Raw genomic sequence first — 52,786 nt, forward strand, 5'->3', positions numbered from 1 at the left:
AATGGACACTGAACAAGAAGAACTTTATGAAATTATCTTAAAATATTTTTAGGGTGTCCCAATGCGGAAGTCAAGAGTGATTTGAAAAACCAAACCATCAAAAACACTACAGAGCCAAATTTTTTATTTTGTTTAAACTTACTTCTTTCGAAACATAAATGAAAATTTTGGCGGTGCTCAAACCTCCTGTGAACCGCCTAAATCCAAGCTGACATTTATGCTTTATTCCAGATTGTTGACCCTTCGTTATATCAAAAGGTTTTACTTTAATACACCAACCTTCCCGATAGTGCCATATAAGTGTTGAAACTCATTTTCGATATCCTCTCACATAAAATGTTCTATTGGTAACCGGCTTATTATTTACTCCAGAATCTCTCATGGTTTCCACAATCAATGTAGGCTCCCAAGGTGATATTGTTGGGGCTTCCAACCACATAGTCTGTGTCATTTTAGATTCAATCCACTTACCGGTTTTTGGATGTTGATAAGGAATCAAGGTTGTTATCACTAATCTATTTTCCTGCCATCTTGTTTTTGAAATAGTGGGCCTCATACTACGTCCCATCGTATTATTATTTTCGGTAGTGGAGCCATCAAGCATATATCGGTACTTTATTAACGGTTGTATCTCTCTCGGAATAAATATCACGCGTTCAATTTCCAGTTGATCCGCTTGATGGATAATTGAAATTTCATCGCCCCAACCACTTCCCAAAGCAGGCACTTCAGGTTTTTCAATTCTATTTATTACTGAAACAGTATGCAATTCGGCAGTAGACCAACTACCGGTAAAGTCAGGATTGGGCAATGCCGTAAAGGTACTATCAACGGTATCTCTATCAGAACGTGTATAGGTAGGAATTAAACTTCCAGAGCCAACTTTTGGAGGTAAGTATGGATCGGCTTCATTGGCACTGGCAGACACTCTGGGATATTGCACGAGAGATAATTCATATTCATTCACAATGGAATCCATGACACCGATGACCCAGGGATAGTAGTCTTTTACATCTATTTCTTCTTGTGGATCTACTCTAAGATCGAATAGCCGTACCAAATTATCGGGGTCCGGGTCAGGTATTTCGGTTTTAAAATTGTACCACAACTTCCAATCATGCCATTTTACTGCCATTACTTCGCCTCTTTGATTCATAATAATGGCACTTTCACGATTTGAATTGTGTTGAATACCTTCCAAAAACGGCAGTTGGTTTACACCATCAACAATTCGATCATTAGTGTCTGTAGTAGGCACGTCAGCGGCCGCCATAATCGTAGTAAACAGGTCTACCACATGCACAATTTCGTTGGAAATCTGACCGGCCTTTATCCTCTTTGGCCAGCGAATAACGGCAGGTGTTCTAATGCCACCTTCCATGGCCGAATTGTAATAACCTCTCCACGGGCCTGAAGACCCTCTCCACGGCCTCCTCATTTCGGCACCATTGTCGGTACACCATATCACAAGCGTATTATTTTCAATATCCAATCTTTCCAGTTCTTTTAAGATTAAACCAACATTGTAGTCAACATCGGCCATAGAATCTCCCATGTCACCCGCACCGGTAGTGCCTTCCTTATCAGGATGGGGCAGCGACGGAAAATGAAGTTGAGTCATGGGGTAATACAAGAAAAAAGGTTTTTTATTTTTTGCGTTTTTTTGAATAAAACGGACTCCAAGCTCAGCTGTTTCACGATCAATAGTACGTCTTGCCAATAAATCAAACGGTTTTACCTTTTCCGATTTAGAACCTGCTTTCCCCTTCCATATATAGCTAACTTCATGGTTTTTTGGAAATCCTTCCATCGAAGAAAATTGCGATACATGTGTAGTGCCCGGAATACCATACCACTCATCAAAGCCTTGTTGTGTAGGCTCCCGTTTACCTCTCCAATCATCACCCCCAATATGCCATTTGCCATAAAGGGCAGTGGCATACCCAACAGATTTTAAACGTTCTGCTATTGTGTTTTCCCAAAGCGTGGCCCCTTTGTAATATTTATCGCAGGCCCGAGTGGCATATCGGCCGGTAAGCAATGCAATTCGAGAAGGTGTACAGGAATACTCGACATTAAAGTTAGTTAATCGAATGCCTTCTTCCCCAATGCCATCTATATTGGGTGTGGGTACGCCTCTAGCTCCTCCGAAAGAGCTAACCTCGCCAACTCCCAGATTATCGGGAAAAATGAGTATAATATTTGGTTTTTCCTGACTGTAAATTGGCCCAGCGATTTGTAAAAGCAAAAAAGAAAACGTGACAAATAAGGAATAGTTTTTCATTTTAATAATTTATAAGATTTCATTGTAGGTTTCCCTGCGGGTTATCATGAAGGTGCAGAACAGAGCCCGATAGCCTACTCGAATTACTGTGACTAAAAGTAACAATTATAAATAAACTAACAGCGCCCCCTGCATCAAACCGTACGTGAAGTTTTATTTTTCATAGTAGCAATGATTTATCTGTTTCGTTACGCATAACGCACAAAACAATAGACAGAAAAGAAAAGCAGGAACCCATTCCGCACTTTTCTATAAGCTATATTTATTTAGTTTAGCCAAAGTGATATTTAGTTCTTTCTCCATGCTTAATAGCTCTTCCTTATTGGCGTAAAAAAACATTAATTCATAATAATATTCAGAAATAGAAATCTCACCCTTTTGCATCCCTTTTTCTAACAAATCCAGAATGTTATTGGCCGAAATGCGTTGTTTAAAATCGGTTATACTATTTTGTAAAGCCGTTGCCTTGCCATGTAAAGTTTTCATTTCGTTATAAAACTGAACTTTGGCATCAGTTTCCATGCTGTTCACTGCCTCGGTTTTTAACCTGGCATATTTTACCGTGTTTTTATTTCCCCACAGAGGTATTGAAAGACCAAGTGTTACCCCATGAAATTGCTCACCCACTACTTTTTCGCTCATGTAACCTGTATTTATTTTCGGTAAATTTTGTGCTACCCGTAGTTGCTTTTCTTTCAAAGAGATGGCTATTTCCTGTTTTAGCCAATTAAGCATTGGATTATAGCTTGCAGCCTGTGTGTACCACTTTTCAAAATCAGGTTCAATAATATCTGCCACAAAAACACTATCGCTATAATCAAGCGTATTACCTCCATTTAACCATGCTAGCTGTTGTAATGCGGCATCACGCTCAATTTTGATTTGTTCCAATTGTTTTTCTGTATTTAACAGGCTTATTTGAGACTTGTTATATTCAAGAATAGTAGCATCACCAACTTCCATTTTCTTTTTGAAGGCATTCGCATTTTTTAAATCATTGTTAAAGCGTTTTTGATATTCAGCATACAAAGCGTTTAAATAAGTAAGCTCTGTGCAAAGAACTTTTGCGCCAAGCAAAACATCATACCGTTGCCTTTTATATTCCATTTCAACCTGTTCGTTTTTCAGGTTGGCAAGCTGCGATTTATACATATAAGCTGTCGGAAAATCGAATGATTGCGTGACCGATAAGTCGGTTCTGTTACCAATCTGGTCAGGGTTACCCCATAAATAGTTAAATCCCACTTCCGGATTTTCGGGTAATAGGCTTGTCTTATTACCTATTTTATCGGCATCGGCATTTTTACGATATGCTGCCAAGGTTGTATTGTTCTTTTCGATTTCAGCCAAAACCGAATCTATGCCGGCTTGGGAAAAGGCGGTGGAAACCGAAAGAATGAATATTAATGTTATATATATTTTACTCATTTCGATTCGTTTTTAATTAATCCTTTGTTGTTGAAGAACTGGTAAACCATTGGTACGATATAAATATTCAGGATGGTTGATGTAAGCAGGCCTCCTAAAATAACCTGTGCCATCGGGCTTTGAATTTCGTTACCGGGCTTATCGCCATTCATGGCCAATGGAATAAGAGCCAACGCAGCGGTAAGCGCCGTCATTAGGATTGGTAATAACCTGTCTTTAGAGCCATGTATCAATGTTTCATACAGCCGTTCTCCCTCTTGCTGTAAATGTTGGTAACGGGAAACCAGTAAAATTCCGTTTCGGGTAGCAATACCGAACAAGGTTATAAACCCGATTATTGCAGGGATGCTTAACATACCGGAAGTAATTACCACGGCTATAATCCCTCCGATAAGAGCAAGCGGTAAGTTTAGCAGAATAATTGCTGCCAGGTTGAAGTTTTTAAACTCCTGATAAAGCAACATAAAAATGATAAATATGGCAGCTATGGAAGTCAACATAAGCATACGAGATGCTTTTTGCTCACTTTCAAACTGACCTCCGTACTGGATATAGTAATTTTCAGGAAGCTTAATATTGTTGTTTATATTATTCTGAATATCTTCAACAACACCTCGTAAATCCCTTTCGGCAACGTTGGCAGAAATAACCAGCTTGCGCTGAACATTTTCCCTGCTAATGGAGTTTGGGCCGGTAGCCGAAACAATTTCAGCAACCTCACTCAATGGAATTTTACGACCATCATATGTATCAATCAAGGCATCCATAATACCAGATATTTTGTCGGTATAATCGGTACTAAATCGCAATATTAAATCAAACGTCTTTTGGCCCTCGTAAATATCAGCCACCTTTTCTCCTCCAAGCGCTATGTCAATAAACTCGTTAAACTCATGTATGCTTATTCCATAAAATGAAAGCATATTGCGGTTTGCACGAATTTGAATCTGAGGAATCTCAACCTGTTGTTCCACGCTAACGTCAACCAGACCTTCAATATCAATAATGGCGGATTTAATTTGGTTTCCGATAGTGAACATGCGGTTTAAATCGGTTCCGAACAATTTAATAGCAATGTTGGCACGCGTACCCGAAAGCATGTGGTCGATACGGTGTCCCAAAGGCTGGCCCACGGTATATGCTATGCCGGGAATGGAAGATAATTTAGCCCTTACTTCTCTTAAAAAATCTTCTAGTTCCCTTTCTTTTAGTGAAAAGTTAACATCTATCTCGGCACTATTTGTACTTTGGGAGTGGGTATCCAGTTCGCCCCGTCCTGTCCGTCTTGCGGTACTTGTAACATGAGGAATTGAAAGCATTTCATTTTCTACAAGGTTTCCCACACGGTTGCTCTCTTCAAGTGAGGTTCCCGGTTTTATCACAACAGAAAGGGTTAAAGCTCCCTCGTTAAACTCAGGCAGAAAGGTTCTTCCCAATCGCGAGAACATGACAAGGGAAATAATAAACAATCCCATAACCGGAAACACAACCCATTTTTTATGACCAAGCACCCATTTTAACGATTTCTCATATCCCTTAGCCAATTTCCCTGCCAGCCAACTATCCTTATCTCTTCCCGATAAGTATTTATCTCCTGACAGCATCATTTTAGCCAGTAGTGGCGTTAAAGTCATGGCAATTAGCAAGGACATAAAAAGAGATACGATATATGCTATACCCAAAGGTTTAAGCATTCTCCCCTCCATTCCTGACAGAAAGAACAGGGGCATAAAGGCAACTATAATAATTAGTGTTGCATTTAAAATAGATGCCCTTATTTCTTTTGAGGCTTCGTAAACCACCGTAAACGAATTTTGCCTGTCGCCGGGCGGTATTTTAAAATTCTGCTTTAAACGTTTATACACGTTCTCAACATCAATAATGGCATCGTCAACCAATGAACCGATAGCAATAGCCATACCTCCAAGGCTCATCGTATTAATGTTGAGACCTAAAAGCTGTAATACAATTACAGAACCTAATAACGACAAAGGAATTGCTAATAGTGAAATAATGGTGGTTCGAAAACTCCCCAAAAACAGGAATAAAATAATAATCACTAGTGCAGCTCCTTCCAGCAAGGCTTTTTGAACATTGTTTACCGATGTTTCAATAAAATCGGCCTGACGGAAAATCTTAGTATTTACAGTTACATCGGGCGGAAGTGTTGCTTTTATGGATTCAATCTTTTTTTCAATGTTTTCTGTTACCGCCAAAGTATTGGTGTTGGGCTGTTTAGATACAGATATTATGATGGCAGGTTTTGCGTTGTGGGCAGCATATCCCATTTTAACAGCACTTCCCAGTTTAACTTCTGCAACATCATTAACTCGAACGGGATTTCCGTTAACCGACTTAATATACGTATTCCCTAAATCATCAATTTTCGAGGTGCGGGCCATTCCTCTTACAACATATTCATTGCCATATTCACGTACTATTTTCCCCGAAGAATTTTGGCTCATTTCTTTACAGGCATCGGCCAGCTCCTGAACAGATACATCGTAATAGTTCATTTTCATTGGGTCGGCAAGAACCTGGTATTGTTTATAGTCTCCACCTACTATGGTAACCTGTGAAACTCCACCTGTAGCAAGAATTTGCGGTTGTAAATTCCATTCGGCAATGGTACGTAGTGTAGTAAGGTCTGTAGAATCCGCTTGCAAACTCAAAAAGAGAATTTCTCCCATGACACTCGATTGGGGAGCAAGTATTGGCTTTGCCACATTTTCAGGGATAACTTCCTGAATGGTCATTAGTTTTTCGCTCACCACCTGTCGTGCTTTATACACATCAGTTCCCCAATCAAAATCGACCCAAACGAAAGAAAAGCCCAGGGCAGACGTTGAACGAACACGTCTTACATCCATAGCTCCATTCACAGCTGTTTCAATGGGGTAGGTAACCAATCGTTCCACTTCCTCCGGAGCCATACCATGGGCATCGGTCATTACAATTACGGTAGGCGCGGTTAAATCGGGAAAAACATCGATATCCATATTGGTTGCTGTCCGTAATCCGAAAACCACAAGTACCACCGAACCCAAAAGAATCAGAAACTTATTATTCAGTGAAAATCTTATAATATTATTTATCATTGTTTACTCTTATAATGATTAAAATGGAAAGCATTGTTTTAATGTACGTGACCTGCATGAGGGTCAAGTACAGAAGATGCCTGAGCCAGCTTTATTTGCATTGCGCCACGCGTTACTATTCTTTCAGTGGCTCTTATTTCGGAAATCACTTCGGATCTAATTCCATCTGTTCCGCCAAGTTTTACTTCACGCAACTCGAATAATTCAGGGCTGCGCTGCACAAAAACATAGAAAACACCTTGTTCTTCCAAAATTGCGCTATTGGGAATTGTCATGGCTTTGGTATTGGTTACCGTTTTTAAATATACTTCTGTCAGTGTTCCGGGGGCAAAACCTGCTTTATTGGCAATTTGCAGATGTACAGGAATCATAAAAGAATTGTTGGATGCCGATTTACCATAAGACAGCACCTTTCCATTTAATTCATCAAAAGTGTAAGTCTTATTGTTGTGCAAGGTTTTAATATTGGCAGAAACAACAGAAGGCAAATACTCCAGATACTTCTGTTGTACCTGAGCGGTTAAAATCAGGTTTTTATTTTGAGATAGGGACACAAGCGCTTGCCCTTCTTCGACATATTGACCATTTGCCACATAGATATTTTTAACGTAGCCGTTCAAATGGCTTTTAACGAATTGGCCTTCCGAACTGAAATTCCTCATAAGATTATTATAAATTGCTTCTGTTGTTTCAAACTCCTTTTTAGCTTCAAGAAATTCTGATTCAGTTATCAATTTATCTTTCACCAAGTCCGATACCCGTGCATAGTTTGCTTTAGCCGTTTCGTAATTGCTTTTTGCTCCTGCAAGACGTACAGCGATATTTTTTTCAGCTAATGCCCCTGATGATAACGTTAGCAGCGTTTGTCCCTGTGTTATATTCTTACCTTCAAGCAAGCTGTTATCCGAAAAAACAACTATCCCGGCAGCTTTTGCTGTAAGTACCGATTCTTCCCCTCTGGCAGGTTCAATTTTGGCAACTGTTTTAATTACCTGTCCGAATGCGGTTACTATTGGAAGCTCTGTGGCAAAATCTATTTTCCAAGATTGTTCTTTTGTAAATGCAATCGTGTTGGTAGGCGAAACAGCATTCATTTCAGAAGCGTCATGAGCTTCTCTTTCACCAGCAAAAACAGTTACTTGTGGAACTGTTATTTCTGAATATCCTGTTTCTGTTTTAATTTTAAATATAAGTGCTCCGGTTCCCATTGTATTGGGTTCAATATCGAAGCTATAAATCCCTTTACGGGTGGGTTTGTCAAGGGTCTGTTTTGTTTCTTTGCCATTTACCAAAAGAATAATGGTGATACTGCCTTTCTCAACCGCTTTAAAGTCGGGTAAAACAGAGAAGTGCGAAAGCACATTGGCTTTCTTTCCGGCAATAAAGGCATCGGCTTCTGCAAATAATTCAAAGCTTTTACCATATGCAGTATATTGAAATTTTACTTCTTCGTTTTCATCGTGTCCTTCTTCATTAGAATGATTGTGTGCTTCATGGTCATGCCCTTCGTGGCTATTACTTTGATTACATGCTACATAAATTAAACTCAGCAATGCAATAGCTAATATTTTCAGCTTCATTTTTCCGTTGTATATAATTTAAAAATCGAATTCATATTTTGCGAATAGCAAAACCTTTCGGCATTATCCGCCAAATAACAGCATATGTTTTTACAAGCCAATCAGGTAAAAAGGCTTAAAACATTCTGAAAAAAACAAATTGACTTTTAACAAACAGGAGGTGCTCTCAGACCTTGTGAAGAAACCAATAACCTTGAATACAATGGAATGCTTTCTGCTATACCATATACAGGATTGGTGAAGAAATTACGGTGTAAGGAAAATCTAAAATCACCGAACGTAAAGAAAAGGGAAATTAAAGAAACCACCTCACCCGACAATTCGTTATTACTTACCGAATTCCCTGGAATTAAAATGGCCTGACCTAAACTGCAAGCTGTAGTTTCGGAGGATTCACCCTCTTCGCAACAGATAGGCGAACATTCAATATGGTTATGACCTTCTTGATGAGTACAATCAACGATGAGTGCAATAGTATTGTCAACATGATGATGGTGAGGAATAACAGCATGAACCCACAAAACCAGGTTGGCTAACAATACAAATATGAATGCTGTTTTATTTCTCATCATTTATCCTGTACTTTACTTTAAGTTACAAATTTACAAAAAAGTTTTGCAATAGTACGGATAAATGGTGGGTTGCGTGACGGCAAAAAAACAGCTCTTTTGCAAACTTATTGCGATAAGAAAGAGAGCAGAATCAAGCTTGCTTGAATTATGCCGAACGGAGCAATGATCTTTAAACAATTATTTAGGTAGGGTTTACACCTACCGGATTACCACAGCTTTGTGGCACACCAACACTAGATTGTATGAGTAGTGACAGATTGCGTAGAACTTTCCTGTCAAACCGCTACACAGCTTGAGCGGGTTACAAGCCTTGATATTTAGCACTTTCCCTGCCATTCCAATATACCAAATGTTAGGGGCTGGGATTTAGAATTTATACTTTAAACCTATCCGCATAATTTGAGTTTCATAATAATTCTCATAATCTGCCGTAAATCCTTCCCCATCTATTTCCTGCTGAAGACCGAATTGATTAAGAATATCAGTAAATGCATAAGATAATTCACCTTTTCCTTGCCACAGTTTCTTGTTCATACCAATATCAATTGAACTTCGGGACAATTGTTTTCCTTGTGGAATGTTTTTAGGGGCTAAATACAATGCCGTTAACTGAAATTGAAATTCTTTTGGTAAAGTAATGGTATTAATAATTTTAAAATCCCAAGTATTATCAGTGGTCTGTTCTACATTAAAAGCGTGTTCATAAGGGAATAAAAGAGTTCCTGTGTAGGCTTGTATTTTGTTTTGATACCTATTAAAATTCCCTGACAATTCGTAGAAGTCCGAAATTTTCTGACTAAAAACTAATTCAAATCCCAAATTCGCTGATTCTCCTGTATTAGCGTAGCTTTTTAGAATCACATCATATTCGGGTCTGCTCGTGTCCACTGTGTAAACCCTCATATATGGGTCGGTAATGAACCTGTAATAACCCGAAAGGAACAAGGAACCTTTCTTCCAATTTGTTTTATAACCGATTTCTGCTGATTGTGTATACTGAGGTCGTAAGTATGGATTGCCTACTTTGACCAATTCATGGTCGTCTGATTTAGCATACATACGCAGTTCCGGTTCGCCCGGACGGTCAATTCGCTGATTAAAGAAAATCGAAATTCTATTGTTTTCATTAAGTTTATAGCTTAATCGTATGTTGGGGAAAAGTTTAAAGTAATCGTATTTATCATTCTGGGTGTAATAAATGTTTTCCTCATCCATATCATAAAAGACGGAGGTGTACTCAGCCCTTATTCCGGCTTCTACCGAATATTTTATTTTCTCGTGTACCCAGTTGATGTATCCGGCATATATAGACTCGCCCCATTTTGTCCAACTCCCCAATCCGGGATATAAAATGGAGTTTTCACCCCTTTCTTGTTCGTAATCTACAGGCAGGTTCCTTATCTGAACTTTTGCCCCACTTTCAACACGCCCGGCCGATAAGGGTTTGGTATAATCAACATTCAGGCTTGTTGTATGCTCTGTACCTAAAACACTGGTAATATCTCTGCCATTTGGTCTAATAGAAGAGCTGTCGTTTACATAATAGGTTTCGTCTTCCCAACCTTTTGAATACTGAGCATGTGCATGAAGTTCGTGTCCGGTTTGTTTGAATTTATGCGTATAGTTTAACAGGTAATTCATGTAGCCTGTTATTTCTTCTTCATTCCAGTTTATATAGCGGTTTCTGGTATCCGTCATTAAATCGATATAGGGAACTTGGGCTGAATCGACATGTGATTCCCAATCGTAGATTCCTGAAAGCGATAAAATATTTTGCTCGTTAAACTGATAGTCTATGCCGCCTTTAACGATGTAGTGCGTTTGTTTTCTGTTTTCAGGAACCTGCGAGGCTATAATTCTTCCATCGTCGTAATACCGTGTCGTAAATTCATTATTGGGTAATTTCTTCTGATGAAGCACCTCCGATTGTATAAAAACACTAAGTTTTTTTGCTTTGTAGTTTAAATCAAGACTGGGAATATATTTTGGGGTAGGAGAAAAACTACCCAAATCCGTTGGTAAATCTGCCTTAGGTTTAGTAAGTGCTCCTAATCCGTACGCAAAACCAATACTTCCGTGTAAACCGTTTTGCTTTTCCTTTTTGTATACGATGTTAATTATACCAGCCATGCCTGCTGCATCGTATTTTGCCGACGGGTTATTAATTATCTCAATCCTTTCTACATTGGAAGCTGGAATATTGTCCAATCCTTTTTGATTGCCATATCCTGTCAGGCTCGATTGTTTCCCGTCTATTAAAATAATTACCTTGTCGCTACCTCTTAAAATTACCTTTCCCTCCTGGTCGAACGAAACACTTGGCATCGCCTTCATCGCATCCATAACTGAACCTCCCGATTGTGCCATATTACTGTTCATACTGTACGACTTTTTATCCAATCCACCATTTATCTCGCTTCTTTCACCGCTAATAGTCACTTCGTCCAGTTGAGTTGTATTGACTTCTAGTTCTACCTTGCCAATATCATAGAACTGATTTAGTGTCCCTATTAAAATATCAGATTGATAGGTATTATAACCCAGATATGAAACTTGTATTTTATATTTTCCAGACATTAAGCCATTTACCGTAAAACATCCGTCTTCTTTGCTCATGGATGCATTTTTAATATTTTCATTGGATAGAATAGCAACTGTTGCAAATGGAATCACTTCTTTTGTTTCTTTGTCAAGGATTTGCCCTGATATGGTAGCGCTTGATTGTGCATAAATCTTGAAACCTGCAATAAGGATTATTGCAAAAAGCAGCATATTTCTCTTCATATTATATCTAAAAAAAAATTAGGTGACAAATGTAATATTTTATTCACTGTTTGGTTTTTATCCTTGGCCACAGCAATGGCCGGACAAATCGTAAGCGATTTTCAAAATAAATGAAGTAAAAAGCAACGGTATCCGTTCTCGCCGAGTTATCCCATTGGTAATCTGGCCATTTTACAATAAAATTCAAACAATCGCCCCAATATACTTCCCTTACTGTATATCAACAATCGACATATAGTGAAAGCACGGGTGTTATTAGCTACCACATCGAATTCGAGTATTGAAATAGCTGAAGCATGCGGTTATAAAAGCCATGCTTGTTTCTGGAATATTTTAACACATTGGTCAATCTCCCGGGGAATATAGTAATAATCCTGTTTGATTATTTGTGTTGAAATAAATTATTCTCCGGAAATCAAAAGTCAAAACTACTACCATCCGCAACAGCACTAAAGTTTATGGAATCATAGATGTGATTCTTTAGCATGATCTCTTCCATTACATTTCTAAAGAATCAACGGTATATCAAATTTTACTTTCATCCTACGGAATTCCAAGTGTCATAAATCCGACTATCATTTTTCGGACAAAATTAAGCTAATTTCACGAATCAAACTCCAACTGTTCCAAAGTACAGAACTTTGGAACAGTTTCGGTAATGCTTATTCAATACCCTACCATTGAAGCAGTTGCTTCCCCTTTCCAAACCTGAAAGTGGACTCCAAAAGCCAGGTTCAGTCCTCTGCTGTTCCACACATCCAAAGAATTAATGTTATCGGTCACCAAATATACCTGCATGCTTTTGGCTTTATACTGAAAGCCGAACCCAAAATTATACAACGAAAAATTACTGTACGATACCGTTCCCGTAAGGCCTATTCTCTTTATGGGCATCCATGTTGCCCCAAGTGTACCTTTGGCCACATACCCGTTTTTGTAAATATGTGAATTAAACAATCCGTTAAAGCTAAGTTTATCCGAATATCGATACGAGGCGCCCAGATAGGTTTTAGGTACCAGGTTTGTTCTATAATCTTTACTGTACGAATCCGGAATTACGGTCGAGGATAAGGTATCGGCATATTGCTTAAGATAGTCCACAAAATCAAAATCATCTTCGTTGACAATATATGGCGAAAAATACGCTCCACTAAATTTAAATTCGTCATTTGAAATCAGTTGCTGGGCACTTTTACCCCATTTAATAAAGCCCAAATCAACCATCGAAGCATAAATATCCATTTTATCGCTTAGGCTATAAGTGATGCCCACATCCAAGGCCACTCCAAAATTCTTAAATCCAAACGCTTCTTTCCCGTATAGAAAATCGTCCACCTGTATTTGGGTATTAAACACCCTTTTTAACTTATCTGCCTCAAACAAGGTGCCCGACGTGTTCATGGAGATATCGGTCTTGAGTATCGACTCCGAAAAGTCATCACTTGTTTCAATGGAAGCCAGAAAGTGATTTGTTTTAATGGACGACAAACCCATCAAAGCCTTTATATGGGCGCCATAAGTAAATTTATCGTTTACTTTTTTAGAAGCTCCAAAGGAAAACTCGGTATAGCTTTGTTCTTTAAAATTATAGTTGTTCAAATCGATAGTCCTGGGCGAGTTGGTTTCCAGGTTGGCATTGCCAAAGCGTAATTTACTGATGCTGCCCGGGTACATAAGGTAAGAGTCGTTTTTAAGGGATGCCGAGAAGTTCAAATACCATTTGTCGTTCAGTTTTAAGCCCACAAATATTGGAGAAACACTACCACCCACATATAAAAAGTTTTTATCTCTGAGTTTTTTATCGATAGACTCAAAATCCCAATATACCTCCGAAACCCCATCCACGGTTTTGCGGGTCAACAAATCGCTGAAGGTGAGCGAGGAGTTATCGAAGAATGAACTTGCCGACAATCCCACAATAAGCACTGAGGCATCATTTTGAAAGGCCGGATTCACCATGTTTTTCTGTGGATGGATGTCCATAAAATACAAGGTTCTGTCCTGGGCGTTTAAAGCCAGGCACAAACCACTGGTGCCTAATATTAGCAACCATATGGCAATCCCAAGAAATTTAGTTTTCATTACCCGACTGAACATGAAGGCTGGTTAAGATAGTTAAACTAATATCAAGTTTGTGTTCGTTACGGAAAACAACGATTTTTTCTTCTTCGGCGTTGGCCGTTTTAAAAGTGGCCACGGTAATCGTTTTCCGGGTATCATATAATTTTTCGATCTGCTCCTGGTTTTTACTTGAGTAAAATGTGGTCTTCACAGGATTACTTGCGTTATCGGACCCCCTTATTTCAGCAGGATTATCAAACAGGCTATCGATAAGCATGTTGTTGCGGTCGTAAAAATATGATTGAATATTCAACACAAAAGGGAAATTATTGGAAATATCCGTTTTAATAGAAGTCATTAGGGCATCAAAACCCAAATCTTCCAATGGTTCGAACACCTTGCTAACGATAGTGTCTCTAATCACAATTTCCGATATCCTTGCTTCAAATGGAAGATCTATATCCAACGTAATGTCCAGCGAGTCTTCGTCCCGTATGTAATTTTTTTGGGTGGGATTATTGGGGTTGGTGATCAAAAAACCTTCTATATCGAGCCATTCAGCCCCCTTGCCCAACAACTCATCAATATTGGTTGAAGGGTCGATCGTAATGGTTGACACGGCACCGTCCGAAACACCTTCCGCATTGGAAGTCCCTATATAAATCACATCGGGAATCCCCGTAACCTCTTCAATACTTCCGTCGTCCAGTTCCATCAAAGCTTTTTTAATGTTATATGCAAATGGCAGGTCGAAACTGTTACGCGTGTGCAATTTTATATCCGGTCGTTTAAAATCCATTGATATATCCTGATCTTGCAAAATGCTTCCCGGCATAGATATTTCCTGCGGCCCTATATTAGGTATGGTGTCGTACCCGAACGCGCCATAAATATAGTCCAGGTCAACCTTTTCCATCTGGAACTTTATTTTAGGATCAACATCGGTATAGTCTTCCAGGCTTTCAATATAAAAATCGAAATGTATCAGAAAGTATTCACGGTTTCTTCTTTTTAAAACCTGGATTTTATGGTTGGACAAATCCAGATCAATAGAATTCTTTTCGCGAGAGGGCACAAATTTTTCTACTTTCAGCACCTCCCCTTTTTCGTCCGTAATACCCGGGAAAGAGATAGTAAATTCGGAGTAAAACTGATCGTATGTATTAAATTCCAGTTTAAATATACCGTTATCGAGCTTTAACGAATCCAACTGTTTGGTATCGAATCCATCGCCCCAAAATGTGTTTAATTGGAAGCCAAAATCAAAATCCCCTTCAACGTAGAAATTGGATATAGCCGGAAAACCCGTAGAATCGGCAAACACCGAATCTGCTATATTTATCATGGAATCGAGACGGAGGGTATTGTATTTTTGGGTCATCCGCATTTTTAGAATGCCATCTTCACCGGGCATCAGTTCCACCACTGGTTTTGGCATGCCTTGCACCATTGGTTCCACGTCAATCTTTATGACTTCATCAATGTACAAGCTGACATCCGCCACACGAAGCCCCAAGTCGGTTACAAAATCAACCTTGGCGCTATTTAAATCGTCCAGCAAATTTTGGCATGCACCCATCCCCAGCAAGATTGTGATAAGAAGGAATATGCTTTTTTTCTTGCGTTTGCGTAAAATCATATATGTGTTGGATTGTTTATTTATGTCCCAATATACACTATTGGACAATACTTTACAACATCCTTTGACAAAATAAAGCGATATTAATACTAACCTGAACGATTCATAATTTATAGAAATAATGCATAAAATTCAGCACCTGTCCGGCATAATTGCGGGAATAGTCCCGTCCCGGATAACCTACCTAAATAAATCCGGAACGATCTGTTACGAAGGATTTCGGGAGTTTTTCCCGAACTTGATTCTGGGAAACGTAATAAAAAATCAGGTCTAGTCGCTGTCGGATACAGAAATGATTTTTGAAACATCGTTCGGTGCAGCCAGCTATTTGGGTCTAGAACAATTATAACGCTTAAATCAAACGATCATCTGGGATCTGGCATTAGGCATTTTAAACTCCTTAGCGTAAGCAGGCACCAACGGTCCCGATTGCTATCAGCACAGAAAAACTTACATGGCTGTATTTAAGTAAGGTTTCGAATTTGATCATCGAGTTGGCATTTAGATGATGTCTAATGACTATTTTGGGATAATTTATCCCTTGTCAGCGAAACAAGGGCAACACGCTTATCAGTAATAAAAACATGATTTCAAAATATTTTTTATGGAATCGAAGCCCACCAGAAACAGTTGACCGAATACTGCACTTTTGTCACAAAAACATGACAGGATTATATTGAATTTCTTTCTTCCCGTGTCAATATTTCATCAAACTGACATAAATGCCACGTGGCACAGCATTTGAAACAATGCTGATCGAGTTCACACATAGACAATTTAAAAATCTTATAATAAATTAAATAAAAATGGGAAAAATAATTGGAATCGACTTAGGTACAACCAACTCTTGTGTTTCCGTGATGGAAGGAAGCGAGCCGGTTGTAATTCCAAATAGCGAAGGTAAAAGAACCACACCATCAATTGTTGCATTTATTGATGGAGGAGAGAGAAAAGTAGGTGATCCTGCAAAACGTCAGGCTATTACAAACCCTGCTCACACCGTATATTCTATCAAGCGTTTTATCGGTGACAACTATGACGAAATTCCTAAGGAAGTTTCTCGTGTACCATATAAAGTAATCAAAGGCGATAACAATACCCCACGTGTTGTTATTGGAGATAGAAAATATTCCCCACAGGAAATCTCCGCCATGATTCTTCAAAAAATGAAGAAGACTGCCGAAGATTATCTTGGACAAGAAGTAACCGAGGCGGTAATTACTGTTCCTGCTTACTTTAACGACGCACAACGTCAAGCTACCAAAGAAGCTGGTGAAATAGCTGGTTTAACGGTGAAACGTATCATCAATGAACCCACTGCTGCATCTTTGGCATATGGCCTTGACAAGATGGACAAGGACATGAAGATCGCCGTGTTCGACCTTGGTGGTGGTACTTTTGATATTTCCGTTCTTGAGTTAGGCGATGGTGTATTCGAAGTAAAATCTACCAACGGTGATACTCACCTGGGCGGCGACGACTTTGACGATGTGATCATTAACTGGTTGGCAGATGAATTTTTAAAAGAGGAAGGCATTGATTTACGCAAAGACCCAATGGCGCACCAGCGTTTGAAAGATGCAGCCGAAAAAGCGAAGATTGAGCTTTCGAGCAGCAACTCAACTGAAATCAACCTGCCATATATTATGCCTGTCGACGGTATTCCAAAGCACTTGGTGAAAACATTAAGCCGTGCTCAATTCGAGCAATTGGCCGACAAATTAATACAGGCTACTTTGGCGCCATGTAAGGAAGCGTTATCTGATGCAGGAATGTCTCCGTCCGATATTGACGAAGTAATCCTGGTGGGTGGTTCAACCCGTATCCCTGCAATCCAGGAAATTGTGAAAAGTTTCTTCGGGAAAGAAGCTTCCAAAGGTGTGAACCCGGATGAAGTTGTAGCAGTAGGTGCCGCTATCCAGGGAGGTGTATTGACCGGTGAAGTTAAGGATGTATTGTTATTGGACGTTACGCCGCTTTCGTTAGGTATTGAAACCATGGGTGGTGTCATGACCAAGCTGATCGAATCCAACACTACTATACCGACCAAGAAATCGGAAACATTTACAACAGCTGCTGACAACCAGCCTTCGGTAGAGATTCACGTCTTACAGGGCGAACGTCCGATGGCTAACCAAAACAAAACAATTGGTCGTTTCCACTTAGACGGAATTCCACCAGCACAGCGTGGGATACCTCAAATCGAAGTGTCTTTTGACATTGATGCAAATGGTATTCTTCATGTAACAGCTAAAGATAAATCAACCGGTAAAGAGCAAAGCATCCGTATCGAAGCTTCTTCCGGCTTGAGCGATGACGAAATCAAGCGTATGAAGGACGAGGCCGCTGCCAATGCAGAGGCTGACAAGCAAGCTAAAGAGAAGATTGACAAGATGAACGGGGCCGACAGCCTTATCTTCCAAACCGAAAAGCAATTAAAAGAGTTTGGTGATAAGTTACCTGCTGACAAAAAGGCGCCCATTGAAGCTGCGCTTGAAAAATTAAAAACTGCTCACAAAGCTGAAGATTTGGCCGGTATTGATGCTGCAACTACAGAGTTGAACACAGTATTCCAGGCTGCTTCGCAGGAGATGTACAACGCTAGCCAAGCTGATGGTGGTGCTCAACCAGGAGGTGCTCAACCAGGACCTGATGGAGGACAACAAGCACAAGGCAGCAAAGCTAAAAGTGGCGACGACGAAGTGACTGATGTAGATTTTGAAGAAGTCAAATAAATAGCGATTATTAACAATAATCAATAATTAGCAAAACGCAGTAAATCATTGATTTACTGCGTTTTTTTGTTTGTGAGAAATTATTTATTTAAATAGTTTCTTATTATTTTCCGTCATACATAAGTACCATATTTGTTACGCACGTTATTGATGTTAATGTGCGTGTTAAACAGTCTTATTAGGTCATATAGATGCTTATTTTATATAACGAAGCTAAAAACTGACGAAAGCATGGCGAAAAGTCAATTGAAATTACCAAAGATTTGTGAGCAATGTGGCCTATTTTTCCGCTCATTATTTATTCCAATTCCTTTTGAAAATCTTCCAGAAATATCAGATCGGTTGCTTAAGGGTGTGAAATGTGACCTATGCTGAATAATTGAATGAAAAAAATATACATAACTAAAACCGTGTTCTTAGAAAATCCCTAATATAAATATGGTCAACCCCATCATAACCATCTCCAGCCAATTTATCCATAGAAACTACCACCTTAGGATGGTTGTCATCAATTTTCAAGAGGTTCCCAAACTCACGCTTAACCGTTTCCTCCTTTTCTAGTAGATATGAAACCTGTACATATTTCTTATTATTGCTTCTTTCACAAACAAAATCAATCACCTGCGCATTCAACACGCCTACTTTTACTGAATAACCGCAAAACAACAGATGATTGTATACCAAATTTTCAAGAATCTTAGCAATATCATTGGTTTTATAACCCACTATCGCATTTCTGATTCCAATATTTTCAAAGAAATATTTGTCTCCTATCTCAAAGATTCGTTTCCCTACTATATCGTACCGCCTTGCTGGTAAAATAATAAACGCACTCGACAAATATTTGATATAATTCTGAATTTGTACAGAAGATATATTTACTTTTTGCGATTTTAGAAAGTCACTAATTTTTTTTGCGGAAAAAAGACTACCTACATTATCTGCTAAAAATATAACCAAACGTTCAAGAAACTGGGTATTCCTCAGATTAAACCGACTCACCACATCTCGATATATAATAGTACTATATATATTTTTAAGATATTCAAAAATAACATCGTCATTAAGCGGTAAGTTGGTTATGTATGGAAGTCCTCCATACTTCATAAACAATGCTAAACTATCATCTGAATCATCTAGTGAATGAAACTTCAGAAACTCAAGGTAGGACAAACTATAGACGCTAATCTCAATATATCTCCCACTTAAAGTAGTTGCCAGTTCTCCGGAAAGCATCTTGGCATTACTTCCTGTAATATAAATATCAATATTTTCATTCAGAGCTAAAGAGCGCAAGGCTGCTTCGAAATCTTCAACGTCCTGAATCTCATCTACAAACAAATAGTTGGGATTTGATGATGATAGATGCTCAATCACATAATTATTTAAATCCTTTGCGGTTTTAATGAAATCAAAAGCCAAATCCTCCAGATTTATATAGATTATATTGGCGTTATCATATCTTTTTGAAATAAGATTTATTAGCTGAAATAGAAGATAAGATTTACCAACCCTTCTTTGTCCTGTTAACACCTTTATTAAAGAAGTATTTATGAAGGGATCAATTTTAGATATATAATCTTCTCTTGAAATGATATTTTTGGGAATATTCACAGCAAACAATGTTTTAAGTATACCTTAACTATTTGCATATATAATACATTATTTAAACTATACTTTAAACTTTTTCTGTAAAATTTAATCATATTTTAATAAGATAATTCAGTTATCTTTTTAATTGATTCAATTGTGATTGCCCTCTTTTGTGCGGAATTGTTTTTATGGTATACAGTTACGCAACTCTAAAAATATAGATGTCAAAATAATGAATTAATACTTTATCCCTTATTAAGTCTACATTGGTTCAATTCTTTGATAATTGAGGAACTTATAAAGAAGAGTACATTTGTTCCATATTTGTTTCATATAATTATAAAGCTCTGATAATAAGCAGCGGTTAATTTTGAAGAGGTAAAGTAGATAGCGATTATTAACAATAACCAATAATTAGCAAAACGCAGTAAATCATTGATTTACTGCGTTTTTTGTTTGTGAAAAACTATTTTCTAGGGTAATTGTAGAATAGTATTTTATAAAAAAAAAAGAAGCACCCAATTATTTGGGTACTTCTCCTCCTTAAATTCTACGCTAAAGATTACTGTCTATTGTTTCGGTTGGGCTTTTCTCCAACCCGCTTTTAATTGTTTCGAAAGTTCTTCGATCGATTTTGTATATTCAGGATCATTAGCCCTGTTTTTATTTTCCTGAGGATCTATCTCATGATCATATAACTCACTTCTTAAAAACTCTCCTTTTGTATCGTCAATCCATTTATACCATTCTACATAACGAAAGCGGTCGGTTCGAAGGGCATAACCCATTTGCTCGAATGGAATCGTTGTTGTACGTCCGTAACGTCCTAAAAGAAATTGGCTAAAGGCTCCACTTTTCCATACCAAATCAGGATTTTCAAGGAGTGGTGTAACACTCGTGCCCTGTAAATGTTCTGGAATTGGAATACCTGCCATGTCACATAAGGTGGGATAAATATCGACAAATTCTGTTAATGCATCACTCTGTCTGCCTTTGGCTTTAACACCTGCACCACTAAAAATCATCGGAACACGTGTATCTATTTCATAGGTAGTTTGCTTGCACCAGCCATTGTGTTCGCCAAGTTTCCAGCCATGGTCACCCCATAAAACCACAATGGTATTTTCTGCCAAACCCAACTCATCAAGCGCATCTAACAAACGGCCAATTTGTGCATCGGTATACGTAACACTGGCATAGTAACCGTGTTTAATTTCTTTCTGACGTTCAATATCCCAGGGCTCTTGACTGGGTAATGGCAGATCATGACAATCGGAATATCCTCTCAACTCTGCTTCACCATGAATCAGATAGGCAGGCACTCCTTCTGGAACAAATTGATTTTCAGCTAATGGAATCTCATCTCTGTTATACATGTCCCAATATTTTTTAGGGGCATTAAACGGAAGGTGAGGACGATAATATCCTACAGAAAGAAAGAAAGGTTTATCTGCCGACTTTAGTCTTTTAAGAATATTTATGGCCTCAGTAGTCTGAGCACCATCATAATATGCATCATCGTCTGCTTCAGCAATCTCCGTGGCATTTGCTTTTACATACCAATGCCCGCACTGATCAATTCTTGATTTCCCTGCAGCCTTTAACGCTTCAATTTTTTCTTTTTGGATTTCCAGATTTTCTTCGTTCAGATAAAAAGCATCCGGATCGAATGGAAAACCATCGAGATTTTGAGGTACTTCCGACCAAGAAATAGTGTCCGGATCATTGTTATGAAAGGCTTTCCCCAAACCAACTGTATGGTATCCATTTTGTTTAAAATATTGAGGTAGGGTAACCACATCAGGCATAGTATGTCTGAATTCGGTAATTAAATCCCACACTTTTATTGAATCGGGACGAAGACCTGTAAGCAAACTCGCTCGCGAAGGATTACAAACTGCCTCCTGGCAATAAGTTCGGGTAAAGGTTACCCCTTGCTTGGCCAACCTGTCCATATTAGGAGTTATTACGTAATCGCTTCCGTAGGCACCAAACTCAGGACGTAAATCATCAACAGGAATAAATAGAATATTAGGTCGTGCCGTCTTTTCTTTTTCCTGCTCCTTCGAAGGAGATGTGCAGCTAGATAGCAAAACTAAGATTGCTATCAATAAATTCCATTTTACTTTAGTCTGTTTCATATGTTTAAAAATTAGCAAAACTCTGATAACCAGCGCAAACTTCAATCATGCTCCTGTGTGGCCTAATTATTTGCCCCGGCCATGCCGGTTTCATCTATTTATATTTTAAAAATTTTACTACTAGGTCAACATCCCAAGAGGGTTGTCCATCTATTTTTAATAAAAATTGTAAAACCCTCAATATCTTGCCCTAATAGTTTGCCTTTATTAAATATTAAATTGTATTTGTTTGCATTACAAAACCTTGCACCTGTATACAACAACTTTTACCTTTTATTAAAATATAATTGTTTAAGTTGTTCAGAAAGAGCACTCACCATTTCTTTATATTTTGGATCCTCAGCCAGATTTGTGTTCTCTTGTGTATCCATTTCATGGTCGTACAACTCGGTACGTAAGTATTCTCCCTTAGTACTGTCTTGTGCAATCCATTTGTACCATTCCACATAGCGGTAACGATCAGTACGCATAGCATATCCCATTTGTTCTTCGTCTATATTTGTTGTACGTCGATCACGCCCCAGCAAATACTGGCTTAAAGCCACCTGTTCCCATTTCTGGTCGGGATTGGAAAACAACGAAGCCATGCTTGTTCCTTGTAAATGTTCAGGAACGTCAAGCCCGGAAAAATCGCATAAAGTAGGATATATATCTACTAGCTCTGTAAGCGCATACGACTTCTTACCTTTGGCATCCACCCCTGCCCCACTAAAAATCATGGGAACACGGCAGTCGATTTCATAGTTGCTTTTCTTACCCCAACCATTATGCTCTCCAAGTTTCCACCCATGGTCTCCGAAAAGCACGACAATAGTATTTTCACTTAAGCCGAAACGTTCTAAGGCATCAAGTAATCTGCCAATCTGGGCGTCGGTATACGATACACTTGCATAATAACCATGCTTAATTTCACGTTGACGATCTGCATCCCAGGGTTCTTCGATAGGCAAAGGAAGATCCTGGCAGTCGGTATAACTTTTCCTAAGCTCAGAGTCACCATGAACCAAAAAAGCAGGAGTCCCTTCTGGTACAAATTGATTTTTGGCTAATGGAATTTCATCACGATTGTATAAATCCCAATATCTTTTAGGTGCATTAAAAGGCAAGTGTGGTCGGTAATATCCTACGGAAAGGAAAAAAGGTTTATCCTGTTTTGCCAATCGTTCCATCACCTCAATTGCGCGAGTGGTTTGTGCCCCATCGTAATAGGCGTCGTCTTCCACATCGGCAATTTCAGTGGCATTTGCCTTAACATACCAAAATCCACACTGGTCAATCTTTGATTTTCCGGCTGCTTTTAATGCTTCAATTTTTGCTTGTTGAATTTCAAGGTTTTCTTCGGTTAAATACACTGCATCCGGATCGAATGGAAAATCATCGAGATTTTCAGGAATTTCGGACCAGGAAATAGTGTCAGGGTCGTTATTATGGAAAGCTTTCCCAAATCCCACCGTTTGATAACCGTTTTGTTTAAAATACTGTGGAATAGTAAGCACATCGGGAACCATATCTCTGAAGCGAGTTTTGTTATCCCAAATACGAAGAGAATCCGGACGAAGACCAGTCATTAAACTAGCCCTTGATGGATTACATACCGATTGCTGACAGTAGGCGCGCATAAAGGTAACCCCCTGTTTGGCCAATCGATCCATATTTGGCGTTTTTATAAAATCGCTTCCGTAAGCACCAATTTCAGGACGCAAATCGTCAACCGGAATAAATAGAATATTGGGTTGTTTCGCCACACTCTTCGACTTTCCCTCTTTTGATGAACAAGAGGAAAGCATTACCACTCCTAAAAGAAAGAGCGATAGTGCTAAAACGAATCTACCTCGATTCATAATCCCTATTTTTTATTGATTATACTGTTCATCAAACTTTATCATGTTTTTGCTTTTAGCAGCACTTACAGGTTCCAGTTTAGACTGTACTAGCTTTTTATTCAATTTTGACATATCAGCGTCCAATACTTCATACAGCTCATCAAGGTGCATTTTTAATTCGGCAGCAAGCTCGTCATACACATTTAAATAAGCAGCTGTTGGTTTCATGTCACCAACTTCCAAATGGCTTCTCAAACCGGTTAAACGGTCATTTAAACGAATAGGAAACGCAATTTTGTCTTTCGGACTTTGATTTTTCAGCTGATAAAACTTATCGGCAACCAAAGTGATCTTTGTCAAGAATGAACCAGCTTGTTTCTGAAGGCTATTGCTATTAGATGATTCCAATATATTTTCAACATCAGCTTTTACTTTTCGATAAAGAATGACAGCTTCATTGGCAGCACTCTCACAAGTTCTAATTTTCATTGCCAGTTCAAATTGCTCTTTCATGTCTTCAACAGAAACATCCGTTAATCTCGGATCTTTTTCCACTTCAAAACTTTCGGTTTGTGTTTTACCATTTACGGTTAACCTGGCCGAATAAGTTCCTGGAGTAGCCCATGGCCCCCTGTCTGGCTTACCTCCTTCCAGAATAATATTTGCAAAAGTTGTAGCACCTTCGTAGCGAAGGTCCCAATTTAATCTGATCATTCCGGAATTAGTAGTTTTTTCATTCACTAACTGAACCACCATATTACCTTTATCATCCACTATGTCAAGTATTATCTGGCTATCCTTTTCCTTCACAAAAAAGTCGATAGTTGCTGGAGTAGCTCGTCTGATGGCCTTTGCCGGCTTAAACAAATGAAATGGTTTATCGCTAATATTTGCCACAGAAACCTGACGAAGCAGTTCAATATTTTGCATTTTCCAGAACGAACGACCATGTGTTGCAATGACAAGGTCGTTTTGTTTTACGGCAATTCCCATTACCGGTGTAATTGGTAAGTTATTCGATAAACTTTGCCAGTTGTTACCGCCATTGAAAGAGACGTACACCCCATTTTCTGTACCTAAATAAACCAAGCCTACTTTTATCGGATCTTCTGTAATTGAATGTCCAAAGTCATTCGCTTGAATTCCTGTAACAATTTTTTTCCAGCTTTTACCATAATCTTCGGTTTTCCAAACATAAGGGGCGCGATCGTCCATTTCGTAACGACGGGCTGTTGCATAAGCTACAGCCGGATTATGTTGTGAAGCTTTTATTCCGCTTACCTTACTGTCTTTCAGTAGATCCTCAGGTGTAACATTCGACCATGTTTTTCCACCATCGCGGGTTAGGTTAATAAATCCATCATCCGATCCTACCCAAATAATATCTTTTTTTAGTGGAGAAGGCTCAATGGTGTATATGGTTGCGTAAATTTCCGGACCATCCTGATCGAAAACAATCGGACCGCCGGAATCACCCATTGTTGCTTCATCGGCACGAGTAAGATCGGGACTGATTTTTGCCCAGGTTTTACCTTCATCATTCGATTTCCATAAATACTGCGATCCAACAAATAAAGCATCTGGTTCGGCAGGCGAAACAACAATCGGATAATTCCAATTCCAGCGCTCTGGCATCACTTTAGCCGCTTCTCCCATAACAATTCTTGGGAAAGGTTGCACATCGGTTACCAGACCGGTATTTCTATCATAACGATCTAAAGCGTTAGTTTTGCCTGAATAGAAAATATTGAGCTTAGTCGGATGTTGTACCACATAACCGTTCTCACCACCTCCGGCTGCATACATCATTTCGCCAGGTGCAATTCTCTCATTTCTTAAATATCCTCCATCAGATGGAACCACTGCGGTTGAATTATCCTGCTGACCACCAGCCACATGATACGGGAAGTCGTTGGTAACACTCAATCGATATATTTGCGCGGTAGCATAACGAAAATGAGTCCAGGTTTGGCCGCCAGTTACAGAAACTACTGCTCCACCATCATTGGCGTTAATCATCCTTTTCGGATTTTTCGGATCGATCCACAAGTCATGATGATCGTTATGACTAGGAGGTAAATAATGGAATGTTTCTCCGCCATCTTCCGATTTAATCAATTTAAAGCTAAGAATATAAACAACATCGCGATCAACAGGGTCGGCCTGAATACGAAGAAAGTAGAAAGCACGTTGCCACAAATCCCTGTGGTTATTAATTAGCTCAAAAGTTTCTCCACCATCGTCTGATCGATACAATCCACCGTTCTCAGCTTCCACATTCACATACACTCTTTTAGAATCGGCACCAGAAACAGAAACCGTACTTTTTCCCCAGATACCTTTTGGCAAACCCTGATTTCCGGTAAGTTCTGTCCAGGTATCTCCTCCATCAACTGACTTATAAAGACCTGAACCTTCACCACCACTCCAAAGTATGTAAGGCTTCCGGTATACCTCCCAAAGGGTTGCATATAAAACATCCGGATCATTAGGATCCATTGACAAATCAATGGCACCTGTTTTATCATCTTTAAAAAGTACTTTCTCCCATGATTCACCACCATCTTTGGTTCTGTAGATACCTCTTTCGCTATTTTGTCCAAATGTATGACCAAGAGCCGCAACATAAACACGATTAGGATCTGTAGGATGAATACGAACACGGCTAATAGCTTGTGTTTCTGACAACCCAAGATGTTTCCAGGTATCTCCGCCATCAGAAGTGCGATAAATACCATCTCCCTGTAATACATTTTGGCGCAACTGCGCTTCACCCATTCCCATATATACAATGTCGGGATTAGACTGCGCAACTGCCACAGCACCAACAGAAGAACTATTGATTTTCCCATCGGTTACCGGGTTCCAGCTGTTTCCACCGTCAACGGTTTTCCACAAACCACCACCCGTCGCTCCAAAATAATATTCATTTGGTCTTGCCGAACTACCTGCCGCAGCAATGGATCTACCTCCACGTTTTGGCCCTATATTGGTCCATTGCAGATTTTCAAGTAAATCAGGATTTATTTCGTTTGTGTTTTGGGCATTTAAAGACTGTGCTACAAAAAGTAAAATGAGTAAAAAAAGTATTCCACTCATTTTGTGAGTAGCCTTTAGACTCGTATTCATACTTGGAATATTTGTACTTTTCATACTAAGGCGTTGTTTAATTATTAATAACTAATCTATGAAAATTAGACATTCTATTTTTCTCAAAAAACCTACTTTAATTCGGGCACTTTCCATTTTACAGGAGGAAGCTCCATATCGGTATCTATTCCGGACGCATCGCCGGTTTCCAGAAACTTTAAAAGTTCCTGCTTAAATTCTTTTGAGGCCTGCATTCCGGCTCCCAACGAACCATGTGGTCCTCTTTTTAAAGGAATAAACGTTGCATTTTTAAAGTAAGGAACCAGCTCTTCCGCATTTTCCAATGGAGTACTTCTGTCCCAGGTTCCCTGAATTATAACAATTGGAATTTCAGACTCAAAGTTTTGGCGGAAATCGTTCCCCAAATCGCTGTCCCAGCAATCACATCCCTTAATGTAATTCCAATTCATTTGGCCCAAAATTTCATTGGCCGGGTCGGCCAATTGTTTGGCTAATCGCTCAGGGGTAATTCCCGATCCACAATCGAGCATATAGTAACTGGCCGTTCTGTATTTTGCGGTTCCGTTGTTGTATCTATCTACTATTGATTTGGCAGCATCTTCAAATTCTCCATTATAGAGTTTGATAATATCTGCCGGCCATGCTGTATAGTCGTTTGAATAACCTCTCACTAATTTTTTAGCCACGTGCTCATCAATAAGTACTTTTTGAACTTTATTAGTAGCCGGATTTGTTACTTCTACGGTAAAAGGTTTTTCTTTTGCACGCTTGATGATTGTTTTTACAGCAGCAACTAAACCACCATCAGGAATTAAGCCTTCCAATTCTTCGGCTTCTTCAGCTTCTTCGGCCATTCTTTCAAAAACATTCCATGCATGCCCCGGATCATCGTAAGTGTGGTCAGGACCTTCGCAACCTGTAAACACAACACGCGAAATTATTTCCGGATGTTTACGCATTAGAGTAAACCCCCAGTGCGAACCAAAACTTCCGCCCACAAGCGAAATTTTATCGTAGCCCAAGGCTTTACGCACATCATTAACATCTTCGGCTGCTTCCAATACGGTAAATCCTTTCAAGTCAACTCCATATTCTTCCCAAACCTGACGTTCTTTTGTAAGCAGTTCTTTCAAGTGTGCAACCGCTTTCTCCTCGTTGTACGCTTCGTCTGGCGCTGTTTTGTAATCGTTTTTATTTACAAGGGTTTTTGGCATTGAAGTACCAATTCCGCGTTGACTTACAATCACAACATCGGCCACATCCAACAGGTAGCCATATTTTTTCTGAAAAACATCCAGCGACGTTACCCGCGATGGCACCCCTTGAAAACTTGGGCCACCATGAAGAAAGAAGATTGGTGGCGTTTCGGGATTCGCTTTTTCGTTACGTGCGAAACGATAAACGTCAAGCGCAATAACATCGGTATTTGCTTTTGAACGGTTTAAAGGAACAAACATGCTTGCTCTTTCTGCAGAAAGCAATTCGCCGCTAGGCAACAACATTCTTTCCGGATAAATAAACATTGTACCCGCCTTAGGTGCAGGTGCTACTGCAGTGTGCATACTAATATTTTGAGCTTTACTTATAGCTCCAATACAAAATACCAAGGCAATTAATAGTGCTATTTTTTTTGAAATCATGATTGATTTTTTTTTAATTCTGTGCTTCTTTACGTGAACAAATATCTATTACTCTGGCACCACCCATTTTACTTGTGGCAATTCCATATGGTCTTTTAAATCTGAATTATCGCCACATTCCGCGAATTTTAAAAGGGCCTTTTTGAATTCGGCCGAATACAAATAAGCAGCCCTTATGGCACCGTGTGGTCCACGTTTTAAATGAACAAATTTCAGATTCTTGAAATATGGTATCAGTTCCAGCGCATTTTCGTAGGGTGTACTTCTGTCCCAGGTTCCCTGAACAATTACTGTTGGAATTTCGGTTTCAAAATTCGTACGGAATTCATCACCTAAATCGCTATCCCAACATGGGCAAGCCTTTCTGTAATCCCATTCGTATTCGATAACTTCTGTTGCCGGATCGGCCAAATGCTCTTTTAATCGTTCGGGCGTAATTCCTGAGCCACAATCGAGCATATAGTAACTGGCTGTTAATGGACGTGATCGTAAAGCGTAAGTATTCTCAATAACTTTTAATGCAGCTTTTGTAAAATCGCCATTGTACATGGTTATAATATCTGCCGGCCAGGTAGCTTCCTGTTTTCCGGTGTACCCACGGGTAAACTGTTTGGCCCAATGTCCATCCATTAAAACCTTCTCCGTTTTTCCGGTGTACGAATTCTCAACCTCAACTGTAACCGGTTTTTTGCTTAACCTTTTCACAATAGTTTCAGCAGCGGCAATTAACCCGCCTTCAGGAATTAATCCCTTTAATTCTTCCGAATTTTCGGCTTCTTCGGCTATTCTTTTATAGGCATTCCAGGTATGCCCCGGATGATCGTAAGTGTGGTCAACTCCTTCCATCCCTCTTAAGATGGCGCGTTCAATAATTTCAGGATATTGACGCATAAGTGTCATCCCCCAATGCGAACCAAAACTTCCACCCCAAATGGTAATCTTATCGTACCCCAGAGCTTTTCTAACATCGTTTACATCTTCTGCAGCTTCCAGCACCGTAAAACCTTTTAAATCAACGCCAAGATTTTCCCAAACTTCTTTTTCTTGAGAAAGACGGTTCTGTAATTCTTCCACAGCAGCCTCTTCGTTATAGGCTTCATTTAATGGCATTTTCGATTTTCTGCTATCAATTATAGTTGTTGGTTTCGACGTCCCAATTCCACGCTGACTAACCACAACAACATCAGCTACATCGGTCATAAATTGCCAATATTTTTCGAAAGTACCCAATTCTTTAAATGCCGACTCAAGTCCCTGGAAAGCAGGACCTCCATGAAGGAAAAATATGGGAGGAGTATTTGGATTGGCCTTTTCAGAAGCCTTAAATCGGTACACATCCAAGGAAATAACATCGCTGTTTTCTACTGAACGATTCATTGGTACAAACATGGTAGCACGTTCGGCATTATAAAAACTACCATCTTTTAAAAGAATTCTTTCGGGAAAGATAAACATACTTCCGGCCTCAGGAGCAGACGCTTTTGCGGTATGAAAACTTGTATTTTGAGCAATTGTTGCAGAGCTAATACAGAAAATCAGCCCTATAAAAGGCAATAACTTTTTTGAAACCATTTTTTGTTGTTGGTTATTTAAAACAAAATTTGGGCAATAAGAACCCTCATTCTTTGCCCTTAAAGCAAATAGCAAAGAAGAGCTCACCCCAACAGTATCTTATAGAATATCTTAAATAAGAATCTGTTCAAGATTTGTTCTTAGAGAGAATAAAATCTTCTTTGCTAATTATGATATTTTCAATTACTCAGGAACTACCCATTTTAAAGGGCTCAGTTCCAAATTATCTTCAAGGTCTGAATCGTCGCCCGAAGCAGCAAATTTTAAAATTGCCTTTTTAAATTCGGGTAACTCCTTCAATGCAGCTTTAATAGCACCGTGGGGTCCGCGTTTTAAGTGTACAAATTTCAAGTTTTTGAAATACGGAGCCAACTCCAATGCATTTTCGTAAGGAGTACTTCTGTCCCAGGTTCCCTGAACCATTACGGTAGGAATTTCACATTCGAAATTCTGACGGAATTCATTACCTAAATCGCTATCCCAACATGGGCAACCATTTCTATATCCCCAGGCTGTTTCAATAAGTTCAGTAGCCGGGTCGGCCAAATGTTCTGCCGAGCGTTCGGGCGTAATACCCGAGCCGCAATCGAGCATAAAGTAACTGGCTGTTTTATAGGTTTTGCCCTGGTCATTCCATCGGCTAATAATCTTTTGTGCAGCCTTTGTAAAGTCGCCATTGTACATGGTAATAATATCAGCAGGCCAAGCTTCCAGACTACCCGAATAACCTCTCGTAAGTTGTTTCACGGTGTGACCGTCAAATAATACCTTCTGCATTTTTTTAGTTACCGGGTTTTCCAACTCTACGGTAACAGGATTTTCGTTTAATCTTTTTACAATGGTTTCAACGGCAGCGATTAGTCCACCTTCAGGAATTAGTCCTTTTAATTCTTCTGAACTTTCAGCTTCTTCTGCCATGCGTTTGTACACATTCCAGGTATGCCCCGGATGGTCGTAAGTATGATCAGGACCTTCGAGTCCTCGTAAAATGGCGCGTTCAATAATTTCGGGGTGCATACGCATAAGCGACATTCCCCAGTGCGAACCAAAACTTCCGCCCCAAAGGGTAATTTTGTCGTAGCCCAGTGCTTTACGTACATCGTTCACATCTTCGGCCGCTTCTACCACCGTAAAACCTTTTAAGTCGACACCTAAATCTTCCCAAACATTACGCTCGCTTGTAAGCAAAGCCTGGTAGTCTTTAACTGCAGCTTCGTCGTTAAAAGCAACATCAGTAGGTTGTGCATTTCTGGTATTTTCAATTAATGTAGTTGGTTTCGATGGTCCAATTCCGCGTTGACTAACCACTACCACATCGGCAACATTGGTCATAAATTGCCAGGTTTGCTCGAAATATCCTAATACTTCAAGTTGCTCTTCAAGGCCACCAAAACGAGGCCCTCCAAAAAGATAAAAAATTGGTGGCGTATTTGGGTCTGCTTTTTCGGTAGCTTTAAAACGATAAACGTCCAGAGAAATAACATCGCTGTTTTCTTCTGAACGGTTTAAAGGAACAAACATAGTAGCTCGTTCGGCATTTAAAAAACCACCATTTTCTAAAAGAATTCTTTCAGGAAAAATAAACATGCTACCAGCCTCTGGTGCTTTTGCCGCAGCGGTATGAAATGATGTTTTTTGTGCATGTGCAATGCTGCCAATACCAAGTATTAACATCAAAAGCATTATGTGCTTTTTCATCTTATTAATTCTTTTTTGATTTATACTTTTGCTTTCTCTTTTTTTACTTCGTCGAGATAGCTGTAAACAGTAACTTTTGAGATATTCATTAATTCAGCAACCGTGTCAATAGAACCTTTTATCAGGAAAACACCTTTTTGTTCCATAAACTGAATAAGCGAAATTTTACCTTTTCTCTTCAAACTCTTAATGTCTGCATTTCCTATTATTCTTTTTATTAATTGGTTGGTTGTTTCGATAACACCTTCGTAACTATTTGGTTTGGGTTCACTCTCAGTAATTGCCGGGGCTAATTTAAAATCATTGATAAAAGTTTGAATAGAATCAACCAATGAAATATCATAGTTAATACATAAAGCCCCGATAACAAAGTTTTTTCTGTCTCTGATAAATGCGGTTGAAGCTTTAATTTTCCTACCATCCTCTGTCGTTGTTTCATAATTAGAAAGGTAATCATCTTTAAAATTCTTCGATGATAAAACGATACTCAAAAGATGATCGAAAGGCTCTCCTATTTCACGTCCGGTAACATGTCCGTTAACCACGTAAACCACTGAGTTTTGAGGAATAGACAAATCATGCAAAATGACTTCGCAATTTTGACCAAAACTCGACCCAATCATGTTTGCAATTGGCACATAAGGTCTTAAAGAGGGAGATATTTCTTGTACTGTCATGATTCTGGATGTCTGTTTTATAATAAATTAAATTTAAGCATGTTGTAATCTTTCCAATCAAAATTCAATATTTTAATTACAAATCATTTTATGATGCTTTCTTTTTAAGAAAAGTGTTAAAGATAGAAACTATGTACAACTTAAGAGAATAATTACATTGAACCTGGCTTAATTGTTGAACTAAAAGCAAGCCCCACATGAGTGGAACCTGCTTTCTACACAATCTATTTACTAAAACCTAATATCCTGAATTTTGAATCATATTTTCGTTAACTTCCATTTCATCTTCGCCTATGGCAAGAATAAATCCATCATTAGGATAATCAATTGAACATGCCGTAGTAGTGCAATCATCTCTGTACACTCCTAGTTTATTCCTTGTTAAATCCCATAACCTATGTCCTTCATAACACAATTCCCTGCGTCTTTCAAGAAGGATCTCCTCCAAAAGTTCTTGTCCTGTTGACGTAACGGCATCTGCAGTCGATAAACCTCTTTTTCGTATGGTTGTTACATCCGCCTGGGCCTCTGCTATAAAAACTGGCGTATTAAGATGGTAAGCAGCTTCTGCCCTGATCAAATATAATTCTGAAAGCCTTATGATCGGTGTATTCTCATATCCTAATATGTCTTTGAACTTATCGGCCCGGTAGTTTCCATACAAACCGCCACCTAGTGTTGAATCATACAAGAAGTTGTTTTCTTTTCGAACATCTCCATCCTCATATGCATTCATTAAATCCGTGGTAGGAAGAAACTCATTGTAACCATTGATCACATAATTTCCGGCAAGCCCTGCGGCTCCCAGATTATCAACCACAGTCATATCCACTTCAAAAATAGTTTCTGAACTATGATCACCTGAAAAAATGCTCGAATAATTTTCACCTTCTACAAGGCTATAATCGCCCGATTCAATTACTTCATTGGCCATTGCTTCAGCATTCTCCCAATCCTCCTTATAAAGATAGACTCTTGACAACAGTGCTTTAACTACATTCTGTGAGAAATAAAACGAGTTTGCATCGTCGCCGATCAGTGTCAAAGCAGTTTCAAAATCTGAAATTACCTGCGCATATACTTCAGCAACAGTATTTCGTGCTGGCTCGGCTAAAACATCAACAGCTGTTACGATGGGTACACCAAGGTGAGATGCATCATCGCTATAAGTATAATGCTGTCCGTAAATTCGTACCAAATCAAAATGGGCAAGCGCTCTAAATGCATAAGCTTGTCCATAAAATTCATCAACATCCAGGCCTGAACCCGCTTCCAATATTCGATTAGCACGATCTATTATTCGGTAATAGTTAGCCCAGATATCATCAGCCAGATCAGTAAAGTCAGCGGAAGAACCTGAGTATGAATGCCAATCGTATATACGGTTGGTTACTAAACCGGCTTTAACATCATCGCTCATTACATCAGCAACAGCTATAAAGAATTTTCCATAAGAGGATCTATCCTGAAGTCCGTCGTAACAACCTATAATGGCGGTTGCAAAGTCAGATTCTGTTGTTAAGGCCTCACTCATTGAAACATCTTGCTGAGGATCAATCTCAAGGAAACTCTCTGAACATGATACAATAGTAAATAAGATCAATGTTAGTGATAGGAACAACTTCCCCGACGTTTTTAATTTATATATATTCGTTTTCATAATTCTGTATATTAATCGTTATCAAACTAAAACTGTTAACTTACAACCCTATGTTTACACCAATGGTTATTGACTTATTTTTTGGTACAGTTCCGTTTACATAGCCATTTTGGCCTGCCTCTGGATCAATTCTAAGATTATCGTGATCCCTTACCCAGGTAAAATAATTATTGGCTTTTGCAAATACAGAAAGAGAAGACATTTTCAAGCGCTTGACAACTGAAGGACTAAAAGTATATGACAAGGTCACATCTCTCAATCGCGCATAAGTTGCATCATACAAATAACGAGTACTGTATCTATAGTTACTGTTTGAACTATTACCCCAGACAAATATAGGAAGTTCAGATTCTTCTCCAGGAGTAGTCCATCTATTCTCAAATGCATATAAATTTGTACTCCTTGGTGCACGTTGTCCATCACTTTCAACACCCTTAGCCTGGTTATCGAATAGATATTTATCCCATACAAAAACCAGCTGGGCGCTAAGGTTAAACCCTTTATAACTTACACTTGTGTTCAATCCTCCAAAGCAAGAAGGTGTACCCGAATAGCCGGTATGTACTCTACTAGCTTCTTTTCTATTTTCTGTAATCGTAGTTTTTGTTTCATCCGTATACCATTGTGCTGCTCCGGTCTGCGGATTTACACCAGCCCAATGTATCAAGTAGAACTCGTTATAGTCATGTCCTTCAGAGTGTAAGTAAGCTGTATTAGCGATATCTTCGTCAAGTTTTGTTACTTCATTTTTAACAAAGGTCATATTCACACCTAAATCCCAGGTAAGATCTTCACCCTTGATGATGGCTGCATTTGCTTCAAACTCCCATCCACGGTTCAGCATATCCCCAACATTCTGCATGGTTTCAGAAAATCCTGTGGTGGTAGAAAGTGGTTTCTCCAATAATAGATCTGTATTTTCTCTACGGAAATAGGTTACTGTTGTATTTACACGGTCAAACACGCTCAAATCCATACCCAAATCTAATGTTCCCTGTGTTTCCCAGGTTAATTCAGGATTACCCACGTTAGATGGAGCAGAACCTGCAGTTCCGTCGTATTCATAATCATATCCATAAAGCGAGAGAGATTGGAAGTTTCCAATACTTGCATTACCCGTTATACCATAAGAAGCTCTAAGTTTCAGGTTATTCACCCAGGAAATATCTTTCATGAAATTTTCCCTGCTTAAATACCATGAACCACCAACAGACCAGAAATTACCCCAACGATTATCCTCACCGAAACGAGAGGAACCATCACGACGATAACTGGCAGTTGCATAATACTTACTCTTATAATTATAAGAAAACCTTGAGAATGCGGAAAGAAAACTGTACCCGGTTCCAGAACTTGAGCTTACAATAGGGTTTGCTGCGTTGGCAAGTGTTTTAAGTTTTGAGTTTGCATACCCTTCGGCTACAGCATACAATGATCTCATATCATATTTTTGAGACTCATAACCGGCCAACACATCAAAGGAATGGTTTTCCCCAAAAATTTTATTATAATTAACAGTCTGTGTACCAATCCAATTCAAACTATTAGCTGTTCCTTCTTCTCCTCGACCACTCACGTCCTTAAAGCTTCCCCAATCAGGGTTCTTCCACTTAAATTCGTTAACATTGATATAATCAATACTCCAAGCAGTTTTAAAGGTTAATGCGTCCGTTATCTTATAACTTGCACTAAAATTATCGAGAATACGCGTTTGCTTCTGCCATCTTTCATCGAACAATTGGTTACCTACAGGGTTATTTCCGTCCATCCCTACAATAGTGTGGTCACCAAAATAATTACCATAATCATCGTAAATAGGTACTACAGGCGGCGCCATATATCCGTTATGCATAGGGTTATTCCACGCAGTTCTATCCTCTGAACCGTTAGATACAGTATGCCCTAATGTAATATTATTGGTTATTGTAAGCTTTTCATTTAAATCAGCTGTCAAATTTAAGCGAGACGAATATCGTTGAAAATCAGTACCTAAAATCACACCCTCCTGGTCATAATATCCAAGCGAGGCAAAGTATCTAATTTTATCATTACCGCCACTGGCATCTAAGCTGTATTGCTGCGTAACTCCTGGATTATAAATCTCATCCATCCAATTGGTATCGGCATTATATATGTCAGCTGGGTAATAATCGTAAAACAATTCGGTGGCAGTTGCTTCTGTATAATCTCCCGTGTTCACCCAGCCTTCAATAAACAACTCCTTATACTGTGCTGCGTTCAAACTTTTGTTAATATTATCATAAGCATTGTCGGAGACACCAACCTGCGCACTGAAATTGATTTTGGCTTTTCCTGATCCACCATTTTTGGTGGTAATAATAATTACACCGTTAGCACCACGAGAACCGTAAATTGCTGTTGCCGATGCATCCTTTAGAACAGTGATACTCTGAACATCATTCGGATTTAGAGTAGACATGACAGTAGAACTTATTCCACCGTTTGAATAGTCCGTTGGTGAAAGGTTGTGTGATTGAACAGGAATTCCGTCAATTACATACAAAGGTTCACTAGAAGCATTAATTGAGCCAATACCCCGGATATTGATCGAACTGGCAGCTCCAGGCTGACCATCCCCGTTACTCATCATAAGCCCGGTTACTCCACCCTGTAATGCATTTTCAAGAGTGGCGCTAGGAAGCATCTTCAGGCTTTCTGAACCTACCACTTCCACAGCTCCGGTTAAAGCCTCTTTGGAAGAAACACCGTAACCTATAACTACAACTTCATCAAGTCCAACAAGATCAGATTTCAACACAATGTCAATTGTAGATTTTTTACCCACAACAACGGTTTGGGTTTTATATCCTACAAACGAGTATTCCAGGATAGCATCTTCTCCCGGGACATTAATCTGATACATGCCATCAAAATCAGTTGTTACGCCATTAGTTGTTCCTTTTACAACGACACTCACTCCCGGAATTGTTAATCCATCGTCGGCACCGCTAACTGTTCCTTTTATTACTATTCCCTGTGCAAATATTATTTGCGTTCCAAGAAACAACATTAAAGAAAATAATAATTTCTGTTTCATAAATATAAGTATTAAAATGGGTTTATATTCTGAGCTTACTTTTAACGGCCTACTTTATAATAAAGTATATAGTTACAAGCACGTTAATTACTTAATTCATAGGTGTAATTCTCCCATTATAGCACTGTATATGCTATTATATCAAAGCGTTAAACCTAAAACAGTTATTTGTCGCTACCTTGGATTGTTTCCGAATACAACAAGTCTCCAGTTAATCCATTAAAGTACTGAAATATTACCTGAGGTCTTGGAAAAGCTACCCACCTGTCTTTGCCCTCTTCTATCGGGTTGTTAAACACATTGTTTATTTGAACAACGCAATAACTTGGCGTGTAACGTAATCCGTTTGGCACATCGTTTAATATTGCCGTCGACCAACGAATATCAACTTCTCTTCCGCGTGAATTAAACTTACCATTCACAGGGCGATTACCTTCGGCACCTAGTGCATGATTTCTAGAATTGTGTGGGCCTGAGGCGAATTCCCAAACATTGTCGCTAACTTTAACAGCAAAACTATTGTGCAAATCACCAGTAAGCACGAAAACAGGTTTTCCTAAAGACTCCCAGAAATCAACCATTTCCTTTCGCTCCTCAATATAACTTGTCCAAGCATCATCACGTCCTGTTTGTCCTTTGGCTTTTCCATCAGCAGTATTTCCACCTGTTCCTCCTTCGTGTGGAATGGTAAAATTAACCGATGATACAAGGAAGAAAAACTCTGCATCGCTGTTTTTCATCTCTTCTTTCAACCAAGCTTTTTGTTCCTTACCTAAAATTGAAAGTCCTTTTTTATATGGATTACTTGTATCGTGCATATCTTGGTGAGAGCGCACATCCAGTATAAAAATATCAGAATTACTAACAGACATTTTTCCATAATTACGTCGTCCGATAGAATAAACAGGTTTACCATTCTTTTTTGGCGTTGGAAAAACACGCACATGATGTGCATCAATTACTTCTACTATTTTATATACACCGCTATTTGGATTACCAGGCTTAGTACCTTCAGGTATCCTTCTCATTCCATCATAAGGTCCTCCCCAGTGAATGTGAAGTGTTGCTGACTGAGCAAGATCAAGTTTTGTAAAATCAGCCTCTGTATCAGTTAAAATATCACTATTTGCTTTAATCTTTGCTTTTCCCAAATGTATACCTTGTGTAAATTCGGTAGGGTTACTCCAAGCTAAATAATCGTGCCAGGCCTGCACTGCAACATCGCGGTACACCGCTTTGTGATTTACGCGACCAATTTCTCCGGCACCATAGGTATTATCATAAATTTCATGATCGTCAATCGTATAAAAAGAAGGAACATGTTTATGCCATTCAACCAAATTGTGTCCACGCTCAAGATAACTTTTATAATTTTCCCAAACACCTACAATTTTTGGTGTTTTGTTTACAACCTCTGGAATTTCGTCAGCCTCTATACCTACTTGTTCCTTCCAGCTTTCAACCGAATAATCGCGCTTATTTTCATATAACCAGTCACCATTTAAAATGGCAAAATGTATTTTGTCTTTAATTTGGTCGATCATGGTACGAAACGTTGGTAACGTTGTACCTAAACCATTTGTACTCTGACTGTTTCCGCAAGCATATTCAAAACTAAAATTAAACAAACCATCAGGATTGACTTTTGTATCTTTCAATTCGTCCGAATCAGGAAGCGTTTTAAATGACCCTTTACGAGTTAACATTGTAGCTGTTCCTCCTTGTACCGTTAACGCATAATAATATTTAGTCCCTGCTTTCAAGTCCTTAATATAAACCACCCCTGTATTATCATGATCAATACTAGTAGTAACCGGATCAGATAATTGATCTAAATTTTCCGGATTAACACCATAACGTACCCAAAATGTTCCAGGTTTAAAAGTACGCGCCCAAATTCCAATTTCGTGAGAGCCCAAACGTCCCAACATGGGTCCGTGAGAAAAACGTGCTACATCCTGTGCATTTATATACATACCTAACAACATAAATACAACCAAAAGCACACTGGATAATTTTGAACTTTTTATTAATAAACCAGATGGTTTATAGACTGCTTGATTTTCATTTCTCTCCTTCATTTTAAATGGTATTATATTAATAGCTTATTTTATAATCGACAATATTTAAAATTAATAGTCGGTGTATTCAAGTTTTATCTCAAATCTGTGCTTTAACTAAAAACACCTTCCATACTTAGACTTTATGCTGTTTCAAGTTTCTTACTACTTTCAACACTATCTTTAACATTTTCATAGTTCAGCTCATTCTCACTATGTGCCACTACCGCTGCTACAACCGCATCGCCAGTTACATTTACTGCTGTCCGTATCATATCTAAGGGTCGGTCAATTCCAAGAATTAAAGCAAGACCTTCGGCAGGAATTCCTGCTGCCCCTAAAACAACTACCATCATTATTGTTCCACCTCCCGGAACACCAGGAGAACCAATAGCAGCAAGAGTAGCTGTAAGTACAATGGCCAATTGTTGCGTAAGTGATAAGTCTAAACCAAATACTTGTGCAATAAAAACGGCTGCTATTGCCTGATAAAAAGTTACCCCATTCATATTAATGGTAGCACCAATAGGCAAAACAAAGTTTACCACACTTTCCGACACACCCAACTCACTGGTACATTGGCGCATATTAACTGGCAAAGCTGCATTACTCGAACTTGTAGAAAATGCTACCATTTGAGTTGGAATTACAGCCTTTAAAACCTTACTCAACTTTAATTTGGTAAACAACAATATCAACGGTGGGTATAAAACAAATAATAATCCGATAAGCCCAAGGCTAACTAATAAGGCATATTTCCCTAAAGCCCAAAACAAACCTGCATCTGCAGAGAAATCAGTTACCAAAGCTGCCAATAACGCAAATACTCCAATAGGAGCAAACTTCATAACGATATCTACAATCTTGATCATTATTTCATTAAGACTATCAATTAAATTTTTAACAGGTATAACTTTTTGGCTATCCAGAAAAAACATGGATACCGCAAATAAAACAGCAAAGAAAATAACCTGTAACATTTTAGTATTATCGTTGGCTGCACTAAAAATATTATCTGGAACAATCTCTACAATAGCATGCAAAGGCGACTGATCTTTCATACTCGTTGCCATTTGCTCCTTTTCTTTTACATTTTGCTCATGCATCACCTGAAACTCCTGACGCTTTTTTTCAGGAAAGGTATCGCCTGGTTTAAATACATTAACCAACATTAGTCCAAGTAGGACAGAAATCATGGTGGTAATTACAAAAATAGACAAGGTTTTAATACCAATTCGGGAAAGTTTTGAAACATCGGTTAAACTCGTAATTCCTTTAACAAGAGAAATAAATATAAGTGGAACTGCTATTAATTTTAGCATTTTAATAAAAATTGTCCCCCAAGGTTTAATCCAATCGGAAGTAAAGCGTTCCAAACCAAAATATACTGCAATAACTCCCCAAACCAATCCGAGCATCATGCCGATAATAATCTTTAACCAAAGTGGAATTTTCTTTAACATGGATAATCAATTTATATATTATAAAATCAGACTAAATTGAGTTTCGATTTGTTACTTAATCCGCATGTGCACTTACAAATCAATACAAAAATATAAATTTTTATATAAATACTAGTTTTTTGTATGTTTTTTTATAGATTATTTGGATTTTTGTCCTGTTTTTTATCAAACATTGACAAAATACCAGAGTTTTTTATATGTATTATTTCACCTCCCCCCTTCTCAATTAGACTTCAGAGTCTATTTAATGCTAAAAAAAATAACACACCCCTACACAAACAACGATGACCCAAAAAAATCCCTTTTTGCAGAAAAAAAATAAACTAGAAACCGAATTCCTAGTTTAGTATACGATTACGTATAAATTATTAAGTCCTTTTAAGAACTAGTATTAAAACCAATATTTTTTTTTGCACAAGGCATAAGTTTCCTTAAAAAATATGATTCGATTAAAGCGTCAAGATCAATTTCACTTGCTTAGTTTTATTTTATAGTATTTGCACTAAACGCATCATTCTTAGGCAGAACATGTAACAATACACTGAGCAACAAAAAAACAAAACCAATTAAACTTATTGGGGGTAATCCACCATGCCAGGCATCAACTCGAAGCCACCCCTTAAAACCCATAAAAAACAAATGCAACAAACTAAATACCATTAAAGACAGAAAAAAGATGCGTCTTTTAAAAAATGATACAAATGATGATTCATTCTTCAGAAATACACTAAAACTTAAACTATAAACAAATAATAAAGCGAACAACAGAATACCACCAAACATACTAAGCCCTGCAAATAAGGTTAAGGTTCCATTATCTTCAAAGAATTTATTATACGTTGCTTTATTAAGAATTAAAAAACTCATTAAACCATGAATAAACATGAAAATCCCCCCCAAAGCACCAAGCTCTCTACGGGCACTCATCCAGCTACCATTAATCTTTACACCCAGTTTATACAAAGGAGTTAAACTAAAGCAAAAGCTTAAAACCATAAATGCACATAACGCAACAGCTTTATTCATTATAAAAAATGGAAAATCTTTCCATGGTACTGGTCCCATAATATGATACCGGAGTACAGCATATCCTAACGATAGAATAAAAAATACAGAAACAATACTTTTGGCTCTTTTCAAGCTAATTGCACCGTTTATTTCATCCAACTTCTCTTGCTTAACCATTTCCCTTTGCTGATTTTGATGAACATATACATTCGTTAAAAATTACATGAAGTCATGCTTGCATTTAAACAGTATTGAATAGTCTTTTGCTAACGATTCATACGATGCTTTTTAATACACATCTAAGTCTTTACCTACTTTAACTTTTCCCTTATATTTTGCTGATATTTCTTTTCTTAGTTCTTCCTCTGTTGCATTCCAAAATAATATATGATATAATACAACTAATTTAGGTTTCGCTTGATTAGCAATATCTGCAAGTTGAACTGTTGAGGTATGATTGCGTGCGTGATAATTCTTCCAGAAATCATCTTTTGTATCATAACCTTTTTGTGAATAAACTTCATGTATGAGGATATCAGCTCCTGAAGCATATTCAATAATTTTTTCTGAGGGTGATGTATCTCCGGATAATACAATAATCTTATCCGGTGTGGTAAAACGGAATCCCCAGGCATTTGGCCAGGTTCCATGAAGTACCGGAAAGGCTTCCACTTTTATATTCTCATCTTCATAGATGACACCTTCTTTTGTAATTTCATGACTATTAACACGCCACCCCTGATTATTAGCTGGCTCATAACCATATAAACGATATTTTATGTCGTCATCGTATGCTTTCAGTATATTGGTAGTCATATCTTTTATACCCTCAGGACCATACACTTCCAGGGGTTCATCTCTTCCCATCACCCACGGAGTAAGAATCAGGTCGGGATATCCTGTTGTATGATCAGAATGTAGATGAGTAAGAAAAGCATGCTTAATATTTTTTACATCGAGACCTTTTATCTTTCCTCCATACCGAGGACTCATAGCAGCCGCCTGACGAATTAAACCAGCACCAAAATCAACAATATAAGGTGTATCATTTACAACAATAGCAACCGAACAACCGGATTGAGATGGATTTGGATTTGGATTTCCTGTTCCAAGCAGAACGACTTTAGTCGTATCAGAATTAGAAAAATCCCTCTGTGCACAAACACAAGTAATAATTATTGAGAATGAAAGAATAAATAATAGTTTTAATTTCATAGTCTTATTTTTTTAAGGCGTGTCAACTATTCCGAGAAACTAAACACAATTGGTTTAGCCAAAGCTACATAGTCTTCTCTTTTCATAACTACCGAATCGGTTAAAGAGCCTGCATTGAAAGCAATTTTATCATTTTCCAAAATTGAATTATCAACGTATAAATCTAAATCTATTACTGGTCTTCCAAAAGGCGGGACAGATCCTGGAACCAAGCCAGTTAACTCCCAAAGCTCATCTTTTGAGGCAAAACGCATTTTTTTAGAGCTGAAATATTTTTTTACTGCAGTAGAATTTAACTTTTTGGCTGCACTTAATACCAGAATTTTAAAAGTTCCATCAATTTTAATTACAAGCGCTTTACCTCCAATAGAAATATCTTCCCCTCTTGCCTCTGCCGATTCCTCGGAAGTTTTTGTTATTTCGTGATGCACTTCTTTAAAATCAATGGATTCAGATTTTAACCAGTTTCTTATTTGTTTTAACATAGAAGATCTATTAGATGTAATTAAGAAATCGTTTTAAGTAACTTCTTTAATAAAATCGATAATTCTGAACATTCATTTTTATCCAAACCTTGCACTGCGGATTTTGACTCTTCGAAACGAACAACAATTGCCTGATCAATTTTTTCGCGCCCTTTTTCGGTTAAACCAACTAGTTTAATTCTACCATCTTTTAAATCTGGAGCTCTGTATACCAATTCCAATTTAGTAAGTCGATCTAACAAAGCAGTCATAGCACCAGACGTTATCAGTACTGATTTCATTAATTGCTTAGGTGCCAAAAGAAATGGTTCGCCTGAACGACGTAATGTGGCCAAAACATCTAAATCTGTATAATGAATAGCACTATCTTTTAATACCTTATTTGTTCGCTTTTCAAGAATTTTATTCAATTTTAAGATACGACCTACAATGTGCATTGCCTCTACATCGAGCTCTGGTCGCTCTTTTTTCCAGTCGGCTATTAATATATCAATAATATCCTTTTCGTCTTCCATTTCAACTTTATTATCAGCTTAGTGGAAACAAATATATGTAATTTATCTTTATATCAAGATAATTTTTCTACATTTGCATAATATCTTCATATAAAGACATATTTTTAAAACATCGCCAACCCACTGAACTCATGGATGATAAAATAATATTTATACAAACTGGGGGTACTATCGACAAGGACTATCCCCACACCACCAAAGGATGGGCTTTCGAATTTGGTGAGCCGGCAACACATCGGATTCTCGAAAAATTAAATCCTTCGTTTGAATACGAAATTATTACGTCTTGCCAGAAAGATAGTCTGGAAATGACTGAAGAAGACCGAATGAACCTTGCGAAACTAATATTAAATCGGCCCGAATCCAGGTTCATCATTACGCATGGAACAGACACCATGCTTGAAACTGCAACTTATTTAAAACAACACATTAAGGATAAATTAATCGTTATAACCGGTGCTATGCTTCCCGAAAGATTTAGTAACTCAGATGCTCCCATCAATTTAGGGTGTGCTATTGCAACGGCCAACCTTATAAAAACAGGGGTATATGTTTCCATGCATGGTATCGTAAAAAAAAGCGAGGAGATTGGCAGAAACCTTGAAAACGGAAAATACTATTAAACAAATATTGAAGTGATAGAAAATAAAAAACTAATAAGATATGTACAAAGAAAACCTTATTGCATCACACGAAAGAATTAAGCCATATATTCATAACACACCAGTAATGAGTTCTCAACAGCTAAATAAAATAGCTGGGATACAGATGTATTTTAAATGTGAGAATTTTCAGAAAATGGGTGCCTTTAAAATGCGCGGTGCAACAAATGCCATTATGCAGCTTACTGAAGAGCAGAAGCAAAAAGGTGTTGTAACGCATTCGTCAGGCAATTTTGCGCAGGCACTCTCTTTGGCTGCACAAAGTTTAGGTGTTAAGGCATATATTGTAATGCCATCCTCTGCACCACAGGTAAAAAAAGATGCTGTTAAAGGTTATGGCGGCATATTAATCGAATGCGAACCTACTTTAGTAGCGCGTAATAAAACAGCACAAGAGGTTAGTCAAAAGGAAGGCGCCACATTTATTCATCCGTCAAACGATATGAATGTTATCATTGGGCAGGGAACAGCAGCTAAAGAATTATTGGAAGTACAACCGGATCTTGACTACATTTTCACGCCTGTTGGCGGTGGCGGACTTATTGGAGGTACAGCCCTTTCTGCATTATACTTTGGAAACAATTGCAAAGTGATTGGTGGTGAACCTTTTGAATGCGATGATGCATACCGTTCTATGATAAGTGGTAAAATAGAATCGAACACCACGACCAACACGATTGCCGATGGACTAAAAACAGAGCTAGGCGACAAAAATTTTCCGATCATAAAAAAACACGTTGAAAAAATAATTCGCGTTACTGAGGAAGAAATAATTAACGCCATGCAACTCATATGGGAACGAATGAAAATCGTTTCAGAGCCTTCGAGTGCTGTAGCTTTTGCTGCTCTTTTAAAAGAAAAAGAATCATTTAAAGACTGTAAAGTTGGCATTGTAATATCCGGTGGAAACGTTGATCTAAAAAAATTACCTTTTTAATACCGTTCTCCATTAAACCGTTGAAAATAATTTATAATTAAAATGAAAAATATTCTCACAGCCTTTATGGTTGCTTTTTCACTTAATTGTTTTTCACAATCTGATATAACATCCAACATCTATAATATAGACGAGGTGGTCATTAGCGGATCACGAACTCCACAATTGCTGAAAAATACACCGGAGATTATGCACATTATTACCTCAAAAGAAATTGAGCAGCTTAATGTTAGTTCAACAGGCGAAATTCTTGAATATCTAACAGGGGTTAACATCGAATCCGGAACAGGCAGCGGTTATCCCAAAAGAAGCATTGTTAGTTTAGATGGGTTTCCGGCAAATTACACGCTGGTAATGGTAGATGGCATTCGTTTGTTAACTGAGCATATTCACACCGGACAAAATGTTGATGTTATTCCACCTGAGAATATCGAACGAATTGAAGTAATAAAAGGTGCAGCATCGGCACAATATGGTAGCGATGCTATGGGTGGTGTTGTAAATATTATCACCAAAAAAGCCAAGGATAAAACCGAAGTTTCCATTTCTGCTTCTGCAGCCAGTTATGAGACCTATACCTCTACGCTATCCGTTCGCACGCCATTAAATGACAAATTAAGCTTATCAAGTTTTTTAAATTATGAAGAATCGGATGGAGTTCCTATACTAGCACCGAGCCACCGAATAGGATATATGGGTTATGGTAAATTCAGTACCATGAATAATTTAGAATGGGCCATAAATAATAAATCAACTATTAGCGGAAATATCTATTTTTCACGTAATAAGATGGAGTCCAATGGCGGGGATAAATATGGTAAAATGCTTATGTACTCGGCAGATTACACCAATAAATTAAGTGATAACCTAAAAGCTGTTGCGCGTTTTAAATATTCACATTGGGATTCAGAACAAGGAAACGAAAACAATAACGAGATTAACCCTGAAGTTTATTTTAGTTACAATAAGTTCAAGAATAATGTTATTACTGCAGGGGCTGATTTTAAACACATTAAATTTACACGTAGTGCCGTTACCGAACGTACACAGGAAATGTTTGGAGCCTTTATTCAGGACGAAATTGATTTGGACAGGTTATCGTTTCTTTTTGCATTAAGGGTTGATAAAATGGAAAATATAAATCCTGTAATAACACCAAAACTTGCTGTCATGTTTCGTGCCAAAGACAATCTTCGCTTACGAGCTTCTTTAGGACGCGGATTTCATGCCCCAACACTTCAGGAATTATATGAAGAAGGATACGGACATAGTGGTAGCGCTTATCGTTTTGGAAATCCTGATTTGGAACCTGAGTACAGCTTAACATCAACTTTCAGCGTTGAATATGAGCCCGTAAAAAATCTTCAACTTCTGGCAGATGGCTATTACAGCAATATATCGGACATGATAACCCCTATTTATTCGGGAGTTTGGGAAGATAATCCAGATGCAACTACAGTTATAGACAAATGGGTTAGAACAAATATTCATGAAGCTAAAATTTATGGATTTGATGCGACGATCAGGTATCGTTTAATAAATAAGTTAACTATTGAGGGCGGATACACTTATACGCACAACGAAAACAGCAGTACCGGAGGCCAACTGCCCTATTATCCAGGAGAATCATTTTTCTCAAAAATAATCTATACAAAAAAGCATTCTTCTAAATTAACCAGTTCGTACTTTGTCTCTTTACGGGCAACAAAAAACCGAAGTGCATGGAACTGGAAACCCGATTCTGATGCTGAGTCAGACAACGCAGATGGGCTAATTACTGATTTAGAGGACTATCAATTATTAAATGCAGGCATAAAAATCGCGTACAACAAAAAGTATAATGTATTCCTGAATGTAGGAAATATCCTCGGTCAGGACATCCAACAACTGGATGATGTATTTACCGAACTTGATGGGGAGCCAACATTTAAAATTGGATGTTTGATTAATTTATAAAAAACCGTAATTATTCATTAACAACCTACAATATGAATGTATATATAAAACTCTATTCTTTATTAAAAGAAATTTTTAATGGTTCTCGCAACCTTATTATTATGGTATTAATATTTGGCTCAACAGTATCTGTGTATAGTCAGGACGAGAACGATGTAATTGAATTGAATCTTAGAGTACACCTCATGCGTGACATTACGATAACGCATTCGAGCGGCGTTTGTATGGAAAACTGGGTGACTTCTAAAGATGTGACTGAAATAATAATGCCTGAAGTAAACAAAATATGGGAACAAGCCAATATCAAATGGGTTATTGAATCTATTATCGAAGAAAGTGTTGTAAAAGGTGATACATATGAAGAATCTATAGCCTATATGGCCACCACAAAAAGAGACTCAGAAGGTCATTCAGACCCTGTACGTCTAAAACATTTATATTCTTTTATGCAACCCCAATACAGAACTCAGCCTGACGAAGTAGATAAGAATTTGTTTCACATTTACCTGTTCCCCTTTGTTGGGAATACGTCTCAGGGCAATGCGATGAAAAAATATGGATCGCACACTATTGTAGGAACATGGACCAACAAACACAACAGAGGTGGAATTCCAGAGAAACGATTATTAACTGAAGATCATAATGCATATAAACGTGGATCGCTTTCAAGAACCATTGCGCACGAAATAGGTCATAATTTACGCCTTAGACATAACGTGTGTAAGGTGAAGTGTTTAATGGGTGGAAAATCGAGAGGCTATTTATTATGCGAGGAACAGATTGAAAGAGCGCGTGCTGCTGCTAAAGAAAAAATTAAGTAATAACGTTTTAAAATCCGTCAATTCCTTTTTAAGGAATAGTGCTTACTAAGTAAGACCATAATACAGGTATTAATTTGAAACACAAAAGATGATGATTAAATATGCCAGTATTTGATACCGTATAAATTACCAAAGCCATTGTGAATTTAGAAGAAAGGCTAAAAAAGCACAATGGTTAAATTTACTAATATAATAAATATACTATGATAAAACATTCATTAATTTTCAACAGAACCGACATTCAATCATTAATGTCGTTACCCGAACATATTGAAGTTGTAGAGAATGCGTTTAAATTATACGCACAGGGAGATGTAATAAACCCCGATCTACTTCATTTCGATACGCAAAACGGAGAATTTCACCTTAAAGCCGGAGGACTAGAAACTCCAAAAACATACTTTGGATTAAAAAGTAACGGTGGCTTTTTTCAAAATAAAGCAACAAATGGTCTTCCAAATATTCAAGGCGTAATTTTACTTCACGATGGCGACAATGGCTTCCCATTGGCCATTTTTGAGTCGGGTGATATTACCATAAAAAGAACTGGAGCTGCTACTGCCGTTGCCGCAAAATATTTAGCAAAAAAAGATGCTGATGTAGCTACCATTTGTGGATGCGGAATTCAGGGCCAAATTCAGTTGGAATCAATCATGCAGGTAAGAAACATTAAAAAAGTTTTTGCTTACGATATGAATGAAGAAGCAATGACCAACTACGCTAAAAATATGTCAGAAAAACTGAATATTGAAGTTCTGCCTGCAACCGACTTGAAAACGGCTATTTTGGAAAGTCAGATTTGTATTTGCTGTACGCCTTCGCATAAAGCTTTCATCAAAAAAGAATATATCCACGATGGGCTGTTTATTGCTGCCGTTGGTGCTGATAGTCCGGAGAAGCAAGAGCTTGACCCGCAACTTTTGTCAGACTACAAAGTTGTTGCCGACATATTGGAACAATGTGTTAACGTGGGAGAATGCCACCATGCCATTGAACAAGGTTTAATGAGCAAAGACTCGGTTTTTGCAGAACTTGGCGATGTTATTCTTGGAAAGAAACCTGGTCGCGAATCGGAGGAAGAAGTTATCATTTATGATGCTACCGGTACCGCTCTTCAAGATGTTGCTGCTTCGGCGTACATTTACGAGAAAGCGATAAAACAAGATATTGGATTGAAATTTCAATTTCCTGCTTAAAATCAGTTTTGGTTAAGCTTGCTCAGTTTTTCTAATGTACAACAGATTTACAAATTTTAATCTTATGAAACCAGCATGGCCGGAGCAAATAATTAGGTCACTCAGGAGGATAACTTGTCCCGAACTAGTATCGGGAGCCAGCTCCTAACTTGATTCGGAGATTGAAATTTGCATTGGTCATCAATGTCTCACTAATTTTTAAAAAGATGAAAAAAAACCACATTTTAGTATTAACTGTAGTATTAGTTGTGTTGACAGCTTTTGGTTGCCAAAGCAAAAAAAAGGAGCAGGCTAAACCCAATGTCTTATTCATCTCTATCGATGATTTGCGCCCTAATTTGGGCGTATATGGAGACACAATAGCAGTTACGCCAAACATCGACCAACTGGCCGGTGAGGGTTTAACTTTTAGGGAAACATTTACGCAATGTGCAGTTTGTGCTCCATCGAGGGCAAGCTTAACCACAGGTGTTCGACCTGACTCAACCCGTGTTTGGCACTTAGGTGATAAGTTTCGTGAAATTAATCCTGATGCGGTAACCATGCCTCAGTATTTCCACAAGTATGGTTATTATACCGTGAACCTTGGGAAAATATTTCACAACTACATGCCGGATTCCATTTCGTGGGACGAGCCGGATCTTCGCCCTGAGCGCTACAAACGCAAAGAATGGCTGGGCAGAGATGGTGAAACTTTTTACATTAGCGAAGAGGTGGCAAAATCGCAGGTTCTAAGAAGAGATTCTTTATTAAAAATACGATCATATGCTGATGGATGGAATACGGGTCCTGCCTGGGAAGCCGCCGATGTGCACGACACCATGTACTACGATGGTGCACAAAACAAATTGGCTTTAAAAACACTTACTCGTTTAGCCAAAATGGACAAACCATTTTATGTTGGACTGGGCTACTTTCGTCCTCACCTTCCGTTTACTGCACCAAAAAAGTATTGGGACTTGTACGACCCGGCAAAAATACCTTTGGCCGAAAATCCGGAAAGACCGGAGAACACACCAATTTACACCATGAATTCGATGTATGAATTAAGGCATTACGATGGCTTTAATCACATTGGCCATCCTACTTCTGAGTATAGAATGAGCGAAGATACGGTTAGACTTTTACGCCATGGTTATTACGCCAGTGTAAGTTATGTAGATGCCTTGCTAGGCGACCTTTTCGCACACATGAAGAAGATTGGGATATACGACAATACCATAATTATTCTTTGGGGAGACCATGGATGGAAATTAGGCGACCACAACAGTTGGGGGAAAATGACCAATTACAACATCGACTTAAAAGTGCCAATGATTATTCGTACACCAAACCAGAAAAACAGGGGTGCGCATACATTCGAACTTACAGAGCTAGTCGATATGTTTCCATCGTTGTGTGAGCTTGCCGGTATTCCCGTTCCCGATTATATGCAAGGTACCAGTTTTGTGCCATTGATTGAAAATCCTGAGCGTGAATGGAAAAAGGCTGCCTTTAGCCAGTTTCACCGCCGACCAAAGGTTTCTGCCGATGGAAAAAGATACATGGGCTATTCCATTAACACCAAAGAATATCATTACATTGAATGGTATGCATGGAGTATGGAAACCGGTACCAGGGGTGATTATAAAAGCTCGGAGTTGTACGATTCTAAAAACGATCCGTACGAAACGGTTAATATTGCTGACAAAGAAAATATGAGTGATATTAAAGCACAATTATCGAAACAACTTAAGGCTGGTTGGCAAAAAGCAAAACCTGATTCTGTAGATTAAATTTCAATCGTAAGCAATCGTAAAACAGGGCAGTTTACCTCTATTTTTAATTGAAAACCGAATTACTAAAATTAAATAATATGAAACGAAATCGCATTTCAATTTTGTCCCTAATATTTGCTCTAGTGGCTGTATTTGGGTGTCAAAGTAAAAAAGAAGAGCCAAGTAAACCTAATGTATTATTTATATCCATTGACGACCTGCGACCAAATTTGGGAGTTTATGGCGATTCGATTGCCGTTACACCAAACATCGACCAACTGGCCGGTGAGGGTTTGACTTTTAGAGAAACGTTTACCCAGTGCGCGGTTTGTGCTCCATCGAGGGCAAGCTTAACCACAGGTGTTCGACCTGATTCAACCCGTGTTTGGCATTTAGGTGATAAGTTTCGCGAAATTAATCCGGATGCAGTAACCATGCCTCAGTATTTCCACAAGCATGGGTATTACACCGTAAACCTTGGGAAAATATTTCACAATTATATGCCCGACTCCGTTTCGTGGGACGAGCCAGATTTACGCCCAGCTAGATATAAACGCCCGGGTTGGTTAAAACGAGATGGCGAAACCTTTTATATAAGCGAAGAGGTAGCTAAGTCGCAGGTAATTAAACGCGACTCGTTATTAAAACTTCGCCCCATTCGATACGCGGATGGATGGAATACAGGACCAGCATGGGAGGCAGCCGATGTACACGACACCATGTACTACGATGGTGCACAAAACAAATTGGCTTTAAAAACACTTACCCGTTTAGCCAAAATGGACAAACCATTTTACGTAGGCTTGGGTTTCTTCCGCCCTCACCTTCCGTTTACTGCACCAAAAAAGTATTGGGACTTGTACGACCCGGCAAAAATACCTTTGGCCGAAAATCCGGAAAGACCGGAAAACACACCGATTTACACCATGAATTCGATGTATGAATTAAGGCATTACGATGGCTTTAATCACATTGGCCATCCTACTTCTGAGTATAGAATGAGCGAAGATACGGTTAGGCTTTTACGCCATGGTTATTACGCCAGTGTAAGTTATGTAGATGCCTTGCTTGGCGATCTTTTCGAGCACATGAAGAAGATTGGGATATACGACAATACCATAATTATTCTTTGGGGAGACCATGGATGGAAACTAGGCGACCACAACAGTTGGGGGAAAATGACCAATTACAACATCGACTTAAAAGTGCCAATGATTATTCGTACACCAAACCAGAAAAACAGGGGTGCACATACATTCGAACTTACAGAGCTAGTCGATATGTTTCCATCCTTGTGTGAGCTTGCCGGTATTCCCGTTCCCGATTATATGCAAGGTACCAGTTTTGTGCCATTGATTGAAAATCCTGAGCGAGAATGGAAAAAGGCTGCCTTTAGCCAGTTTCACCGCCGACCAAAGGTTTCTGCCGATGGAAAAAGATACATGGGCTATTCCATTAACACCAAAGAATATCATTACATTGAATGGTATGCATGGAGTATGGAAACCGGTACCAGAGGAGAATTTAAAGACGCGGAGCTATATGATTCTAAAAACG

General features: G+C 38.5%; 32 protein-coding genes. 8 read left to right on the plus strand and 24 right to left on the minus strand.

Annotated features, from left to right (window positions below; translation table 11 throughout):
- Window positions 1-310 precede the first annotated feature (310 nt).
- From ACRD64_RS21220 to ACRD64_RS21255, 8 genes are all read right to left on the minus strand, one after another.
- Window positions 311-2,284, minus strand: a complete 1,974-nt coding sequence (locus tag ACRD64_RS21220; protein WP_430935841.1) for a sulfatase-like hydrolase/transferase — start codon at window positions 2,282-2,284, stop codon at window positions 311-313.
- Between the two features lie 249 nt (window positions 2,285-2,533).
- Window positions 2,534-3,712, minus strand: coding sequence for a TolC family protein (locus ACRD64_RS21225; protein WP_430935843.1), 1,179 nt, complete (start codon window positions 3,710-3,712; stop codon window positions 2,534-2,536).
- A complete protein-coding gene (locus tag ACRD64_RS21230) occupies window positions 3,709-6,810 on the minus strand; it encodes an efflux RND transporter permease subunit (RefSeq protein ID WP_430935845.1) in 3,102 nt (1,033 codons plus the stop codon). The genes ACRD64_RS21225 and ACRD64_RS21230 overlap by 4 nt, the downstream gene beginning before the upstream one ends.
- 38 nt (window positions 6,811-6,848) lie before the next feature.
- Window positions 6,849-8,390 carry an efflux RND transporter periplasmic adaptor subunit gene (locus ACRD64_RS21235; protein WP_430935847.1) on the minus strand — a complete coding sequence of 514 codons (1,542 nt, stop codon included), beginning with the start codon at window positions 8,388-8,390 and terminating at the stop codon, window positions 6,849-6,851.
- Between the two features lie 146 nt (window positions 8,391-8,536).
- Window positions 8,537-8,962 carry a DUF6769 family protein gene (locus ACRD64_RS21240; RefSeq protein WP_430935849.1) on the minus strand — a complete coding sequence of 142 codons (426 nt, stop codon included), beginning with the start codon at window positions 8,960-8,962 and terminating at the stop codon, window positions 8,537-8,539.
- A 366-nt stretch (window positions 8,963-9,328) separates the two neighbouring features.
- Window positions 9,329-11,746 (minus strand): TonB-dependent receptor domain-containing protein, encoded by a 2,418-nt coding sequence (locus ACRD64_RS21245; RefSeq protein ID WP_430935851.1) that lies wholly within the window; start codon window positions 11,744-11,746, stop codon window positions 9,329-9,331.
- Window positions 11,747-12,412: 666 nt separating this feature from the next.
- The gene (locus tag ACRD64_RS21250) at window positions 12,413-13,828 is read right to left on the minus strand and encodes a DUF5723 family protein (protein WP_430935853.1); all 1,416 of its coding nucleotides are present in this window, start codon (window positions 13,826-13,828) and stop codon (window positions 12,413-12,415) included.
- Window positions 13,818-15,386 carry a hypothetical protein gene (locus ACRD64_RS21255; RefSeq protein ID WP_430935855.1) on the minus strand — a complete coding sequence of 523 codons (1,569 nt, stop codon included), beginning with the start codon at window positions 15,384-15,386 and terminating at the stop codon, window positions 13,818-13,820. Before ACRD64_RS21255 ends, ACRD64_RS21250 begins: the two co-directional genes overlap by 11 nt.
- Before the next feature lie 866 nt (window positions 15,387-16,252).
- On the opposite strand from ACRD64_RS21255, the gene dnaK reads away from it, so the two are divergent.
- Window positions 16,253-18,181, plus strand: a complete 1,929-nt coding sequence (gene dnaK / locus ACRD64_RS21260; RefSeq protein ID WP_430935857.1) for a molecular chaperone DnaK — start codon at window positions 16,253-16,255, stop codon at window positions 18,179-18,181.
- Between the two features lie 402 nt (window positions 18,182-18,583).
- On the opposite strand, the gene ACRD64_RS21265 is transcribed toward dnaK, so the two are convergent.
- The 16 genes from ACRD64_RS21265 to ACRD64_RS21340 all read right to left on the minus strand — a co-directional run bounded on the left by ACRD64_RS21265 (window position 18,584) and on the right by ACRD64_RS21340 (window position 43,900).
- Window positions 18,584-19,795, minus strand: coding sequence for an ATP-binding protein (locus ACRD64_RS21265; protein WP_430935859.1), 1,212 nt, complete (start codon window positions 19,793-19,795; stop codon window positions 18,584-18,586).
- A gap of 548 nt (window positions 19,796-20,343) precedes the next feature.
- Window positions 20,344-21,915 (minus strand): sulfatase, encoded by a 1,572-nt coding sequence (locus ACRD64_RS21270; protein WP_430935861.1) that lies wholly within the window; start codon window positions 21,913-21,915, stop codon window positions 20,344-20,346.
- A 266-nt stretch (window positions 21,916-22,181) separates the two neighbouring features.
- A complete protein-coding gene (locus tag ACRD64_RS21275; protein WP_430935863.1) occupies window positions 22,182-23,756 on the minus strand; it encodes a sulfatase in 1,575 nt (524 codons plus the stop codon).
- 12 nt (window positions 23,757-23,768) lie between these two features.
- Window positions 23,769-26,867, minus strand: coding sequence for a WD40/YVTN/BNR-like repeat-containing protein (locus ACRD64_RS21280; protein ID WP_430935865.1), 3,099 nt, complete (start codon window positions 26,865-26,867; stop codon window positions 23,769-23,771).
- Window positions 26,868-26,959: 92 nt separating this feature from the next.
- Entirely contained in the window at window positions 26,960-28,489 is a 1,530-nt protein-coding gene (locus ACRD64_RS21285) for an alpha/beta hydrolase (protein ID WP_430935866.1), read from the minus strand.
- A gap of 48 nt (window positions 28,490-28,537) precedes the next feature.
- Window positions 28,538-30,061 (minus strand): alpha/beta fold hydrolase, encoded by a 1,524-nt coding sequence (locus tag ACRD64_RS21290; RefSeq protein WP_430935868.1) that lies wholly within the window; start codon window positions 30,059-30,061, stop codon window positions 28,538-28,540.
- A 183-nt stretch (window positions 30,062-30,244) separates the two neighbouring features.
- The gene (locus ACRD64_RS21295) at window positions 30,245-31,759 is read right to left on the minus strand and encodes an alpha/beta hydrolase (protein ID WP_430935870.1); all 1,515 of its coding nucleotides are present in this window, start codon (window positions 31,757-31,759) and stop codon (window positions 30,245-30,247) included.
- 20 nt (window positions 31,760-31,779) lie between these two features.
- Window positions 31,780-32,436, minus strand: coding sequence for a helix-turn-helix transcriptional regulator (locus ACRD64_RS21300; protein WP_430935872.1), 657 nt, complete (start codon window positions 32,434-32,436; stop codon window positions 31,780-31,782).
- Between the two features lie 238 nt (window positions 32,437-32,674).
- Window positions 32,675-34,096, minus strand: a complete 1,422-nt coding sequence (locus tag ACRD64_RS21305) for a RagB/SusD family nutrient uptake outer membrane protein (protein ID WP_430935874.1) — start codon at window positions 34,094-34,096, stop codon at window positions 32,675-32,677.
- Between the two features lie 40 nt (window positions 34,097-34,136).
- Window positions 34,137-37,154 (minus strand): SusC/RagA family TonB-linked outer membrane protein, encoded by a 3,018-nt coding sequence (locus ACRD64_RS21310; protein ID WP_430935876.1) that lies wholly within the window; start codon window positions 37,152-37,154, stop codon window positions 34,137-34,139.
- A gap of 164 nt (window positions 37,155-37,318) precedes the next feature.
- Window positions 37,319-39,235: an alkaline phosphatase D family protein gene (locus tag ACRD64_RS21315; RefSeq protein ID WP_430935878.1), complete on the minus strand. Its 1,917-nt coding sequence runs from the start codon at window positions 39,233-39,235 to the stop codon at window positions 37,319-37,321.
- 122 nt (window positions 39,236-39,357) lie between these two features.
- Window positions 39,358-40,677, minus strand: a complete 1,320-nt coding sequence (locus tag ACRD64_RS21320; protein WP_430935880.1) for a dicarboxylate/amino acid:cation symporter — start codon at window positions 40,675-40,677, stop codon at window positions 39,358-39,360.
- Between the two features lie 483 nt (window positions 40,678-41,160).
- On the minus strand, window positions 41,161-41,844 hold the full coding sequence (locus ACRD64_RS21325) for a hypothetical protein (protein WP_430935882.1): 684 nt from the start codon (window positions 41,842-41,844) through the stop codon (window positions 41,161-41,163).
- Window positions 41,845-41,973: 129 nt separating this feature from the next.
- Window positions 41,974-42,900 carry an MBL fold metallo-hydrolase gene (locus ACRD64_RS21330; protein ID WP_430935884.1) on the minus strand — a complete coding sequence of 309 codons (927 nt, stop codon included), beginning with the start codon at window positions 42,898-42,900 and terminating at the stop codon, window positions 41,974-41,976.
- Between the two features lie 26 nt (window positions 42,901-42,926).
- A complete protein-coding gene (locus ACRD64_RS21335; RefSeq protein ID WP_430935886.1) occupies window positions 42,927-43,385 on the minus strand; it encodes a YbaK/EbsC family protein in 459 nt (152 codons plus the stop codon).
- Between the two features lie 20 nt (window positions 43,386-43,405).
- A complete protein-coding gene (locus ACRD64_RS21340) occupies window positions 43,406-43,900 on the minus strand; it encodes a MarR family winged helix-turn-helix transcriptional regulator (protein WP_430935888.1) in 495 nt (164 codons plus the stop codon).
- A 131-nt stretch (window positions 43,901-44,031) separates the two neighbouring features.
- Between ACRD64_RS21340 and ACRD64_RS21345 the strand changes: the two genes are divergently transcribed.
- The 7 genes from ACRD64_RS21345 to ACRD64_RS21375 all read left to right on the plus strand — a co-directional run.
- On the plus strand, window positions 44,032-44,523 hold the full coding sequence (locus ACRD64_RS21345; protein WP_430935890.1) for an asparaginase domain-containing protein: 492 nt from the start codon (window positions 44,032-44,034) through the stop codon (window positions 44,521-44,523).
- Window positions 44,524-44,563: 40 nt separating this feature from the next.
- A complete protein-coding gene (locus ACRD64_RS21350; RefSeq protein WP_430935892.1) occupies window positions 44,564-45,499 on the plus strand; it encodes a pyridoxal-phosphate dependent enzyme in 936 nt (311 codons plus the stop codon).
- 42 nt (window positions 45,500-45,541) lie between these two features.
- On the plus strand, window positions 45,542-47,455 hold the full coding sequence (locus tag ACRD64_RS21355; protein ID WP_430935894.1) for a TonB-dependent receptor plug domain-containing protein: 1,914 nt from the start codon (window positions 45,542-45,544) through the stop codon (window positions 47,453-47,455).
- Between the two features lie 32 nt (window positions 47,456-47,487).
- The gene (locus ACRD64_RS21360; RefSeq protein ID WP_430935896.1) at window positions 47,488-48,276 is read left to right on the plus strand and encodes a zinc-dependent metalloprotease family protein; all 789 of its coding nucleotides are present in this window, start codon (window positions 47,488-47,490) and stop codon (window positions 48,274-48,276) included.
- A 203-nt stretch (window positions 48,277-48,479) separates the two neighbouring features.
- Window positions 48,480-49,472 carry an ornithine cyclodeaminase family protein gene (locus ACRD64_RS21365; protein ID WP_430935898.1) on the plus strand — a complete coding sequence of 331 codons (993 nt, stop codon included), beginning with the start codon at window positions 48,480-48,482 and terminating at the stop codon, window positions 49,470-49,472.
- Between the two features lie 206 nt (window positions 49,473-49,678).
- Complete coding sequence (locus tag ACRD64_RS21370) at window positions 49,679-51,247, plus strand: sulfatase (protein ID WP_430935900.1); 1,569 nt, start codon at window positions 49,679-49,681, stop codon at window positions 51,245-51,247.
- An 80-nt stretch (window positions 51,248-51,327) separates the two neighbouring features.
- The coding region (locus tag ACRD64_RS21375) for a sulfatase (RefSeq protein ID WP_430935902.1) at window positions 51,328-52,786 on the plus strand (1,459 nt) is incomplete at its 3' end.

Origin of the sequence: Saccharicrinis sp. 156, assembly GCF_050589685.1 — a bacterium.
Classification (GTDB): domain Bacteria; phylum Bacteroidota; class Bacteroidia; order Bacteroidales; family Marinilabiliaceae; genus Saccharicrinis.

Coding starts and splice junctions, on each gene's coding strand:
- ACRD64_RS21315 (WP_430935878.1), bottom strand. CDS start 39,235: ATGAAGGAGAGAAATGAAAATCAAGCAGTCTATAAACCATCTGGTTTA.
- ACRD64_RS21300 (WP_430935872.1), bottom strand. CDS start 32,436: ATGACAGTACAAGAAATATCTCCCTCTTTAAGACCTTATGTGCCAATT.
- ACRD64_RS21355 (WP_430935894.1), top strand. CDS start 45,542: ATGAAAAATATTCTCACAGCCTTTATGGTTGCTTTTTCACTTAATTGT.
- ACRD64_RS21340 (WP_430935888.1), bottom strand. CDS start 43,900: ATGGAAGACGAAAAGGATATTATTGATATATTAATAGCCGACTGGAAA.
- ACRD64_RS21285 (WP_430935866.1), bottom strand. CDS start 28,489: ATGATTTCAAAAAAAATAGCACTATTAATTGCCTTGGTATTTTGTATT.
- ACRD64_RS21275 (WP_430935863.1), bottom strand. CDS start 23,756: ATGAATCGAGGTAGATTCGTTTTAGCACTATCGCTCTTTCTTTTAGGA.
- ACRD64_RS21230 (WP_430935845.1), bottom strand. CDS start 6,810: ATGATAAATAATATTATAAGATTTTCACTGAATAATAAGTTTCTGATT.
- ACRD64_RS21310 (WP_430935876.1), bottom strand. CDS start 37,154: ATGAAACAGAAATTATTATTTTCTTTAATGTTGTTTCTTGGAACGCAA.
- ACRD64_RS21220 (WP_430935841.1), bottom strand. CDS start 2,284: ATGAAAAACTATTCCTTATTTGTCACGTTTTCTTTTTTGCTTTTACAA.
- ACRD64_RS21235 (WP_430935847.1), bottom strand. CDS start 8,390: ATGAAGCTGAAAATATTAGCTATTGCATTGCTGAGTTTAATTTATGTA.
- ACRD64_RS21365 (WP_430935898.1), top strand. CDS start 48,480: ATGATAAAACATTCATTAATTTTCAACAGAACCGACATTCAATCATTA.
- ACRD64_RS21250 (WP_430935853.1), bottom strand. CDS start 13,828: ATGAAAACTAAATTTCTTGGGATTGCCATATGGTTGCTAATATTAGGC.
- ACRD64_RS21290 (WP_430935868.1), bottom strand. CDS start 30,061: ATGGTTTCAAAAAAGTTATTGCCTTTTATAGGGCTGATTTTCTGTATT.
- ACRD64_RS21240 (WP_430935849.1), bottom strand. CDS start 8,962: ATGATGAGAAATAAAACAGCATTCATATTTGTATTGTTAGCCAACCTG.
- ACRD64_RS21305 (WP_430935874.1), bottom strand. CDS start 34,096: ATGAAAACGAATATATATAAATTAAAAACGTCGGGGAAGTTGTTCCTA.
- ACRD64_RS21225 (WP_430935843.1), bottom strand. CDS start 3,712: ATGAGTAAAATATATATAACATTAATATTCATTCTTTCGGTTTCCACC.
- ACRD64_RS21345 (WP_430935890.1), top strand. CDS start 44,032: ATGGATGATAAAATAATATTTATACAAACTGGGGGTACTATCGACAAG.
- ACRD64_RS21350 (WP_430935892.1), top strand. CDS start 44,564: ATGTACAAAGAAAACCTTATTGCATCACACGAAAGAATTAAGCCATAT.
- ACRD64_RS21245 (WP_430935851.1), bottom strand. CDS start 11,746: ATGAAGAGAAATATGCTGCTTTTTGCAATAATCCTTATTGCAGGTTTC.
- dnaK (WP_430935857.1), top strand. CDS start 16,253: ATGGGAAAAATAATTGGAATCGACTTAGGTACAACCAACTCTTGTGTT.
- ACRD64_RS21360 (WP_430935896.1), top strand. CDS start 47,488: ATGAATGTATATATAAAACTCTATTCTTTATTAAAAGAAATTTTTAAT.
- ACRD64_RS21370 (WP_430935900.1), top strand. CDS start 49,679: ATGAAAAAAAACCACATTTTAGTATTAACTGTAGTATTAGTTGTGTTG.
- ACRD64_RS21270 (WP_430935861.1), bottom strand. CDS start 21,915: ATGAAACAGACTAAAGTAAAATGGAATTTATTGATAGCAATCTTAGTT.
- ACRD64_RS21280 (WP_430935865.1), bottom strand. CDS start 26,867: ATGAATACGAGTCTAAAGGCTACTCACAAAATGAGTGGAATACTTTTT.
- ACRD64_RS21295 (WP_430935870.1), bottom strand. CDS start 31,759: ATGAAAAAGCACATAATGCTTTTGATGTTAATACTTGGTATTGGCAGC.
- ACRD64_RS21255 (WP_430935855.1), bottom strand. CDS start 15,386: ATGGGTGCATGCCAAAATTTGCTGGACGATTTAAATAGCGCCAAGGTT.
- ACRD64_RS21330 (WP_430935884.1), bottom strand. CDS start 42,900: ATGAAATTAAAACTATTATTTATTCTTTCATTCTCAATAATTATTACT.
- ACRD64_RS21335 (WP_430935886.1), bottom strand. CDS start 43,385: ATGTTAAAACAAATAAGAAACTGGTTAAAATCTGAATCCATTGATTTT.
- ACRD64_RS21320 (WP_430935880.1), bottom strand. CDS start 40,677: ATGTTAAAGAAAATTCCACTTTGGTTAAAGATTATTATCGGCATGATG.